Below are 55,630 nucleotides of genomic sequence, written 5' to 3'. Positions count from 1 at the left end.
AGGTAGACACCGGCCACGCTGCTGCGGCCGGCGCTGTCCCGCTGGGGCAGCCAGGCGCGGTTGAGGGCGTTCCAGGTGAATTCGCAGCCCAGCAGGTCGGCCAGTTGGGTTTCGCTGCGCAAGCCGTGGGCGAAGGCCACCGCGTCGCAAGCGAGGGTCTGTTGGCCTTTTGCGTTGTGCCATTTCAACGATTGCACCCGGCGTTCACCGTCGATCCGCGACAGGCTCGCGCCTTGGTGCACGGCGACGCCGTGGGCGGTCAGCCAGCCCCGGTAATAGAGACCCTTGGCGAGCGTGACCGGTTGCGTCAGCAGGCCAGGCAGGGCGCGGGCCTGGGACTTCAGAGGGGAGCTGTCGAGCACGGCGACCACGTTGGCGCCGGCCTTGGCGTATTGATAGGCCACCAGATAAAGCAACGGGCCGCTGCCGGCGAACACCACCCGTTCACCGATGGCGCAGCCCTGGAACTTCAGGGCGATCTGCGCGGCGCCGAGGCTGTACACCCCCGGCAACGTCCAGCCCGGTACGGGCAGGATCCGGTCGGTGGCGCCTGTGGCAACGATCAGGTTCGAATATTCCAGCCGGGCGGCGCGCCCCTCATGCAGGGTGTCGAGCAGGCCGGCTTCGGCGTTCCACACCAGCGTGTCGGGGCGATAGTCTAGCTGCTCGCGCAGTTCGTCGATGGTCTGGTGGATCGAGTTGGCTTTATGCGCTTCGAAGCCATACAGCTTGGCGGGCGAGCGCTTGAAATTGGCCGGCTGCCGCCGATAGATCTGCCCGCCACCGCGCTGGGCTTCATCCAGCAGGACAGGGTACACGCCGTGGGCGACCAGGGTCTGGGCGGCACGGATCCCGGCGGGGCCAGCGCCGATGATGGCGATTGGTTTCATGACGGCCTCATCGACAGGCGCGGGGGATGGGTGGCGCTGTTGAAGCCGCCATCGCGAGCAGGCTCGCTCCCACAGTTGATCGGTGATGAACGCCGATTCTGTGACCACCGCAACTCCCCTGTGGGAGCAAGCCTGTTCCCACAGTTGATCGGTGGTGAACGCCGATTCCGTGACCGACACAGAACCCCTGTGGGAGCGAGCCTGCTCGCGATAGCGATGGTCCAGGCAGCGACGATGGCAGCAGGCAGGTCGCTCCCACAGGGAATTGAGCTGTTCATAGCTGGCGCCCCGGTTCGCGGGTGATCTGCTGGCCGGCTTCGAGCAGGGTGGCGCAGGCGCGGACGCGGCGGCCGTCGCCGAGGCGGACCCAGCAGTCCTGGCAGGCGCCCATCAGGCAGAATCCCGCCCGGGGTTCTGCGCTGAAATCGCTGCCGCGCAGGTGGTCGCCGCAGGTCAGCACGGCGGTCAGCAGCGTATCGCCCAACAGGCCGGAGGCCGGCTGGCCGTCGAGGGTAAAATCCAGGGCCGGGCGGTCGCCTTCGGCCAGTCGTTTCAGCAGCGCCATGGTGCCCTCACTGTTTGCCCACCAGAACCCGATCCAGGCCATAGACCCGGTCGAGCAGAATCATGGTCAGTGCGGTGAGCGCAATGACCAGTGCCGACACCGCCGCCATCATCGGGTCGATGGATTCGGTGGCGTACACATACATGCGCACCGGCAGGGTTTGCGTCGCCGGTGACGTGACAAAGATCGACAGCGTGACTTCATCGAAACTGTTGATGAACGCCAGCAACCAGCCCCCGGCCACCCCCGGCAGGATCATCGGCAGGGTGATCTGCCGGAACAGCGTGAAGCGCCCGGCCCCCAGCGATTGCGCAGCCTGTTCGGCGCTGCGGTCCAGGCCGATGGCCGATGCCAGCACCAGGCGCAACACATACGGGGTGATGACCAGAACGTGGGCGAAGATCAGCCAGGTGAAGTTGCCGTTCACCCCCATCAGCGCAAACAGCCGCAGCAGCGCCACCCCCAGCACCAGGTGCGGAATGATGATCGGCGACAGGAACAGGCCGTTGAAGAAATCCCGGCCGGGAAACTCGAGGCGGGTGATTGCCAGCGCTGCCGGCACCGCGATCAACGTCGCCAGCGAGGCCGCGCAGAACGCCAGGGCCAGGCTGTTGTAGAACGCATCGACGAAATCCGCGCGCTCGAACACGGCGCGGAACCAGCGCAGGGAGAATTCCGTGGTCGGCAGGCTCAGGGTGTTTTCCGGCGTGAAGGCGACGAGACAGACCACCACCAGCGGCGCCAGCATGAACACCACGACCAAGGCATGAAACAACAAGGCGAAAGGACCGTTCCTGGACATGGCTAATTACCCCAATGACTTCTTGTAGCGGCCTTCGATCATGCGGTTCCACGACAGCATGATCAGCAGGTTGAGCAGCAACAGCGCGATGGCGATGGCCGCGCCCATGGGCCAGTTGAGTTCCGACAGGTACTGGTCGTAGATCAGCGTGGCGACCATCTTCAATCGACGTCCGCCGAGCAGGCCGGGAATGGCGAAGGAGCTGGCGGCCAGGCCGAACACGATCAGGGTGCCGGACAGCACGCCGGGCATGATCTGCGGCAGCACGACCTTGCGGATCACCGTGAACTGGCTGGCCCCCAGGGACAACGCGGCCTGTTCCGCGGCCGGGTCGAGTTTCTGCAATGAGGTCCAGACCGGAATGATCATGAACGGCAGCATCACGTGGACCAGGGCAATGACCACGGCGAACGGCGTGTACAAAAGCTTCATCGGCGCGCCACCGAACGCTTGCAGCGTCTGGTTGACCAAGCCGTCGGCGCCCAGCAGCAGGCTCCAGCCGAAGGCCCGCACCACCACCGAAATCAGCAGCGGGGTGAGAATCAGGATCAGGAAAATCGAGCGCCATGGCGCGCCCATGCGGCTGAGCACGTATGCCTCGGGCACGCCGATCAGCACGCACAAAACCGTGGTCAAGGCGCTGATCCAGAAGGTCCGCAAGAAGATCTCGTAGAAATACGAATCGCCCAGCAGGCTGATGTAGTGATCGAGGGTGTACGCGTGGCTGTCGATGCCCGACCCGTAGTCGAAGACGTTGAACGACAGCGCCAGGGTCAGGCCCAGGGGAATCACCAGCAAACCCAGGTACAGGGCCAGGGCCGGTGCGGACATCAGGTAGCCTTGGCGGCCCCGGCGCATTCCGTCCAGCAGCTTCATGCCGGCACCTCATCGACACTCAGCACCCGCAGCAGTGCCGGATCCCAGTCCAGGCCCACCGCCGTGCCTTCGGCCATCGGCGCGCTGCCGTCATTTCGACGGACCACGCAGAGTTCGCCCAGGCCGGTCGAGACGCCATACAACCATTGGCTGCCGAGGAAGAAGCGGCTGACAATCATGCCTTGCAGGCGGCCCGCGCCGGCGGCGCACAGGTCGATCTTTTCCGGGCGCAGGCTCAGGGTCAGTTCGCCCCGGCCCGGCTGACAGGCTTGGACGACACCGGCGCTGTCGCGTTCGCCGGGCAGCAGGTTGGCCTTGCCGACGAAGCCGGAAATGAAGGTGGTGCGCGGGTGTTCGTACAGGGTGTAGGGCGTATCGATCTGGGTGATGCGTCCGGCTTGCATCACCACGACGCGGTCACTGATGGACAGCGCTTCGGACTGGTCGTGGGTGACCATCAATGTGGTGATGCCGACTTCGCGCTGGATGCGGCGGATTTCGAATTGCATCTCTTCGCGCAGGTTGGCGTCGAGGTTGGACAGCGGCTCGTCGAGCAACAGCACCGGCGGTTCGATCACCAGCGCCCGGGCCAGTGCCACGCGCTGACGCTGGCCGCCGGAGAGTTCCCGGGGATAGCGCTCGGCATGCCGGTCCAGGCGCACCAGCTTGAGCACCCGGTCCACCCGAAGCTGGAGTTCGCTGGCAGGTACCTTGCGCATGCGCAGGCCGAAGGCGACGTTGTCGCGGACGGTCATGTGAGGGAACAACGCATAACTCTGGAACACAACGCCCAGGCCACGGCTGGCGGGTTTGGCGTGGGTGATGTCGCGGCCGTCCAGCAGGATGTGCCCGCTGCTGACTTCAACGAAGCCGGCGATCATTTGCAGGGTGGTGGTCTTGCCGCAACCGGAAGGGCCCAGCAGCGAGACGAACTCGCCCTTTTCTACCGCGAGGTTGGTGGCGACCACGGCGTCAATGTCGCCGTAACGTTTACTCAAGTCTTCAAGTTGCACGAAAGCCATGACTGCGCTCCACCTGAAATTGTTATGCATCGCCGTGAGGCGCGCTTTTTTGTAAGGGCAGATACGAAGGGGTGAAGCAGAACAGTCGGTGCGTTGGCGCTCGATCTGGATCGGCTGCCGCTGTTGTTCGAATCGCCCCTGTATGGACGCAGAGTAGGACGAAGAATAGGATGGGCTCAATGGCCTATTTCACTGAGGCGATGACTATTTTCAGTTTCATTCGGTCAGTGAATTGATGAGTAGAAAATTGAATGGTTGATTTCACTGATCGGAATATTGAAAAAAACGAAGTCGGGGTTGGCGCCGTCTCCCGGTTGTTCGCCGTGTTGCGCAGCCTGGGCGACACTGCCGAAGACGGGGAGCGGGTGACGCAACTGGCCCAGCGCATCGGCCTGTCCCAGCCGACCACCCATCGCCTGCTGCGCAGCCTGATGGACGAGGGCATGGTCGAGCAGGATGGGCGCAGCAAACGCTATCGCCTGAGCCTGGACTTCTTTGCCCTGGCCGCCCGCGCCGGGAACACCGGCAACCTGCGTGAACTGGCGCGACCGGCCATGCTGCGGCTGTCGGCGTCCCTGGGGGACTCGTTGTTCCTGCTGGCGCGCAGCGGCTTCGATGCGATCTGCCTGGACCGCAGCGAAGGGCCGTTCCCGATCCGCACCTTTACCGGTGACATTGGCGGGCGAGTGGCGTTGGGCGTGGGGCAGGGCAGCCTGGCGATCCTGGCGTTCCTGTCGGAAGAGGAGCGCGACACGGTGATTCATTACAACCTGCCGCGGCTCAAGGATTTTCATCTGTACGACGAAGTGTTCCTGCGCTCGGAGGTGGAGAACGTGCGCAGCCTGGGCTACGCCGGACGCAACACCGGCGTGTTGCAGGGGATGGCGGGGGTGGCGGTGCCGATCCTGGATCGCGGCGGCCGTGCCGTGGCGGCCTTGAGCGTGGCGACCATCAGCGACCGCCTGGGCCCGGATCGCCTGCCGACGGTGGTGGAGATGCTCAAGCGCGAGGCGGCCCTGATCGGCCCACGGATCAACCCGTTCGACCCGCTGCTGCGCCGGCCTTCGCAGGTGTTTGGGCAGGGCTGAAAATATCCCGTATCCCTTGTGGGAGCGAGCCTGCTCGCGATGGCGGTAGGTCAGTCAGCAAGGTGTTGACTGATCCACCGCCATCGCGAGCAGGCTCGCTCCCACAGGGGAGGGCGGTGGTAGTCAGAAGTCCAGGGTCTGCTTGAGCTTTTGGGCAGCCGGCATGTCACTGGGGATGACCACCGCATAGTTGTACCCCGGCCCGGACCAGTATTCGGCCTGCAGTTCGCCGTCGCGCCGGCTGCCACGGGGCAGCAGGAAATTCCTGGGGCCCGGTGGACGCACGTAGAAGCTGATCTTCTGACCGCTTTCGTCCTGGTAGACGATCATCGCCGCCGCGCCTTGCTCGGTGCTGAGCAACCGGCCGCTGACCGGTTTGAAGCCGGCACCGGAAAGATCCGGCAGGCGATTGACGTGGCTGAAGTAACGGTCGAGCCAGCCTTGCATGCTGCTTTCGTCACCGCTCTGGTAATCCGCCGGCAGGATGCCTTGCTGGGCAAACAGCCGATAGGCCTGTAGGGCGTCGGCCATGGGTTGGGCGGCGCTGAGGAGGGTCATTTGACGGGCCTGCCAGCCACCGACCCCCCCCACGCTGACGGCCAGCAACAGCATCGCGGCGCTGGCCAGGTGTCGGCGTGATCGCTGTTTCAGCCGTTGGCGGATCAACGCCGGGTCGAGATCCGGATTGGCCGGTTGCTGCAAGGCGCCACTCAGGGCGGTGCGCAGGCGCAGCGCGTCCTGTTGCCAGGCCCGGACCCGGGCGGCGACGTCGGGGTGGCTGCCGAGGTAGGTGTCCATCAGGTGCTGGTCGGCTTCGCTCAATTGGCGATCGACGTAGGCGTGCAGGTCACGGTCGCTGGGGGGCATGCTGATCATTTGAGTATCCGCAGGGTGGGGCGGGTGATTTCGCCTTCGCTGAGTTGGCGCAAAGCCTGGCGGGCGCGAGACAGGCGTGACATCACGGTGCCGGTCGGTACGCCGAGGATGTCGGCGACTTGCTGGTAGCTCAAGCCTTCCACCGACACCCACAGCAACAGGGCTCGCTGCTCGGTGGTGAGTTGGTCGAAAGCCTGGAGGGACGACTGGGCGATCACGCTGCGCTCGGCCGAGGGGTGCGTCTCGTCGCGGCCGGTGAAAAACTCCAGCATGCGGGCATAGCGTCGGGAACGGCGGTGGGCATCGAGAAATTGCCGGTAAAGGATGGAAAACAGCCAGGCGCGCAGATCACCGTCCGCACGCTTGTCGTTCCATTTGGACAGCGCCCGCTCCAGGCACGTCTGCACCAGGTCGTCGGCATTGCTCGGATTGCGCGTCAGCGACACGGCAAATCGCCGTAGCCGGGGGATGAGCAGGCGCAACTGGTCGTCGAGTTCGTTCATGGGCGTTTGGCGTCCGGTGAGCCGTCGCTGAGTGAGACTGGAAAGACGGTCCCCGAACGAGATTATTCCAGCGCAGGAAAAATAAATACGAGGCATGGGAATAAAACCATCGGGCCTTCGTCTGACGGGTCCTTTCCTCAAATGGCCTTGAGCCTTGGAGCTTCGTCATGGTTGACCCTTCTTCTTCACCTGGCCCCGCGTCGGGTCGGCCGCCGCTGAGTGCCGCCAGCCTGACACTGCGCCTGGGTGGCATTGCGGTGATTGTTGCCGCACTGGCCGGGGCGTTTGCCTACGTCAATGGCAGCCTTGACCCACAACGCCTGACGCCCAAAGCACTGGTCAATGTGCTGGAAAAGAACAATGGCGTTCATCCGGGCTTCCGGCGCAATCACTCGAAGGGAGTCTGTGTCGCCGGTTATTTCGAAAGCAGCGGCGAGGCGCGTGTCTATTCCAGTGCCCAGGTGTTCGTCGACGCACGAACACCTGTCGTCGGGCGTTTTGCCTTGCCCAGCGGTAACCCTTACGCGCCGGACGGCAGCGTACCGATCCGCAGCCTGGCGCTGCGCTTCACCCAGGCCAACGGCCAGCAATGGCGTACCGGCATGAACAGCATGCCGGTGTTCCCGGTGGGCACGCCTGAGGCGTTCTACCAGTTTCAGCAGGCCCAGTCACCGGATCCCGTCACGGGGAAACCAAACCCGACAGCGGTGCCGGCGTTCTTTGCCGCTCACCCGGAAACCGTGCCGTTCCTGCAATGGATCAAGACCGCCAAGCCGTCGGCCAGCTATGCCACCGAAACCTACAACGGCATCAATGCGTTTTATCTGGTCAATCCGGCCGGGCAACGTCAGGCGGTGCGCTGGGGCGTGGTCCCGCTGACCGCGGACGCGGCGGATGCGACGCCCGCCCAGGGCGCCGATTTCCTCGAGCAGGACCTGACCCAGCGTCTCGCCGTCGGGCCGTTGCGCTGGCGGTTGAACATCACCCTGGCCAATCCTGGCGATCCGGTGAATGACGCCAGCAAGGCCTGGCCCACCGATCGCAAGGTGCTCAATGCCGGCACGCTGGTGCTGGAGAGTACCCAGGCGCAAGACAACGGCGAATGCCGTGACATCAACTATGACCCGCTGATCCTGCCCAGCGGTATCGAAGGTTCCGAAGACCCGCTGCTGGCCGCACGTTCCGCCGCGTATGCCAGTTCCTATCTGCGACGTACCAGCGAAGTGAGCCAGTTGCCCGCCACCCAGGAGTCCCGCCCATGAGCGCCCCCCGTCACTTCGCACCACTGGCCCGACTGCTGCATTGGCTGATGGCCTTGATGATCATCGCCATGCTGTTCATCGGCGCGGGCATGGTGGCCTCGGTGTCCGAGCGTCACGAGTGGCTGCTCCAATTGCACAAGCCCCTGGGCATTGCGATTCTGTTGCTGGTGATCGTGCGCCTGGCGGTGCGCTTTACCACGCGCCCACCGGCACTGCCGACGGATCTGCCGGGCTGGCAGGTGCTGGCAGCGAAGGCCTCCCATGTCCTGTTGTACGTGTTGATGCTGGTCTTGCCGCTGTTGGGTTGGGCGATGATCTCGGCGGCGGGGGACCCGGTGATGCTCAGCAGCGCGCTGCAACTACCCTCGATCCTGCCGGCGGATGCACGGACGTTTGCGCTGCTACGCAAGGCCCACGGGTACCTGGCCTACCTGCTGTTCCTGACCGTGCTGGTGCATCTGGCGGCGGCACTGTTTCACGGCTGGGTGCGGCGGGATGAGGTATTGGACAGCATGTTGCGCGGTCGAGACCGAGCTTGAGTCCTGCCGGCCCCTGTAGGAGCTGCCGAGTGCAACGAAGCTGCGATCTTTCCCCTGGCAGTTGAGTCCAGAGAGAAAGATCAAGATCAAAGAATCGCAGGCTTCGCCAGCTCCTACAGACTCTCACACAGATTGATGATCAGGTCGCTGGATCAGCGCAATTCATCGACCATATCCGCCACCGTGCTCAGCACATCCTTACCCAGTTGCATCGAGCGCTTGCCGGACCAGCCGGTCTGCGGGTTCGGGTGGTCGTCGTGGTCCTTGAAGGGCATTTCCAGGGTCAGGGAAAGGCAGTCATATGTCTGGCCGACGGCGTTGCAGGCCAAGGTCATGTTCGCTTGGCCCGGTTCGTCCCGGGTGTAACCGTGAGTGGTCTGGAAGTCTTTGGTCTGGTGCTTGAGGTGGCTGCGAAAGCGTTCTTCGAGCTTGGCAATGCGTGGCGTATAGCCGGGGTTGCCTTCGCAACCAGCCGTGAATACATGGGGGATTTCCTCATCACCATGAACATCGAGGAACAGATCGACGCCGTACTTTTCCATTTGCTGTTGTACGAAAAATACCTCGGGGCTGATTTCCGGGCTTGCGTCCTGCCAGGCACGATTGAGGTCCTGGCCCATGGCGTTGGTACGCAGATGCCCATGGAATGCGCCGTCCGGGTTCATGTTCGGCACCAGATACAGGTCGGCCTTGGCCAGCAGCCGGTTCAGTTGGGCGTCGTGCTGATCCTGCAGACGTTCGATCACGCCCTCCATGAACCACTCGGCCATGTGCTCGCCGGGGTGCTGCTGGGCGATGATCCAGACCTTGCGTCGGCCCTCGGCACCGCTGCCCTTGCGCAGTAACTGGATATCACGTCCCTCGACGCTTTTACCGGTGGCCAGCAGCTCGGTTCCGGCCTTGTGCTGCGCCTGCTCGATCAGCCAGTCATGGCGGCCACGGCTGTAGGGCTCAAAATAGGCAAACCAGGCGTGAGGCTGTTCGGCTTCCAGGTAAAAACGCAGGGAGTCGCCTTCGAATTGAGTGGGAACGCGGAACCAGTTGACGTGATCGTAGGAGGCGACGGTCTGGTAACCCGTCCAGGCCTTGTTATAGGACGATTGACTGGCGTTGAGCAGGCGGAAGGAATATTCCTGGCCGACGTGCAGGCCGCTGGCCTTGAAGTGAAACCACTGGAAGTGGGCGCTGCGGGTGTCGGGACGGATTTTCAGCAGCGATTGCAACGGGTTGCTGATGTCCACGACCTGGATATTGCCGCTGTCGAAATTGGCGCTGATATCAAAAGACGATTTAGCCACGGTCACGATTCCTTGAGAAGATTTCCATGGCCGTTACTTTACACGCAAGAAAGGAAAAGTCGGGACGATTTGCGTCACAAACAGGGGGCGTCCTCCCTGGACGCAGAAGCAGCTTAGAGAGTCCGCATCCGATTCTCAAGTGCTGGCTGTCGGTAGTTTCTGCCGGTAGGGCAGGGTTTTGCTAAACGGACAATTGTCGCCGCCACCGAATCAATGACACCCCATCAAGGACTTCATTAATCTGAAGCCCAACGCCGAAAAAACGACAAAAAAAGACCCGGCAAAGTGCCGGGTCAAAAACCGTGATTAGCCTGATGAGGAGATACTCCAGAAGTCCGACCTAAGGTCTTCTGGACTATCGACTGATCTCGCGACCAGTTGATGCAATAATAATCATTATCATTTGCAAGTCAAATGTTTTTATTGCGCAGATTGGAAAATATTTCCTGACGGCCGCATCAGCGGTGCCGTGCTCTACGCTGCTTAACGGGTGGGGTAGCCGTCCAGGGAGCGGTCAAGCATGACTTTCGCCAGATCAATCATGTGCACCACCGAAAATGCCAGGTCCCGGCTCGAGCCCTGCAGCCGGTTGGCGGACTCGTGGGCGGTGGCTGCTGCACAGCGCAGCAGGTCGCAAGCGTGAACCAGGGCTTCTTCGCCATTGATATTGCGATTCACGTCGAAGAAACGGTGTTCCTGTTCATCTGAAACACCCGGTTTCAAGTAATAGTCCAGGGCCCTTTGGGCGGCCGGGCAATCCTGTAGCGAGGGGAACGGGGTGTTCAAGGGGCGGGTGGGCTCGTCTTTGTTGAAGGTGTCCATGGTGTCGAAGTTCTCCGTGGTGGGCTGAAATCCTCAATTCAGAATAGTACGCATCGTAATTGTGACGACAATTTAAATACTACAATATGTGTTTTGCTGGTCGGAGTCCTCCACGTATCGTGCCGCTCATGGATAAATGGATAGAGTTGGTCAAGGCCAAAATGAAGGAGCTGCGCGTCACGCAAGTGGTGCTCGCAGAACGTCTGGGAATGTCGCAGGGCGGCGTCGGCCACTGGCTGACCAAGCGCCGGCAGCCCAGTGTCGAAGACATGAACCGGGTCCTGCAGGAATTGGGGATGGAGTTTCTCGAAGTGGCGATGGTGATCCGCGAGCCGGACACCTCGACCGAAGAGGGCATGACCCTGGCGCAGAAGTACAACCCGTACTTCCGCTATCCGGTGAGTGACTGGCACGACGTTGGCGAAATCCGCGAGGTCGATCCCGAGCGCTATCGCCAGGCGCGTTACGAGCTGACGGATTATCACGCCCAAGGGGACGCGTTCTGGCTGGTGGTGATGGGCGATGCGATGACCGCGCCGTCCGGGTTGAGCATTCCCGAAGGCATGTCGATCCTGGTGGACCCGGCCATCGAGGCAGAGCCCGGCAAGCTGGTGGTTGCCCAGTTGCCGGGCAGCAGCGACGCAACCTTTCGCAAACTGATCGAAGAGAGCGGGCAGCAGTACCTGGTTCCGCTCAATCCGACTTACCCGAAAACCTTGTACACCGAGCAATGCCGCATCATCGGTGTGGTGGTGCAGGCCACCATCAGGTTCTGACCGGATCGGCCCCTGGACGGGCCGATACCTATTCCTCGAATGCCACCAGTGCGCTGCCCTCGCTGACCATTTCCCCTTCCTGGCAATACAGCGCCTTGATCACACCCGTCTTGGGCGCACGAATGCTGTGCTCCATTTTCATGGCTTCCAGGACCACCAGTTGCGTGCCTGCCTCCACCGTTTGGCCGGGGCTCACCAGCACCCGCACGATGCTGCCGTTCATGGGGGCGGTCAGGCCGCCCTGATGACTGTGGCTGGCTTCTGCGGCGGCGAGCGGGTCGTATCGCTCGACGCGACGCAGATCACCCTGCCAGTGCAGATACAGGCTGTCGCCCTGGCGAATGGCCCGGTGGCTGCGGCGCAGGCCGTTGTGTCCGATCACCAGGTATTCGCCCTGAAGTTCGGCGGCTGCAGCCTGGACGTCCAGTGTCAGCGCCCGGTCCTGGCCGTCGCAGCTCAAATGCAGGGTCGTTTCCCTGGGTAGCCCCAGGCGCAGGCCGCTGGTCTCGGACCAGGGGGAACCGGCGTCGTCGGGACGTGCCTGTGGCGTCAGACCCAAGGCGAAGCCCTGGGCGGCTGCGGACCAGAAGTCGTCATCCAATTCGCCCGGTTCTGGCAGTAATTGCGCCTGGTAACGTGGGATAAAACCGGTGTCCAGTTCCGCCGCGGCGAAAGCCGGGTGAGCGATGATGCGACGCAGGAAGCCGATGTTGGTTTTCAACCCGCCGATGGCAAACTCGTCGAGCATGCTCAACAGCCGCAACCGCGCCTGTTCACGGTCCTCGCCCCAGGCAATCAGCTTGCCGAGCATCGGGTCGTAGAAGGGCGAGATCTCATCGCCTTCCTCAACGCCGCTGTCGACCCGACGCCCCGGTCCTGCGGCCGATTCGCGGTACAGCGCCAGGCGTCCGGTGGCCGGCAGGAAATCGTTGGCCGGGTCTTCGGCATACAGCCGCACTTCGATGGCATGGCCCAACAGCGGGACTTGTTCCTGGGTGATCGGCAATGGCTCGCCCTGGGCGACGCGAATCTGCCAGGCCACCAGGTCCAGTCCGGTGATCGCTTCGGTGACCGGGTGCTCGACCTGCAACCGGGTGTTCATTTCCATGAAGAAAAACTCGCCCCGCGAGTCCAGCAGAAACTCCACCGTGCCGGCCCCGACGTAGCCAATCGCCTGGGCTGCGCGCACGGCGGCCTCGCCCATTGCTCGCCGCAACTCTGGGGTCAGGCCCGGAGCGGGGGCTTCTTCCACGACTTTCTGGTGACGGCGCTGAATCGAACAATCGCGTTCGTTGAGGTACAGGCAATGGCCGTGCTGGTCGGCGAATACCTGGATCTCAACGTGACGTGGCTTGAGCAGGTATTTTTCCACCAGCATCCGCGAGTCGCCGAACGACGACTGCGCCTCACGCTGTGCCGAGGCCAGGGCTTCGGCCAGTTGGCTGACGTCCTCGACGACTTTCATGCCCTTGCCGCCGCCACCCGCAGTGGCCTTGAGCAGCACCGGATAACCGATGCGTTCGGCGGCGGCACGGAAAGTCTCCAGATCCTGGGCTTCGCCATGGTAACCGGGCACCAGCGGCACGCCGGCGGTTTCCATCAAAGCCTTGGCTGCGGATTTGCTGCCCATGGCATCAATGGCCGAGGCGGGCGGGCCGAGGAAAATCAGCCCGGCGTTTTCAATGGCCCGGGCGAACCCGGCATTCTCCGACAGAAAACCGTAGCCGGGGTGGATGGCCTGGGCGCCGCTGGCCTGGGCGGCGGCGATCAGCTTGTCGATTTGCAGGTAGCTGTCGGCCGCCTTGCTGCCACCCAGGTCGACCCGGATGTCAGCTTCACGGCTGTGACGGGCGTCGCGGTCGGTGGCGCTATGCACCGCAACGGTGGTCAGGCCCATGGCCTTGGCGGTACGCATCACGCGACAGGCGATTTCACCGCGATTGGCCACCAGCACGGTGGTGAGGACAGGGGCGCTCATCGACGGGGCTCCTTATGTTTCGCTGCGGCAGGTTCAGAACCGCCAAGGTTCGGCTCGGCCTGCCAGTTCGGCGGGCGTTTTTGCAGGAAGGCACGCAGGCCTTCCTGCCCTTCGGGGCTCACGCGGATGCGGGCGATGGCATTCTCGGTGTAGCGTCGCAGCGCCGGGGTCAGGGCGCCGTTGCCGACTTCGCGCAGCAGTTCCTTGCTGGCGCGCATGGCCGCCGGGCTGTTGAGCAACAGGTTATCGATCCATTGTCCGACTTGATCGTTCAGCGTTTCGGGCGGGTAACTTTCCGACAACAAACCTATTTCTTTCGCACGTTGTCCGCCGAAACGTTCCGCAGTGAGGGCATAACGTCGGGCGGCCCGTTCGCCAATGGCCTGCACCACGAACGGGCTGATCACCGCCGGCGCCAGGCCAATGCGTACTTCCGACAGGCAGAACTGCGCGTCATCGGCACCAATGGCCATGTCGCAGGCGCTGATCAGGCCCAGTGCGCCACCAAACGCTGCGCCTTGGACGACTGCCAGCGTAGGAATCTTCAGCTTGGCGAGGTTGTACATCAGCTCCGCCAGTTCCCGGGCGTCGTCGAGGTTGGTGTGGTAGTCGAGCTCGGCCGACTGTTGCATCCAGGCCAGATCGGCGCCGGCGCTGAAGTGTTTGCCACGGCCGCGGATCAGCAGGAAGCGCACGCCTGGATCGCTGCTGACCTGGTCCAGCGCGAGAATCAGCTCGCGGATCATTTCGGCGTTGAACGCGTTGTTCTTCGACTCGCGGCTCAACCACAGGGTGGCGACACCGCGCGGGTCGGTCAGCAATTCGAGGGTGTTGAAGTGGTCCATGGGCATTCCCCGGTTACATCCGGAACACGCCGAAGCGGCTCGGTTCAATAGGTGCGTTCAGTGACGCGGACAGGGCCAGGCCCAATACGTCGCGGGTCTGGGCCGGATCGATGACGCCGTCGTCCCACAGCCTCGCGCTGGAGTAGTAGGGGTGGCCCTGTTCTTCGTACTGGTCGAGGATCGGTTGTTTGATCTCGGCTTCCTGGGCGGCGCTGAACGGATGGCCGCTGCGTTCGGCCTGTTCGCGCTTGACCTGCACCAGCACGCCGGCGGCCTGCTCGGCGCCCATCACGCCAATCCGCGCATTTGGCCACATCCACAGGAAACGCGGGTCATACGCCCGTCCACACATGCCGTAGTTACCCGCGCCGAAGCTGCCGCCGATGATGACCGTGAACTTCGGCACCCGGGCGCAGGCCACGGCGGTGACCAGTTTCGCACCATGTTTGGCGATGCCGCCGGCCTCGTATTTCTGTCCGACCATGAAACCGGTGATGTTCTGCAGGAACAGCAACGGGATGCCACGCTGGCAGGCCAGTTCGATGAAGTGCGCGCCTTTCTGCGCGGCTTCGGCAAACAGGATGCCGTTGTTCGCCAGGATCGCGACGGGGTAGCTGTGCAGATGGGCAAAGCCGCACACCAGTGTGGTGCCGAACAACGCCTTGAATTCATCGAACACCGAACCATCCACCAGACGCGCAATCACTTCCCGGACATCGAAAGGCTGCTTGGCATCGGCCGGCACCACCCCGTACAGCTCGTCGCTCGCATACAGCGGGGCGATGGGTGGGCGGGTCTGCACTTCACCGAGCTTGCGCCAATTGAGGTTGGCGACGCTGCGACGGGCCAGCGCCAGGGCATGTTCGTCGTTGTCGGCGTAATGGTCGGCCACGCCGGAAATCTTGCAGTGCACATCGGCACCGCCCAGATCCTCGGCGCTGACCACCTCGCCGGTGGCGGCTTTTACCAGCGGTGGGCCGGCGAGGAAGATGGTCGCCTGTTCGCGGACCATGATCGCTTCATCGGCCATCGCCGGCACATATGCCCCCCCGGCCGTGCACGAGCCCATGACCACCGCCAGTTGCGGGATACCCTGGGCGCTCATGTTGGCCTGGTTGAAGAAGATCCGGCCGAAGTGCTCGCGGTCCGGGAATACTTCGTCCTGGCGCGGCAGGTTGGCGCCACCGGAATCCACCAGGTAAATGCAGGGCAGGCGATTCTGCTGGGCGATGGTCTGGGCGCGCAGGTGTTTCTTCACGGTCAGTGGGTAATAGGAGCCCCCTTTGACCGTCGCGTCGTTGGCGACAATCATGCATTCGACGCCTTCCACGCGACCGATGCCGGCGATCACTCCCGCAGCGGGGACGTCCTCGCCATAAACCTCGTAGGCCGCCAGCGGGCTGATCTCCAGGAAGGGCGAGCCGGGGTCCAGCAACCGGTTGATGCGCTCGCGCGGCAGCAACTTGCCCCGTGAGGTGTGCCGCTCCTGGGCCTTGGCGCCACCGCCTTGTTGGACGTGAGCGAGCAGGGTGCGCAAGGCCCCGACCTGTTCGAGCATGGCATCGCGGTTGGCGATGAACTCCGGTGAACGTGGGTTGAGCTGGGTGTGCAGCGTGGCCATGGTCAGCTCCGTTAGCGGGTTTCGTTGAACAGTTCGCGACCGATCAGCATCCGACGGATCTCACTGGTGCCGGCCCCGATTTCGTACAGCTTGGCGTCACGCAACAGACGTCCGGCCGGGAATTCGTTGATGTAGCCATTGCCACCCAGGATCTGGATGGCGTCGAGGGCCATTTGCGTGGCGCGCTCGGCGGTGTAGAGGATCACCCCGGCGGCGTCCTTGCGGGCGGTTTCGCCGCGCTCGCAGGCCTGGGCCACCGCATATAGATAGGCGCGGCTGGCGTTGAGCTGGGTGTACATGTCGGCCACCTTGCCCTGGATCAGCTGGAACTCGCCGATGCTCTGGCCGAACTGCTTGCGGTCGTGGATGTAGGGCACGATCAGGTCCATGCAAGCCTGCATGATCCCGGTGGGACCGCCGGACAACACCACGCGTTCGTAGTCCAGGCCACTCATCAGGACTCGGACGCCGCCATTGAGCACACCGAGGATGTTCTCTTCCGGCACTTCGACGTCATCGAAGAACAACTCACAGGTGTTGGAGCCGCGCATGCCGAGCTTGTCGAACTTGTTGCTGCGGCTGAAGCCTTTCCAGTCGCGCTCGACAATGAACGCGGTGATGCCGTGGGGACCTTTTTCCAGGTCGGTCTTGGCGTAGATCACATAGGTGTTGGCGTCGGGGCCGTTGGTGATCCAGGTCTTGCTGCCGTTGAGCACGTAATGGTCGCCGCGCTTGTCGGCTCGCAGCTTCATGGAAACCACGTCGGAACCGGCGTTCGGCTCGCTCATGGCGAGGGCGCCGATGTGTTCGCCGCTGATCAGCTTCGGCAGGTACCTGGTTTTCTGTTCGTGGTTGCCGTTGCGGTTGATCTGGTTGACGCAGAGGTTGGAGTGGGCGCCGTAGGAGAGGGCGACCGAGGCCGAACCGCGGCTGATCTCCTCCATCGCCACCACGTGGGCCAGGTAGCCCAGGCCGGCGCCGCCGTATTCTTCCGGCACGGTGATGCCCAGCAGGCCCATGTCGCCGAATTTGCGCCACATGTCGGCGGGGAACAGATTGTCGACGTCGATCTGCGCTGCCCGTGGCGCCAGCTCGGCCTTGACGAAGGCCTGTACCTGGTCGCGCAGCATGTCGATGGTTTCACCGAGGGCAAAATTCAGGGATGGGTAGCTCATGGGACACCTTTGGCTTTTTTATCGGGTGTGGAGAGGGGCGAGGAGCGCTCTCAGGTTTACGTTAACGTAAGCCTGAGATAAATGGCTGTCAATCACCTTTACGTTAACGTCAACTTGGTCCAGAGTAGATGCGGCTGTTCGCTCAGCCCATCGGTTCATAGCCAAGCGTAGCAACCCACTAATAAAGACAAGAGGGGGCGTCATGGATCAACCCGGTTCGCATTCGCAGCTCAGCTACACCCACGGCTCCCAAGCCAAAGCCTTGTTGGCGCAGACCATCGGCCAGGCTTTCGACCAGACCGTGGCCCGCTACCCCGATAGCGAGGCGCTGGTGGTTCGCCATCAAGCGCTGCGCTACACCTGGCGGCAACTGGCCGAAGCGGTCGATCTGCACGCCCGCGCCTTGCTGGCGTTGGGCCTGAAAACCGGTGACCGTCTCGGCGTGTGGGCCCCCAATTGCGCCCAGTGGTGCATCAGCCAGTTCGCCAGCGCGAAGATCGGCGTGATCCTGGTCAATATCAACCCGGCCTACCGCAGCTCCGAGCTGGAGTACGTGCTCAAGCAGTCCGGGTGCCAATGGCTGGTGTGCGCCGGGTCGTTCAAGACCTCGGATTATCACGCCATGGTGCAGACCCTCGCGCCGGAGCTGGCGGAACAATCGATCGGCCAGTTGCATTGCGAACGTTTGCCGGACCTGCGGGGCGTGATCAGTCTCGATCCCCTGCCGCCGTCAGGGTTTTTACCCTGGTCGCAACTGGCCGACCTGGGTGTAGCGGTTTCGCCTGCACAGTTGGCCGAACGCCAGGCCAGCCTGCAGGTCGAGCAACCGGTGAACATCCAGTACACTTCCGGCACCACCGGGTTTCCCAAGGGCGCGACCCTCAGTCACCGCAACATTCTCAACAACGGCTACATGGTGGGCGAAAGCCTGGAACTCAGCGCCGATGACCGGCTGGTGATCCCGGTGCCGCTCTACCATTGCTTCGGCATGGTCATGGGCAACCTGGGGTGCATGACCCACGGCAGTACCATGATCTATCCCAACGACGCCTTTGATCCGCTGCTGACCCTGAGCACCGTGGCCGAGGAAAAAGCCACCGCGCTATACGGTGTGCCGACCATGTTCATCGCCATGCTGGATCAACCGCAGCGGGGCGAATTCGACCTGTCCAGTCTGCGCACCGGGATCATGGCCGGCTCGACCTGCCCGATCGAAGTGATGCGGCGGGTGATCAACGAGATGCACATGAGTGAAGTGCAGATTGCCTACGGCATGACGGAAACCAGTCCGGTGTCATTACAGACCGGTCCGTCAGACGAACTGGAATTGCGCGTTACCACTGTCGGCCGCACCCAGCCGCAACTGGAAAGCAAAATTGTCGACGAGGCTGGCGACATTGTTCCCCGTGGCACCATCGGCGAGCTGTATACCCGTGGCTACAGTGTGATGCTCGGTTACTGGAACAACCCCAAGGGCACGGCCGAGGCCATCGACCCGGACGGCTGGATGCACACCGGTGACCTGGCGACCATGGACGAGCAGGGTTACGTCTGCATTGTCGGGCGCAACAAGGACATGATCATCCGGGGCGGTGAGAATATTTACCCCCGTGAGCTGGAAGAGTTCTTCTTCACCCACCCGGCGGTGGCCGATGTGCAGGTGATCGGCATTCCCTGTTCGCGCTACGGCGAAGAGATCGTGGCCTGGATCAAGTTCCATCCCGGGCACAGCGTTACCGAGCAGGAGTTGCAAGCCTGGTGCAAGGCGCGCATCGCCCACTTCAAGACGCCACGTCACTTCAAGTTCGTCGAGGAGTTCCCGATGACGGTGACCGGCAAGATCCAGAAATTCCGCATGCGCGAAATCAGCATCGAAGAATTGCGCGATCGATAAGACTCGCCACAACACCTGTGGGAGCGAGCCTGCTCGCGATGAGGCCATGTCAGTCGACATCTCTGTCAGCTGACAGACCGCTATCGCGAGCAGGCTCGCTCCCACAAAAAAGCCGAACGCCAGACAGCACAAAGGGGAGCCGAGGCTCCCCTTTAATTTTGTCGTCGTGCTCTTTTTTTATTATTGAGGGGCGGCCTATTGTTGTTTTTGGTGGCCGTGACCCTTTACCGCTGTTTTTGGCGATCCCCATCCGGGATCAAGAGCAAACGTATTTTTTTGAGCGCTGATCTGCTTTTTCGCCTTGCGATCCAACCGATTCGGGTACTACCTGAAGGTAGTCTTATTGTTCTCTGCCCGGTTGCGGGTTGCTCCTGGAAGCACCCTGAAAAGCCCATCTTCTCCAAAAAAATCTGTTAGCTGCGTCTCTGCCGTGTTGTTTTTGTTATGTCAGAGTCGTTTCGTCTTGTTTTTATTGGGTTTGCCGCTTTTTTTATTCTTGTTATGCCAGAGAGATAGCAGGTGCCGTGCCAACTTTTAAAAAGCCTTTTAAATCAGTAGGTTGAACTTTTCAGTTGAAGAACATGACGGCGCGAATCTGACAAATTGTTTCCGTGTTACTCGTTTCACCTTCCTTACAACGGGGGGCGGTAACACGTCATTGGGCGCTGCGTGCCTTGGCGACCCGTGAACCGGTCGGGCGCCCGAGCACGTCACAGATCTGTCGACCGGCAGCGATCAGCGCGTCCAGGTCGACGCCGGTTTCAATACCCAGGCCATTGAGCAGGTACAGCACGTCTTCGGTGGCGACGTTACCGCTGGCACCCTTGGCGTAGGGGCAGCCGCCGAGGCCGGCGATGGAGCTGTCGAACACCGCGATACCTTCGAGCAGACTGGCATACAGGTTGGCCATGGCCTGACCGTAGGTGTCGTGGAAATGACCGGCGAGCTTGTCCCGAGGTACCTGCGCCGAAACCACTTCGAACATCCTGCGCGTGGCGCCGGCGGTACCGGTGCCGATGGTGTCGCCCAGGGACACCTCGTAACAGCCCATTGCATAGAGCTCGCGCGCGACCCAGGCCACTTGCTCGGGCTTGACGGTGCCTTCGTAAGGGCAGCCCAGCACACAGGACACGTAGCCGCGTACGCTGACGCCGTTGCGCTTGGCGGCCTCGATGATCGGCACGAAGCGTTCCAGGCTTTCCTTGATGGAGCAATTGATGTTGCGCTGGGAGAACGCTTCGGACGCGGCGGCGAACACCGCCACTTCCTTCACGCCGGCCGCCAGCGCGTCTTCGAACCCCCGCAGGTTCGGCGCCAGGGCCCCATAGGTGACACCGGGTTTGCGCTGGATCTGCGCGAACACCTCGGCGGAACCGGCCATCTGCGGCACCCATTTGGGCGAGACAAAGCTGCCGACTTCGATGTAACCCAGGCCGGCGGCACTCAGGGCATCCACCAGGCGCACCTTGTCGGCGACGCTGATGGGTTGCGCTTCATTCTGCAGACCGTCGCGGGGGCCGACTTCGATCAGGCGTACAAAGGAGGGGAGGGACATGGGGTTTGACCTTTAATGGGTTGCCAAATATATCGGGGCTACGGCGATCCAATGTGGGAGCGAGCCCGCTCGCGATAGCGGTATGTCAGGCAACATTGATGTTGGCGGTTACACCGCTATCGCGAGCAGGCTCGCTCCCACAATGGGTGTGACAGCTATACAGCTTCCTGCCCCTTGAGCGTCTGCTCCAGCGCCTGGATGCAGCGTTCTTCGGCGGTATCGAGTTCAAGCTTCATCTGTTCGATGTCCAGCAGTTGCTGTTCGAGTTGTTCCCGGCGTTCGGTGATTTTCGCCAGCATGCTGTGCAGTTGCTTCTGGTTGCCGCTGGAAGGGTCGTAGAGCTCGATCAGCTCGCGGCACTCGGCCAGGGAAAAACCGATGCGCTTGCCCCGCAGGATCAGTTTCAGGCTGACCTTGTCCCGCGGCGAATAGATACGTTCCTGACCCCGTCGCTCGGGACTCAACAGGCCTTGCTCTTCATAAAAACGGATGGCTCGGGTGGTGATGTCCAGTTCCCGGGCGAGGTCGGAGATGCTGTAGGTCTGGCTGCTCATGGAAGCGCTCGAAACGAAAGGGGCTGGCGCTAAGCTAATGTCAGGTTGACGTTCACGTCAAGCAATGAAACCTGTGGGAGCGAGCCTGCTCGCGATAGCGCCAGGTCAGTCAACATGGACGTTGGCCGATCCACCGTATCGCGAGCAGGCTCGCTCCCACATTTGATTTCCTACACTTTTTCGAGCTTTTTCTCATGAGCTGTCACCTGCTGGCACAGCTCGATCATCTGCTCGCGCATCCAGCGGTTGGCCGGGTCCTGGTCGGTGCTTTCGTGCCAGTAGAGGTGGCTTTCGACCGGCGGGACATCGTTGACCGGCAGGTGGAACGCATGCAGGTCATGACGGCGTGCATAACGTTCGGGAATGGTGATGACCATGTCGGTCTGCTGCAACACCTGGGAGGCCATCAGGTAATGCTGGGAGCGCAGGGCGATCTTGCGCTGGATGCCCATCTTGCCCAGGGCCAGGTCGACATAGCCCAGCCCATTGCGGCGGCTGGAAATATGCACATGGGTCTGGGAGAGATAATCATCGAGGCTGATTTTTTCCTTGGCCGCCAGGGGATGGCCCTTGCGCATGGCGCATACGTAACGGTCCTCCATCAGCTTGACATGGCGTACCTGCGGGTCGGTGTTGAGCGGGGCGTCGACGGCGAAGTCGAGACGGCCGGCGGCCAGTTCCTTGGTGGTTTCACGGCGCTTGGCCAGGAAACTTTCGATGGCCACGGTCGGCGCCAGGCGTCGCAGGCGCTGGAACAGCGGTGGCAGGATCACGCCTTCGGTAAGGTCGGTCATGCTGATGCGGTAGGTCTTGACCGCCTGCAGCGGGTTGAAAATCCGGCTTTCCTGTACCGACACCCGCAGCAACGACAGCGCATTGCGCACCGGGCCGATGATGTTCTGGGCCATGGGCGTGGGCACCATCCCCTGGGCGGTGCGCACGAACAGCGGGTCGTTGAAGGTTTCCCGCAAACGCGCCAGGGCATTGGAGACGGCAGGCTGAGTGATACCGACAATCTGCCCGGCGCGGGTCAGGTTGGCTTCGGTGTAGATCGCGTCGAAGACGATGAAGAGATTGAGGTCGACCTTGCTCAGATTCATGGCGCTGCACTCTTGTTTTTAGACGGTTTCTCGGGCGTGTCGTGAGGTGTCGGGTGGCGATGGAAATCAGTGAACCATATATCGGTGATGAATGTTAATACACGCCGAGAATAGGTTAGGTAAATTTTCGTAGCTGAACTAGCATCGATTCCATGATCTGAAATCAACCTCTGCCAAGAAGGTGCTGCCCATGGATTTTGCCTATTCCCCCAAGGTTCAGGAATTGCGTGAACGTGTCACGGCGTTCATGGACGCCTACGTCTACCCGGCCGAAGCGGTGTTCGAACGGCAAGTGGCCGAAGGCGATCGTTGGCAGCCCACAGCCATCATGGAAGAACTCAAGGCCAAGGCCAAAGCCGAAGGCCTGTGGAATCTGTTCCTGCCCGAGTCGGAGCTGGGTGCCGGCTTGACCAACCTGGAATACGCACCGCTGGCAGAGATCATGGGCCGTTCGTTGCTGGGGCCGGAGCCGTTCAACTGTTCGGCACCGGACACCGGCAATATGGAAGTGCTGGTGCGCTACGCCAACGAAGAACAGAAGCAGCGCTGGCTGGAACCGCTGCTGCGTGGCGAGATCCGTTCGGCCTTCGCCATGACCGAGCCGGACGTGGCGTCCTCCGACGCCACCAACATGGCCGCCCGCGCCGAGCGCGAGGGTGACCAATGGGTGATCAACGGCAAGAAGTGGTGGACCTCGGGGGCCTGTGACCCGCGCTGCAAGATCCTGATCTTCATGGGCCTGAGCAACCCCGACGCGCCACGCCATGCCCAGCATTCGATGATCCTGGTACCGGTGGACACCCCCGGGGTCAAGATCGTACGCCCTCTGCCGGTGTTCGGTTACGACGATGCGCCTCACGGCCACGCCGAAGTGTTGTTCGACAATGTGCGAGTGCCGTACGAAAACGTCTTGCTGGGTGAAGGACGCGGCTTTGAGATTGCCCAAGGTCGCCTCGGCCCGGGCCGTATCCATCACTGCATGCGCTCCATCGGCATGGCCGAGCGGGCGCTGGAGTTGATGTGCAAGCGCGCCGTCAGCCGCACTGCATTCGGTAAACCGCTGGCGCGCCTGGGCGGCAACGTCGACAAGATCGCCGACTCGCGGATGGAAATCGACATGGCTCGGCTGCTGACCTTGAAAGCGGCCTACATGATGGACACCGTCGGCAACAAGGTGGCGAAAAGTGAAATCGCCCAGATCAAGGTGGTCGCGCCGAATGTGGCCCTGAAGGTCATCGACCGTGCGATCCAGATCCACGGCGGTGCCGGGGTGTCCAACGATTTCCCGCTGGCCTATATGTACGCCATGCAACGCACCCTACGCCTGGCCGACGGCCCGGATGAAGTGCACCGTGCCGCCATCGGCAAGTTCGAAATCGGCAAGTACGTGCCCAAGGAGATGCTGCGCAGCGAGCGCTGAGATTTTCCTCGCCCCTGGCGACGCCTTCGCGAGCAGGCTCGCTCCCACAGGGGGGTTGTGGTGAACACAAATTCCGCGTCACTCGGAAACCTGTGGGAGCGAGCCTGCTCGCGAAAGCGTCCTCGAGACCGCCGTCGGATTACTCCTTGACGCTCATGTACTCCTCGGCCCAACGGATATATTCCTCGGGCTGGGTGTAGGTGTGGGTCAGTTCGGTGGCGCTGAGGTCCGAGGCCTGGGTGAAGATCTGCCGTTGTTCGCGAAGGCTGTCGTAGGTGGCCTTGATCGCGGCGAAGTAGGCGCCGTGGCCGTCGATGGTGATCCGCACGCCCAACTCGGCCAGGCGTTTGTCGTCGCGCAGCAGCGGGTTGCCATAGGTGACGAGCATCAGCGGCACCGTCAGGTTCTCGCTGATCTTTTCCAGGTGCTCGAAGTCCTGCACACCCACCATGCAAATCCCGTCCGCGCCGGCACGTTCGTATTGCCGGGTACGGCTGATGATTTCCTGCACCGGCAGGATCCCGGCATTGGTGCGGGCGATGATCGCCATTTCCGGATCGACCCGGGCTTCCAGTGCCGCACGGATCTTGCCGACGCCTTCGGCTACGCCGATCAGGTCGGTGGATTTACGGCCGAACTGGGCCGGCAGCAAGGTGTCTTCGATGGTGAGGGCCGCCACGCCGGCGCGTTCGAGTTCGATGATGGTGCGCATCACGTTCAGGGCATTGCCATAGCCATGGTCGGCATCGGCGATCACCGGCAGTTGGGCCACGCGGCCGATGCGGGTGGCCTGTTCGGCAAACTCGCTGAGGGTGATCAACGCAAAGTCCGGTGCACCCAATACTTGCAACGACGCCACCGAGCCGCCCAGGATTCCCACTTCAAAACCCAGGTCGGCGGCAATGCGCGCCGACATCGGGTCAAACACCGATGCGGTGTGGTAGCAGGTCTGGGAAGCCAGGAGTTGGCGAAAGTTACGACGTAAATCTTGATGGGAAAGCCTGGACATATAAGTTCCACCAATGGAATGGAAGGGCTTGAGCAAAAATGTCAACGCCGAAAGAACCAAAGGCTATCACGTGGCAAGCGTAAAGATGATGACGAATGCGCATGGGCCATGTCTGCCGCGCATCGAAAAAGGCTGCAGACCTGGGGGTCTGCAGCCTGGTCAAGTACCGGTCATTCAGGCGCTATTCAGTCCTGAGCCGGCACGCTCCAGATTTGCTTGATCTCATGGATGTTTCCAACGTTGAAACGCGTCGGGAATCCGGGAATAGTGCAGTAGATCTCGCTGGTGAGCTGGGTCGCGGTATCGACCACATTGGTCGCCGCGCGCAGCAAAGGGGTTTCATCCCAGTTTTTCATCAGGTTATTCACGGTTTTCTTCCTTCTTTTTGGTTATTGGGCAGCGAACGGCTGCCCAGGGGAGAGCAACGACAGCATCCGTGTAAACAGTGCTGTCTCTTGCGCAGCTATGCCGGGATAAAGCGGCGTGTAGTTTTCATCGAAACACCAGGCTTCGTCGGCGTGGTTCGAGTGTTCAGGATGAATAAGCAGACTCAGCGATGCGGACATGGATTGGGGGGCGATCTGCTTATGGATTTCCATCAAGGGCGGCATGTATAAAACTTCGCCAGGCGAAAGTTTAACGCTGCGCTGTTTTCCCAGTCGGGGTGTCTTGCCCTTTTGCAATGGCAGTTCATCCAGTATTTCGCGGATGACCGTGGTGTAACCGTCGCCACTGTAGCCGACGGTATACATTTCAAAGTCGTGGCTGTGGTTCAGGTCATAGATAAAAGTTTCACTTTCATCTCGCAGGTTGACCGGTGACCAGAACCCCAGGCGAAGGGTGAACAGGTCATTGCTGTGCAGTACAAATGCATAGGCGTTGTAGAGACTGTTGCGGATACTGAAACCATCCCGCTGGATCGTGGCATAAAGGTGCTCGCTCAATAAGCAACGATTAGATGCCAACTGCCGCAAGTCGCTAATAATTTGGGTTCTGTCTCGCAGCAGGTCATAGGTATTTACGCGTGCGATAAATGTTTCCAGGTTCATGCGGCCTGCTCCAATGGAAAGAGCAAGTTGTCCAGTCGCGGGTTCTTGAGTTTCTTTAACAGCGGAACATAGTTCAGTGCGGTGTGCGGGTCGGCCCGGTAAAGCATCTGGAAGGCTTTCCACGCTACCGCGGGATGGTAGTGATAGACCAGCTCTTCGGCGACCTTGGGCCCCTTGGGATCCCGGAGTGTATCGAGCAGTTCCAGGCTCACCAGGAAGCGGGCAGCGCTTTCGTCATGAGGCAGCCAGGCTATTTTGCGCAATGAAACGCGGTCGAATACGCTGATGTCGGCACTTCTGTCCAGCAAGTTGATTCGACCCGTTAATGTGGCCGATTGCCGTTCTGCCCGAGCGTAGTCGAATAGTGTTCGGCTGCCGTCGATGATGAGCGGGTTTTTCGCGTCGACAGTGACCATGTCGAGTTTCTCGAGTTGATCTTCATGGCAGATGTAACGCTGGATTTCGAATGGTTGATCAAGGGCAAACAGAATGCTTTGTCCTGGTACCGAGTACAGGGGCGACAGCACGTTGTGGAGAGTGGCCGTGCTGATACTTATGTTGCCGATGTTCGTGCAATGCAACAGAAGGGTGCCCGTGTGTGGGTTGGACATGCTCATGATAGTTGCACGCCGGGACTGCGCCTCGGCAAACGTTGGTTGATTACTCAACTGGCTGATCAGTTGATTGACTTGCGCTGTCATGTCTAATGTCTTTATTTCTTCCGCTATGTACTCTGGCGGAAATTTTTTGTTAATTAGATGTTTGATCATGAACTTTTCGCTGCAGTGGGTCGGTGCGAGAAAGTATGGATTTTGAGTGGGGGAGTGGCAATTGGGGAATTGTCGGGAAGTATTGCCGATGAACTACGTGTTTGTTGTCGAGCCCTCAGGAACAGGCTTCTCATTATCGTCGGGAACATATCCCCTTACCGATTGAAGGGGACAAGGACAAGGTAGGGCGAGTGACAGGCGAGGAGGGCAGGTCAACGAGCCCTGCCGATTGGTTCTCCGTTGTCCCGTTGCCTTACGCCGCCACGGCCTGCCGCCCTTGTCCGAGCAGCGGCACAGCGCGCACCGTGTCACCTGGCTGCACTTGCAGGCGTTTGGCGGTGAGGCGGTCGACGATCAGGTTGTGGCCGTTCTGATGGCCCCGGGCGCTGGTGACGCGGCAGTTTTCCAGGCGTCGGTTATGGATCAGCCAGACCGGGGCCCGTTCGTCCGGTGAGCCGATGGCCAGGACCAGTGACTGGCTGTCGCGGATGCTACGGATCTTCGAAACCGGCGCTTCGATCACCGGGCCGCCGTCGAAAATGTCGATGTAACCCTTATGGCTGAAACCCTCGGCACCGAGGATCTTCAAGGCCGGTTCAGTGTTGGGGTGGGCCCTGCCGATCACCGCCTGGGCCTGCTGGGTGAGCAGGCAGGTATACAGCGGCTGGCGCGGCATCAACTCGGCAATGAACGATTTGTTGCCCATGCCGGATAACTGATCGGCGTAGCTGAAGTCTTTCTGGAAAAAGTGCCGGCCCAGGCTGTCCCAGAATGGCGAGCAGCCGTGCTCGTCGGCATGGCCGCGCAACTCGGCGATCAGCTTCTCACCGAACAGTTGGGAGAACTCCGCGACGAACAGCAGCCGTGCCAGGGACAACAGCCGCCCGTTGTGGCCGCGGCGTTGCGCAGGATGCAGGAACAACGAGCAGATTTCCGATTGCCCGGTCATCTCGTTGTTGAGGAACAGGGTAGGAATCTGCCGCTGGATGCCCAGTTCGGGCGCCGAGCTGACGGTGACCCCGACCCGATAGTTGTACCACGGCTCACGCAGGCCGACCGCGCCGGTCAGGGCGCTGATACCGACCACTTGCCGGTCATCGTCCTCGAGCACGAACAGGTAGTCGGCGTCGGCGCGCTCGACTTGCCCGGCAAAGGTGCGCTGGGCCCAGCGTATGCGATGGGCCAGGCGTTCTTCATTGGCCGGCAGGCTGGTGAACCCCGGGCCTGCGCAGCGGGCAAGGTCCAGCAATGAAGGCAGGTCGGTGATGGCGACCGGGCGGACAATCATGATGCAGCTCCTTCATCGTGTCGACCTGGGCTCAGGTTCAAGGCACGACATTGCATGACGTTCATAAGGCAACCACCCGGATCTGCTGCCCATCAGTGACTTCCAGCGCTGTGAGCATCTCAGGCGTCAGGGACACCGGGTCCTCGCTGCCGACATCCAGTTCAGCCACGATCGCCCGGTAATGGCCCAGGCTGTCGTTGCTCACCAGATAGCGACCCCGGGCATCAATCTGCGAGTTTTTCCGGGCCGAAGCCATACGACTTTCGGCGATGGAGCGAATATTTGCGGTGCGTGCATGCAGCGTCGGTCCGCCATCGAAGAGGTCCACGTAGCTGTTGGTTTCGAAACCCTCGCGCTCGAGGATGTCGAAGGCTTCCTGACCGTCGGGATGCACCTGGCCGATACAGGCCTGGGCCGCAGGCGGCAGCATGGGCACGTAGATAGGGTACTGGGGCATCAGCTCGGCGAGAAAAGTGCGACTCTGCAAACCGCACAAGCGCTCGGCTTCGGCGTAGGGCAAGTCGAAAAAATGCTGGCCGATGGCGTCCCAGAACGGCGACTGGCCGTCTTCGCTGCTGTAGCCGACGATTTCCGTGATGACCGAATCGGCGAAGCGGTGCGGATGAGCGGCGATGAACATCAGTCGGGCCCGGGACAGCAGTTCCGAGGCCGGCGTGCGCACCTGTTCGGTGTCGATGTGAAAACCACGCAGCAGGGTCTGGCCATTGAGGTCCTGGCACAGCGACAGTGCCGGCACGCCGTGGCGGATGTTCAGCTCCCGCGAGGCGCTGGAAAACGGTCGGTTGCGCAGGCTGTAGAACGGTTCGTTGCAACCGGTGCTGGCAAGAATCTCCGAACAGCCCACCAGTCGACCGGAGACCAGGTCTTGCAACACGAAAAAATAATTCTCCCCGCCCGGGCTTCGCACATCGGCGTCGAACGAAGCGCACGAGTCGAGAATTTTCCCCCGCAGGCACTCGATATCGTCTGGAAGCGAGGTGACCCCCACCAGGCTGTCGCGGGCCAGCTGCTGCAGTTGCTGCAGATCGCTTAACTGAACTGGACGTAAGACCAGCATGGATTGCACTCCTGTTCCAGGGCCCGGTGGCTGCACCGGGCTTGACGATCACTGTCGATGTCCACGCGTTGTAACGGTTTCAACTACTGCGACGGCTGGCCGCTCCCTGCGGCCCGCTCCGGATTTCAATGACCCGCCGGGTCGGGCAGGGCGGTGTGGCTGCCGAACTTGTTGAGCGCGCACAGATAGACCAGGCCCGCCGCAATCCAGATCAGGCCGAGTTTCTGTGCATCCACACCCATGTTGTACATGATGGCCGCGACGATGCCGAAGCCGACCAGTGGGCAGACCAGGTGACGGATCAGCTGTCCGGACCGCTGGCGGCGCCAGTAGTGGTTGATCACGGTGATGTGCAGCAGCATGAAGCCGCTCAGTGCGCCGAAGTTGACCAGGGAAGTCAGGGTGTCCACGGCGTTGATGAACAGGTAGCAGATCAGCAGCGACAGCACGGCCACCAGATAGATGCTCATGTAGGGCGTGTTGTGTTTCGGATGAACCTTGGCCAGCACCTTGGGCAGCTTGCCGTCCCGGGCCATGCCGAACAACAGGCGCGACACCGCGGCCTGGGAGGTGATCGCTACCGCCACGCCCCATGCCAGCGCTGTGGCGACGGCGGTCAGGGTGGCCAGCCAACTGCCGGCTGCCAGTTCGGCGATTTCGTAGAAGGCGGTGTCGGCGGACTTGAAGCCCATGCCGGCTGCCAGGTCGGTGGCGATCCAGGTCTGCACCACGAAAATCGCGCCCATCACCAACAGGGTCACCAGCGCTGCCTTGCCGACGCTGCGTCCCGGGTCGCCCTTGATTTCTTCGGCGAGGGTGGAGATGGCATCGAACCCGAGGAATGACAACACGGCGATCGACACGGCTTGCATCAGCAGGGCGAAGTTGAAGTGTTCCGGGCTGTACAGCGGCGCCAGGGTCATCTGGCCGTTACCGGCTCCGCCATGCAGGGCGTTCCAGGCGTAGAACAGGAAAATCCCCAGCACTATCAGTTGGGCCAGCAGGAAAATGATGTTCATCCGCGCGGTGAAGGTGATACCCCGCAGGTTGACGAAGGTCGCGCTCACCAGGAACGCCAGGATAAAGCCGACCTTGGGAATGTCCGGGTACAGATGATTCAGCGCCATGGCGGCATAGACATAGAGCAGCGGCGGGATCAGCAGGTAATCCAGCAACATCAACCAGCCGGCAATGAACCCGACGTGTGGGTTTAGGCCTCTTTGTGCGTAGGAATAGACGGAACCGGCCACCGGGAAGGCCCGGGCCATGCTGCCGTAGCTCAGCGCGGTGAACAGCATGGCGACCATGCCGATGATGTACGCCAGTGGCACCATCCCCGGCGCCTCGGCGTTCACGTAGCCATACACGCCGAACGGTGCGATGGGGATCATGAAGATCATCCCGTACACCACCAGGTCCGTCAGCGACAGGCTGCGCTTCAATTCCTGTTTGTAGCCAAATGCCTCGATACTCACAAGCCGTTCTCCTTTTCAGCCAATCATTGATTTTGTTTTTTCCAGCGTCGCTGCTGCGCTATTACAGCAACGGCGCCAGGTAGGCGCTCCAGGTGCGCACCGCCTCGGGACTGCGCAGCAGGTCATTGCGCACCTCGATCAACACCGAATCCAGGCCGCGACTGTCGCCGTGGACCGGAACCGTCATGTCGCTCAACGGGTTGATCCGGTAGGGCTGGTTGCCCGCCACCCGCAGCGAATGCCGGCTCAGCCCGTCGACGATGCGCTGGGCATAGTCCACGGCTTCGCCGAACAGCACGCCGGCTTCCAGGGCGCGGGGCTGGCCGTAGAACACCGGGGTGAAACTGTGGATGCCCACCACCCGCACCGGTCGCTGGTCGGCCAGGCGCTGGTCGATCAGCGCCCGCAACCGGTCATGGAACGGGTGGAACAGACATTGTTGGCGGTACTGCCGAGTGGCTTCGTCCAGGGCGTGGTTGCCCGGGACCTGGTAGATCTCACTCTGGGGCGGGATGCTGTCCGGCACGTGGAGCGGGCGATTCAAGTCGATCAGCAGGCGTGAATAATTGGCCGACAGCAGGGTCGCGCCGAGCGTCTCGGACAGGCGCTCGGCCAGGGCCAGGGCGCCGATGTCCCAGGCGATGTGTTCATGGGCTGCCGTCTCGTCCAGGCCCAGGTCATTCAGCGCGGCGGGAATGAAACGGCTGGCGTGCTCGCACACCAATATCAACGGGTGCTCGGCGTTCTCCCGGACCAATCGGTAGGGCGGCTCGGTGTAAAGCCCCGACTCGGCGCACTCAATAGATTCGCGCATAGTGCTCACATCGCTCGGCAGGTGACAGCGCCTGGGTCAAGGCCAGTTCCTGGGCCTTCAAGGCAAAGTAGGTTTCGACCAGTGGGCCGGGCAGGGCATCCAGCAACGCCCCGCTGTGACGCAGGCAATCCAGTGCCTGGGCCAGGGTGGTCGGCAGGGCGATAATGCCACGAGTCCGGCGTTCTTCCTCATTCAAGTCGTCGGGTATTTCATCGGTGACGGCATTGAGCGCCAGCCGTTGTTCGATGCCCAGGCGTCCGGCGATCAGCAGGGCCGCCATCGCCAGGTGCGGTGAAGCGGTGGCGTCCATGGCGCGGAACTCCAGGTTGTACTGGTTCGCCAGCGGCTTGCCCCCCAGGCTCACGGTCGGGCAGATGCGCAGCGCCGCTTCGCGGTTGCGCTGTCCCAGGCAAGCGTAGGACGCGCTCCAATGGTGGGGTTGCAGGCGCTCGTAGGACACCGGCGTCGGTGCGGTCAGCGCACACAGCGCCGGCAGATGCTGCAGCACACCGGCGGCCCAGTGCCGACCGAGGCTGGACAGGCCGTTGCTGCTCGCGCTGTCGTGGAGCACCGGATCGCCGTCCAGGTCTTGCAGGCTCAGGTGCAGATGCACGCCGTTGCACACGGCATCTGCCGAGGTCTTGGGAGCGAAGCTTGCGTCCAGGCCCATTTGCCGGGCGATCTCGCGGGTGATCTCCCGCACATTCACCGCCCGGTCGGCGGCGGCGACCCCCAGGGTCGGGCGGCAGGTGATTTCATATTGATGCTTGCCGTATTCGGGCAGGAACATTTCCGGCTCGACGCCCCCGGCCCGCAGGGCGCTGAGCAGCCATCCGGCGAACCCGGCCTGCTGGCGCTGGGCCTGGAGGCTGAAGGCCAGGCGATCGGGTTGGGGCAGGGGGGATCTGAGATTGAACTCATGCTCGAAGGCGGCGAAGACCTGCAAGCCCAACTCGTTGCGATAGCGTTCCACTTCGTCATGCAGCAGCGTGCGTGGGCAGGCGCCCCAGGGCCGTCCGTCGGTTTCGCGCACGTCACAATGGATGAAGTCCAGCGCCGGAGCCTCGGGGTCGGGACCGTTGCTGAGGGTGACCCGGCTGGACAGGTCCGGCACCAGTCGCAGGTCGCCATACGCACCCCAGGGATTGCTCGAGGCAATGATGTCCTGGGGCGTCAGCGCGCTGTTGGCCGGCACCCAGCCGCAGCCGGCAGTGACGTAGTGGGGCAGTTCATCGCTGGGAAACGAGCGCCCGCGGGTCACGCCGATCAGGTCGGTGCTCACCAGCGTGGTGACGGGCAGCGGAGTGAGCGCTACGGCTTCGAGGCGGCTCATGGCTGCATCTCCTGCAAGCGACCGAGCACGGTGTCGGTGTCGGTGATCCAGCAATAACCCTTGATGGCGTTCAGGCAGGCCAGGTGACGTTGTTCGGTGTAGGTGGCGCAGGCGTCCTCCACCAACGTGACCAGATAACCGCGGTCAGCGGCGTCGCGCACGGCCATGTCGACGCACTGGTCGGTGACGATGCCGGCGACGATCAGGTGCCGGACCTGCAGGTTGCGCAGCACATAGTCGATGTTGGTGGAGTTGAAGACCCCCGAGGAGGTCTTGGGCAATACGATCTCGTTTTCCAGCGGCGCCAGCTCGGCGATGATCTGCGCCTGCGGGCTGCCCTTGGGCAGGTGCATGTCCGACAGCTTGTGGTCCAGGGAGCGGTCGCGGCCATCGGCGGTGAGGCTTTCGATGTGGGTGTGCAGCACGTTCTGCCGGGCTGCGCGCACCCCGTCGAGCAGGCGTTGCTGGTTGGGAATCACGGTCTGGCGGGCGCGGCGGATGAAATAGCTGGCTTCCGGCGTGTCCAGATGGGCATCGAACTGCGGTTCCAGCCAGGCGCGTTGCATATCGACCAGCAGCAACGCCGTGTGGTCACGGGTAAACGGCAGGTCCCGGGGGGAGCGGTGGGGGAGCGAGAACATCCTTATTTTTCCTCCAGCAGGTGCGTATTGAACTCAGCGCGCAAGGCGTCGATACCGTCCAGGCGTTCGACCAGGCCAGGACACTGCAACGCCAGGCAGGCGATCAGCGCCTCGACCTGGGCCAGCGCGGGTACCAGGCTGTCGAAGGCCGAAACCGACTCCACCGGGGCGCTGATAATCAGGTCGGCCAGTTCGCGCAGTGGCGAGGCGTAGACGTCGCTGAACAGTACGACCCGGGCGTGGCGTTCCTTGGCCGCACTGGCAACACGAAGTGCCTGGGCCTGGTAGCGACGGTAATCGAAGATCAACACCACATCCTGGCGTTGCACATCGAACAGCCGGTCCGGTAGTTGCGCATTGTCTTCCAGGGCAAAACAGCCGGCCCGCAGCAAACGCAGGTGATTGAGCAGGTATTGGGCGAGGAAGCTGCTGAAGCGTCCGCCGAAGCAATGCACTTGCCGGCCCTCGAGCAGCCACTGCACGAGAATGCGCACGTCTTCGGGCTGGGTCAGGGCCTGGGTTTCCAGGAGGCTGCGCTGGCTGGTCACCAGGTACTGGCTCCAGGTGTCGCCTTGCTGCAATTTGATCCGTGGCTGCAACATCGTGCGGGGGGAGCGCAGGCGATGGTCCATGTCGACCAGCAGTGCATCCTGGAACTCGGCATAGCCGCCGAATCCGAGTTTTTTCACCAGCCGCACAATGGTCGGATCGCTCACACCGGCATGCTCGGCCAGGCGCGACATCGGGCCCAGGCCGTTGCGTGGGTAGTGATCAAGCAGCGCGCGAACGACCTTGCGTTCCGACGGCGTCAAGATCATGCCGGGATCGGTAATAAGGTCCCTGAGAGGCGGCATCCGTGCTCCTTGCTGGATGGTGTGTTGAATTTCTTTCATAACTCCTGAAAACAGTATTTATGTAGCCATCGCTACATGTCCAGTGGTTTTTACGTTTCGTTTAAAATGCCCAAGAATGGTGCGCGAGTACTGTAGGACGGGGCCTTGGGGTGGATGGAGTGGTATGTCAGCCAATGCTTCTTTCCGTGTCAGACATAACGCCTTTTTGTCTCGGATATTTGATTTCATATAAGGTGCTGTACAAGAAAAGAGCTCAATCTCCACCCACCGATAGCGTGAGCGTCCTGCGTGCAAGTCACTCGTCTGAACCTGATCAGCCATGCCCGAACCGTCAACCAGAAACAGGCGCGCTTCGCCCTGGACGAACCCCTGGACGCTGATTGGCTGGCCAGGCGCCCGGAGGCCGGCCACGGCTATCGAAACGTTCGGCATGTCCTGTGCGGACCGGAGTTGCGCACCCGCCAGACGGCCGCATTGTTTGGTGATGAATTCCGGGTGGTGCAGGCCCTGGCCGACTGTGATCTGGGGCGGTGGCGCGGGTTATCCCTCGACGAGTTGCTCCGGGCCGAACCGCAACAACTGCAAGTCTGGCTCGATGACCCCCAGGCCACTCCCCATGGCGGCGAGTCCATCGAGCGGTTGTGTCGCCGTGTCGGGGACTGGCTGGCAAGCCTGGAAAGTGAACCGGGACATGTGCTGGCCATCACTCATCCGTTCGTGATCCGGGCGGCCCTGATCAATGTGTTGCAATGCCCGGCCGCCGCCTTCAACCGGATCGACATCGAACCGCTGTCCTCCCTTGAATTGCGTTTCAATGGGGTGTGGCGGTTGCGCACCCAGGAGTTACGGACATGAAGAAGCTTTCAGTGATCGGCATCGGTGCCGGCGATCCGGATTACCTGACGATGCAGGCGGTGAAGGCCTTGAATCGGGTGGATGTGTTCTTTCTGATGGACAAGGGGCCCGCCAAGCACACACTGCTGGACCTGCGGCGCGACATCTGTGAACGCTACATCGTTGATCGCACCTACCGTTTCGTCGAAGCCAGCAGCCCGGAGCGCCAACGCGGCGATCCAGACTACGCCTGCAGCATTGAAGAGCTGAACCGTGCGAAGCAGGCGACTTTCGAAAAGTTGATTGATGAAGAACTGTCTGACGGGCAGTGCGGCGGTTTTCTGGTATGGGGCGATCCGTCGTTGTACGACAGCACCGTCCGTATCCTGCAGGCCATTCTTGATGCGGGGCGCGGCGACTTCGAGTTCGAGGTCATTCCTGGCATCACCAGCGTCCAGGCCCTTGCGGCGCAACACAAAGTACCGTTGAACAGCATTGGCGGCGCGTTGGAGATCACTACGGGGCGGCGGCTGGCGGCGGGGCACGTGGGAGAGGCGGCGAGCGTGGTGGTGATGCTTGATGCCGAGGATGCGTACCGCCAGGTGAGCGATCCCGATACGCATATCTATTGGGGCGCCTACGTGGGGACCGCGGATGAGCTGCTCATCGCCGGTCGGTTGGGGGATGTGGCCGATGATATCGAGCGCACCCGCAAGGCGGCGCGGCTGGCGAATGGGTGGATCATGGATACTTATTTGTTGCGCAAGCGTTGACGGCTGACTGCACTCGATTGAGATCGCAAACCAGTCTTGTGGCTAGGGGATAAATCCCCTAGCCACAACAGCGCTTGCCCGAACTTACTGCATGGCCATCTGGTTTCACCCCCGCCCAAACCGCTCCCGATACACCGACGGCGCCAACCCCACCACGCTGCGAAACGCCACGCGAAAGCTTTCCACCGAGCGGTAGCCGCACAACTGCGCGATGTTATCGGTATTGTCCCTGGTGCTTTCCAGCAACTCCCGGGCTCGCGCCAGGCGTTCATGTTGCAGCCAGGCCTTGGGCGACAGGCCGCAGGCCTGGGTAAAACGGCGCAGGAAAGTCCGTTCGCTCATCGCCGCCTGGCTGGCGAGTTCGCGAACCCCGAGAGGTTCGTGCAAATGTTCACGGGCCCACTGCATAACGCCGGACAGATCGCTACGCGGCGTGCGGCTGACCGGCGACGGAATGAATTGCGCCTGGCCGCCGGTGCGCTGCGTCGGCATCACCAGCCGGCGCGCCACGGCGTTGGCGACCTGGGCGCCGAAGTCCCGCGCGACCAAATGCAGGCAGGCATCGATGCCTGCTGCGCTGCCGGCCGAGGTGATGACCTGGCCTGAATCCACGTACAGCACGTCCGGGTCTACCAGGATGGCCGGAAAGCTTTCGGCCAGTTCGTCGGTGTAGCGCCAGTGCGTCGTGGCCCCCAGCCCGTCCAGCAGCCCGGCGGCGGCCAACACGAAGGCCCCGGAGCAGATCGACAGCAGGCGCGCGCCGCGGGCATGGGCATTGCGCAGTGCTTCCAGCAAGTCCTCGGACGGCGGCTCGCTGCGGCTGCGCCAGCCGGGAATCACGATGGTCCGGGCCGTGTCCAGCAACGCCATGCCCCCATCGGCCAGCACCTGGAAGCCGCCCATGGCGCGCAACGGGCCGTCATCGACGGCGACGATCCGGTGTTCGTACCAGGGGAAATCGAACTCGGGTCGGGCCAGCCCGAAAATCTCGACGGCAACGCCGAATTCGAACGTGCACAAGCCGTCATAGGCGAGGACGGCGACCAGGCCGGGGGAGGGCTGCATTTGGCGGAAAATTCCCACTGAGTGTCTTGTGCGCCACTTTAGCGGTTAGCATGGGGCAGATAAAGTTCCTTACGCCCTCATCCCCCTTGGAGTACCCACCATGCCCAGCCCGGTTAGCGAAGTGCCTGCTGCCCCGTCCGACATTGCCTTGCAGCATTTCAGCCGTCGTCTGACGTTCGAAACAGATTGTTCCGACGTTCATGCCAGCCAACAGGCCGGCGAGGTCGATTTTGTACTGGTGGATGTCCGTGGGCCTGTGGCTTATGAACGCGGCCATGTGCCAGGCGCGATCAATATCCCAACACGCTCGATTACCGCCCAGGCGCTGGTCGCCTATCCCCAAACCACACTGTTCGTGGTTTATTGCGCCGGGCCGCACTGCAACGGCGCGAACAAGGCAGCGGTCCGCCTGGCGACCCTGGGCTATCCAGTCAAGGAAATGATCGGCGGCGTCATGGGCTGGCTTGATGAGGGCTTTCGCTTGACCGGTCTGGTGGAGCGCGTGGCGGACACGGCGGTCAGCTGCGACTGCTGAGTTGCTCGCTGGACCCTGTAGGAGCTGTCGAGTGCAACGAGGCTGCGATCCTGTCCCAGACAGCTGAATCCTTAGCGAAAGATCAAAAGATCGCAGCCTCGCTTCGCTCGGCAGCTCCTACAGGGCGCGCCGGCAGGAGCAACTTCATTGTCACGAGACACTCGTGCCTGTCAGCTTTTTCGCAAGTTTCATGGTCATCAGACAACACTGGATATTTCTATAACTATTTGTCGCCTCAACACAATTCCCCTCCTGAGTGCCCCTCTAGACTCCGGCCACTTCGGTCCTTGATGGCCGAGCGCTGCCTACCATCTGCCAATAAAAAAACCTGCGCACTCAGGAGCAAAAATGAAGAAGCTAGCAATGTTCGGTGCCCTGGCACTGTCCGTATTGTCCTTGTCGGCCGTGGCCGCAGACGCCAAGCCGATCCGCCTCGGGATCGAAGCCGGCTACCCACCTTTTTCGATGAAAACCCCGGACGGCAAGCTGGCTGGCTTCGATGTCGACATCGGCGACGCGTTGTGTGAGCAGATGAAGGTCAAGTGTGTCTGGGTCGAGCAGGAGTTCGATGGCCTGATCCCGGCGCTCAAAGTGAAGAAAATCGACGCGATCCTGTCGTCCATGACCATCACCGACGATCGCAAGAAGAACGTCGATTTCACCATCAAGTACTACCACACCCCGGCACGCTTCGTGATGAAGGAAAGTTCCGGGATCAAGGACCCGCTGACCGAACTCAAGGGCAAGAAGGTCGGTGTGCTGCGGGCCAGTACCCACGACCGCTTTGCCACTGAAGTGCTGGTACCGGCGGGCATCAACCTGGTGCGCTACGGCTCCCAGCAGGAGGCCAACCTGGACATGGTTGCCGGTCGTCTTGACGCGATGCTGGCCGACTCGGTCAACCTCGACGACGGCTTCCTGAAAACCGACGCTGGCAAAGGTTTCGCGTTCGTGGGCCCGACCTATGACGATCCGAAATACTTCGGTGGCGGCGCCGGCATTGCCGTGCGCAAGGGTGATAAGGCCCTGGCTGATAAATTCAACGCCGCTATCACCGAAATCCGCGCCAACGGCACGTACAAGAAGATGCAGGACAAGTACTTCGCCTTTGACATCTATGGGCATTGAGAGGCGATGGTTCACCTGCGTTACCTGCGTCACCTGTAGGAGCTGCCGAGCGAAGCGAGGCTGCGATCTTTTGATCTTTCGCTAGGGATTCAACTGTCTGGGACAAGATCGCAGCCTCGTTGCACTCGACAGCTCCTACACAGCTCCTACGCAGCTCCTACACAGCTTTTTCACACATTGCCATTCGGAGGCTCAATGCAACGCATCGACCATACCCTGCCATGGAGCCACCTCGGCACCGAGCGTCGGCTCAGTGTGTTTCGTTACGGTCATGGCCCGCGCAAGGTTTACATCCAGGCCAGCCTGCATGCCGATGAATTGCCCGGCATGCGCACGGCCTGGGAGCTGAAGCAACGGCTTAACGCGCTTGAGGCTGGGGGCTTGCTCAAGGGTGTGATCGAGCTGGTGCCGGTGGCCAATCCCATTGGCCTGGATCAACATCTGCAAAGTGCCCACATGGGGCGTTTCGAGTTGGGCAGCGGCAAGAACTTCAATCGTTCGTTCGTGGAGCTCAGTGCTCCGGTGGCGCAACGTGTCGGCCAGCGGCTGGGAGACGATCCGGCCGCCAATATCACTTTGATCCGCCAGACCATGGTCCAGGTCCTGGACGATCTGCCGGCGCCAACTTCGCAGCTCGAAGCCTTGCACCGCCTGCTGCTGCGGCATGCCTGCGATGCCGATATCACCCTCGACCTGCATTGTGATTTCGAGGCGGCGATTCATCTGTACGCCTTGCCGCAACAGTGGCCGCAGTGGCGTTCCCTGGCCGCACGGTTGAAGGCCGGTGTGGCATTGCTGTGCGAAGATTCCGGCGGCAGTTCGTTCGACGAATCCTGTTCCACGCCCTGGCTGCGTCTGGCCAAGGCGTTCCCCGAGGCGGCAATCCCGCCGGCCAACCTGGCGACCACCCTGGAACTGGGGAGCATGGGCGACACGCGGGTGGACCAGGCCCAGGCCAATTGCGAGGCCATCCTCGGGTTCCTCGCTGAGCAGGGTTTCATCGACGGCGACTGGCCGTCCGTGCCCACCCAATGCTGCGAAGGCTTTCCCTTTGAAGGCACTGAATACCTGTTCGCGCCGCACCATGGCGTGGTGAGCTTCCTGCGCGAAGCGGGTGAATGGGTGGAGCAGGGCGATCCCTTGTTCGAAGTGGTCGACCCGTTGAGCGATCGGGTCACCACGGTACGGGCCGGCACCAGCGGCGTGCTGTTCGCCCTGGACCGTGGGCGCTATACCCAGCCGGGGATCTGGCAGGCGAAAGTGGCGGGGCGTGAGCCGATTCGCAGCGGGAAATTGACCAACGACTGAAAAGTGCTGTCTACCTCACCGTACGGCCCTTGCCCTGGGCTATCGAATGATGGAGGAAGATCGATGTTCAAAGCGTTCGCCCTGTGCCTGTTGCTGGTCTCGTGCGGGTTGCAGGCCCAACCCTCGCTGCACACGGACTTGCCACTCAGTTATCTGGCCCAGGCCGATGAGCAGGCCAGGGACCGGCCGCTGGTGATTTTCCTGCATGGGTCCGGCAGCAACGAACAGGACCTGTTCCAGCTCAAGGATGAACTGCCCCAGCACTACAATTACCTCTCGGTGCGTGCGCCGAAGACCATGGAGCCAGGCCATTACCAGTGGTTTGCGAAGAAGGGCGAGGGCGCCTATGACGGCGATACCTCCGACTTGAAGGCCAGCGGCCAGATGCTGCTGGATTTCATCGACAAGGCCCGGGCCAAGTACTCGACGGATGCCAGCCAGGTTTATCTGGTGGGCTTCAGTCAGGGCGCGATGATGAGTTACGAAGTTGCCCTGCGGCACCCCGAAGCCGTCGGTGGCATTGCCGCGATGGGCGGGCGGGTCCTGTCCCTGCTGCAAGCCGAACTGACTCCCGACGAATCGCGTCGGTCGCTGGCCGTGTTCATCGGTCACGGCACGGCAGACCCGATCATCCCCTACCACGACGGCACCGAGGCCGACACCCTCCTGAAGACCTTGGCCCTGGAGCCGGAATTCCATGCCTACCCGGGCGTCGGGCATACCATCAGTGCCTTGGAAGTGCAGGACCTGCAGGCCTGGCTGGAGCGGCTCAATCCCTAGCGGCCCCAGTAGTCTGGGCTGACGCCATCGCGAGCAGGCTCGCTCCCACATTGGGCCCCGGGTGTCCACACCATCCACGGCACACCGAAGCCCCCTGTGGGAGCGAGCCTGCTCGCGATGGCGTCGGCACATCCAACATCAATGCCAGCAGACCCACCGCCTTCGCGAGCAACGCGATGCTGCCCACACCAAGCCCATCACTGACCACTGGCGATCTGTTTCACCAACGCTTCATGAGCGCTCTTGTCACTGGCCCGGGAGATGATCTGCACCACGGCCACGCGCGTGCCGGAGGCTCCCAGCAGCGTGGTGTCGAGGGTCGGTCCGCCACCCTGGGTGGCGCTGGTGTCGAGTTGACGCAGGCCCAGGCCGCTGCCTTTCTGGGTCAGGCTTTTTTCGCTGAGGATCTTGGCGTCCGGCAAGGCTTTGCTGCGCTGGGCGGCGAAGCCGGCCATGGTCGTGTCGAGAAACGCAGCATCGTCATCCTTGACCTTCGCACCATTGACGATGGTGTTCTCAGCCGTGATCACCACGGTCCTGCTGGTGGCATTGCTGTACATCGTCCCCGTCGCCCCCGCCGTGCCCTGGGCGGCATCGCCGGCGGGCAGCGCCGTGGCGGTGAACCCCTTGGGCAGGGTAAAGGTAAATTTGCCGCCCAGCATCGACACTTTCTGGGCAGGCAGAGTGCCGGTGGCTTTAGCCGGGGCCGAATGGGCAGGCACGACGACCAGGCCGGCAACGGCTGTCAGCAGCAGTGCAGCGGTGTGTTTACTCAGCAATGACATTGAAACTCTCGGCATGGAGGACGTGTTTGGAGGCCGATCATCCCACGGGCATCCCGCCGGACTCCAGCGCCGCAGATGCTCCCCAACACGTCAGTCAGGCTCGACATCCAGTTGCAGGCTGTCATCGGCCAGCCGTTCGGTGCGCCGGACGATCCCGCTGATGCGCCGGCCCTCGGCATTGAACACCACGATCTGGGCCTTCTCCAGATCGTCCGGCAGCGGTGGCCGGATGTGCAGCGCGAACCACGGTGGTTCGCCGTCATCGAGGCGTTTGACATCGAGCCGGCAGTCGACACTTTTGGTTTCGCGGCCGAACAGCGTATCGAGGCCGTAATCAAGATGGGTGCTGTCGGCAGCGTCGGGGGGAAGGGACATCGGCGGTCTCCTGTTGAGCACATCGGTTGATGTTCAAGTGATTCTCGCGATGACCGAAAATTCCATCGCCAATCCCCCTGACGGCTGTCCCGATCAGAATTGATAACCTACCCCAGCATAGTACCCCCAGCCATCGGAGCGGGCGCGGAAGTCGCCATCACCGAAGTTCAGTTCACTGCCATCTTCCCAGTTGCCGCCGTTGTGGAAGTAACGGCCCACCAGCATGAAGCGCAGGTGCGTGAAGGAATACAGCAATACGTTGGTCGCGACCGTGGCGTTGGCGGTGCGCGCCGGATTGTCCTTGTGCAGGTCCGAACCGAAGTCGAAGTTGGTGAAGCCGATGTAAGTCAGCGAAGCACCATTGCTGAACCGACTGATCGGCACGATGTACTTGAGTTGGGCGCGATAGCCGTCCCAGGAATATTCATTGCTGGCGCCGTAGTTTTCCCATTGATACCGACCATAGAAGTTGGCCGACAGGTTGACCCTGGAATGGGTGTCGATGTCGGTGCCCAGTCCGCTGTACAACGTGTTGCCGCGATTGGCGCTGTTGCTGCCGTGATCGTAGATCCAGTCGAACGCCACGTACCATTCCTTGAACGGCCCGATGGCCAGGCTGCGGCCCGCCAGGTAGTCGATGGAAATGCGCGGTTCGTGTTCCATGAACAGCGGCGAGCCGTGGTCCCAGGCGCCTTTGTCGTGGCTGTTGCCGATGTCGAAAATCTTCGGGATGTCGACGTAGCCATACAGTTCGAACGGCCCCTTGCGGCCGAAATATTCATACTCCAGGTACACATCGTCGACCGGTTGCGGACCGAAGCTGATGTCCTTGCTGCCGATGATCGTCAGGTTCTGGTTGTACCAATCCGACAGGTAGGCGCCTTTTTTCGGCGGGGAGGCTTCGGGACTCAGGGCTTCGCCCTGGGCAGATGCATCGGCGGGTGCGGCTTGGGTGGCGGTGCTGAGTAGTCCGGTAACGGCGGTCAGTAGCAGGGCGGCTGCAAATACGCTGGGCACGGCACAACGCCGGGAAATGAAATGCATGGAAAGTCCTTGTTCGTGCGGGCCGAAGCCCGTGTTCCTGGATGAAAGAAAACACCCCGATCAGAGGGTTCCGATGGGGCTCGCAAACGTTTGCACATCCCGTACCAGTTTCGGCCAGCCATCGCGGCACGAAAACTGAAGCTTCGACGTTGCTGCTAGAATCCCTCACCTTGATTGATGAGAGGTATGCCCATGAGCGAGCCCATTCGCCTGACCCAGTACAGCCACGGCGCCGGTTGCGGCTGCAAGATTTCGCCGCAAGTACTGGAAGTGATCCTGGCCGGCAGCGGTGCGCAGAACCTTGATCCGAAATTGTGGGTCGGCAACGCCTCCCGGGACGATGCCGCGGTGTATGCCATCGACGAAGAGCGCGGGGTGGTGTCGACCACTGACTTCTTCATGCCGATTGTCGATGATCCCTTCGATTTCGGCCGTATCGCCGCCACCAATGCCATCAGTGATATCTACGCCATGGGCGGTGATCCGTTGATGGCCATTGCGATTCTCGGCTGGCCAGTCAACGTGCTGGCCCCGGAAATCGCCCGGGAAGTGATCCGCGGCGGGCGTTCGGTGTGCGACGAGGCCGGTATCCCCTTGGCCGGCGGGCATTCGATCGATGCGCCTGAGCCGATTTTCGGCCTGGCCGTCACCGGTCTGGTGCAAAAACGCCACATGAAGCGCAATGACACCGCCACCGCCGGTTGCCGCCTGTACCTGACCAAACCCCTGGGCATCGGCATCCTCACCACCGCGGAGAAGAAGGGCAAGTTGCGCGCCGCCGACGTTGGCCTGGCCCGCGACTGGATGTGTACCCTCAACAAACCCGGCAGCCGCTTCGGCAAGCTCGCTGGCGTGACGGCCATGACCGACGTCACCGGTTTCGGTCTGCTCGGGCATCTGGTGGAAATGGCCGATGGCAGCCAGTTGACGGCGCGTATCCGCTACGACGCGGTGCCGCGCCTGCCGGGCGTCGAGTATTACCTCGACCTGGGTTGTGTACCAGGCGGTACGCTGCGCAACTACGACAGCTACGCCAGCAGGGTCGGTCGCGTCCAGGAACTGCACAAGCGCGTGCTGTGCGACCCGCAGACTAGCGGCGGCCTGTTGATTGCCGTGACGGCGCAAGGCGAAGGCGAGTTTCTTGAGATGGCCGCTGAACTGGGTCTCGCGCTGGAGCCGATTGGCGAGTTGGTCGAGCGACAGACCCACGCGGTCGAGGTGTCTTGATGGGCAATGACATCACCAATTACCGCGACATTTTCCTTAATGACCGGCCGATGATGGACACCCGCGCGCCCATCGAATTTATCAAGGGCGCGTTTCCCGGCGTGGTCAATCTGCCGCTGATGACCGACATCGAGCGGCAGCGGGTCGGTACTTGCTACAAACAGCAGGGCCAGCAAGCGGCTATCGTCCTGGGGCATCAACTGGTGTCCGGCGAAACCAAGGCGCAGCGCATCCAGGCCTGGGCCGACTTTGCCCGGGCCCATCCCGACGGTGTGTTGTATTGCTTTCGGGGCGGCCTGCGCTCACAGATCGTCCAGCAGTGGCTCAAGGACGAAGCCGGCATCGAATACCCCAGGGTGGGTGGCGGCTACAAGGCGATGCGCACGTTCCTGCTGAACACCGTTGAGCAAGCGGTCGCCCAGTGCGATTTCGTCTTGCTGGGCGGCATGACCGGTACCGGCAAGACCGAGGTGCTGGTCCGGTTGGGCAACGGGTTGGACCTGGAAGGTTACGCCAATCACCGGGGCTCGAGTTTCGGCAAGCGTGCCACGGGGCAGCCGTCCAACATCGATTTCGAGAACCGCCTGGCCGTGGATGTGCTGAAAAAGCGCGCCGCCGGTATCGGGCAATTCGTGGTGGAAGATGAAAGCCGGATGGTCGGCAGTTGTGCCTTGCCGTTGCCGTTGTACCAGCGCATGCAACAGATTCCGATGGTCTGGCTTGAAGACAGTGTGGAGCGGCGGGTCGAGCGGATTCTGCGAGATTACGTCATCAACCTGAGCGCCGAGTTTGTCGCCGTGCATGGCGAGGAAGGGTTCGCGCTGTTCTCCGAGCGGCTGCTGGCGAGTCTGGACAATATCCACAAGCGCCTGGGCGGCGACCGCCATCGGCGCCTGATGGCAATCATGGAAGCCGCCCTGGCCGAGCAGGCCGACAGCGGTGCCGTCGACTTGCATCGCGGCTGGATCGAAGGCTTGCTGCGTGAGTATTACGACCCGATGTACGCGTTCCAGCGGGAAAAGAAGGAGAGTCGGATCGAGTTTGCGGGGGAGCAGGCGGCTGTGCTCGAGTATCTGCGTGAGCGCGCCGCCCGGACAGGATGACCTCGGGACCTCGTAGGAACGGGTTGCCGCTATCGCGAGCAGGCTCGCTCCCACAGTGGATTTGCAGTGGACGACACCTCTGCGATCACCTCAGGCCCATGTGGGAGCGAGCCTGCTCGCGATAGCGGTGGATCATCCGGCGGCGATGTCAGTCTTGAAACCTTAAAGCAACACCGCCCCAACCAACCCGCAGACAATGCCGACCAACATGGTCAACAGCGCCACGGTCACCAGTACCCGGGCATCGAAGTCCTTGCGCAGCATCAGCAGCGACGGCAGGCTGATGCTCGGCAGTGTCATCAGCAACGCCACGGCCGGTCCGGTGCCCATGCCCAGGGTCATCATCGTTTGAACGATAGGGATTTCCGCTGCGGTAGGAATCACGAACAGCGTGCCGACGATAGCCAACGGCACCAGCCACACCAGGCTGTTGGCCATGGCGCCATCGACATGGGGAAACAGCCAGACCCGTGCCGCGCCCAGGACCAGCACTGCCAGCACATAGACGGGAATGGTGCTCCAGAACAACTGCCACAAGGTCCGTCCCCAACGGGTCAGGAAGGGCTGTGCATCGGCCTCGCTGGCCTCGGTCACGGCTTCTACGGCCGCCTCGGGCAGCACGTCGGGCCGGGCGATGCGCTGGGCCACCATCGACACGCCAAACACCAGCACAATGCCCGCCACCAACCGCAGGGCGGTGAAACCCCAGCCCAGCACGAAGCCCATGAAGACCAGGGTCGCGGGGTTGAGCACCGGGTTGCCGATCCAGAAGGCCAGCGCCGCGCCCACCGAGACATTCTGCCGACGCATCCCGGCCGCCACCGGCGCCGCGCAGCACGAACACATCATGCCGGGCAGGGCGAACAGCCCGCCGCGCAGGGTCGAGGCAAAACCGGCCTGGCCGAACAGGCGCAACAGCCAGTCACGGGGAATCAACACCTGCAACAGGGAGCCGAGGATCACCGCCAGCACCGCCGCCTTCCAGATCGCTAGGAAGTACACCTTGGCGTAGGCCAGCGCGGCCATCAGCGGCGCGGTCTGTGCGTCGTTGAGGATCGAGCTGCCGATGCTGTGGTTATCGGCGGCGACAAACGCCTTGAGGTAATAGGGCGACCACTTGACGTAGTAGAGGCCGACGCAGGCCACCAGCAGGAACAGGGCGGGTTTCCACCAGAACGACCAGCCCCGAACGGGAGCGGCAGAAGAGAGAGACATGGCGAAGGTCCGGGCAACAGGGATGTGGGCGCATCATACCCTGTGGCGAAAAAGCCTGCTGTGACGACGGGACTTGCGCCGGGCTGCGTCCCGTAGGAGCTGTCGAGTGCAACGAGGCTGCGATCTCTCCACTGACAATTGCATCTCAAGCGAAAGATCAAAATCAAAAGATCGCAGGCTTCGCCAGCTCCTGCGATACCTGCCGCTTACGTCGGACAGGTTTTCCGCCCGTTATCCAGGCCTTGCTTGTAGCTCTGGCTGGAGAGGCTGGCCTTGCCGTTGTGCCAGGTCAGGGTCAGCACGTACAGCGAATCGAAGTCCCCCGACGCCCAGTCTTCGGTAATGGTCTGATTCTTGCCCACGGCTTCGCCGGCCACCTTGTTGATCAGCTCCGGCAGGTAGCCGTGGGACCAGGCCGTGTAGATGGTAGCGTTGTGGTACTTGTCGTGCAGCAGTTCGTCGGCCAGGGCGCTGGTGTCGTTGGCTGAATACTCGATATTGACCGGCAACCCGAGCTTGATTGCGCTCGGGCTGATGGTCATCAATGGGCGAATGTAGCTATAGGAGTTGTCCTTCTCGCCCTCTTCGACATTGCGGGTAGGGTTGGCCGCGAACACGTAGTCGGCCTTGCCGAATTTTTGCGGCAGCAGGGTGGCCAGGTCGATGGCGCGGTTGAGGCCCTGGCAATTGAGCTGGCCCAGACCACCGGCGGGCTTTTCGGCGTGGCGCAGGAACACCAGGGTCTGGATGCCGTCGACCGGCTGGGCGCGACTGACGCTGGACTCCAGTGACAGCACCAGGCCGCAGACCACGAGCAGCGTCGGTAGCATCAGCCATGAACGGCGTTTCAGGTGTCTGGCAAAATTCAGAGGATTGATCATCGGATTGTGTTCTTCGGCTGTCTCGATTCAGGCTTCGAGTCAGGCTGACAAACCCTGGCACCACGAAGTCCAGGCTTCGGGTGTTTTCCTTGTCGTTATGCCGCTTCGATTCCTTGGGGCATTGCTCTGAGTCTCCTGAAGCCCTTTGGTTCGATCCTGCCACGGCTCTCTTCCGTGAGATGGGGTGAACATTAGCGACAGGATGTTGCGGAATTAATAACGGCCGGAGTGAATAGCGTGACGTTTTGGATTTAGCGGAGTGAGGAGGCCTTTGCTGATGCCTCCAAAACGATCCTGAATTATGCTCCACCCTTTCCCAGTCGCCGTGGAGCTCCCCATGCCCAACCTGACCCCATTCCCCATCACCCAAAAATGGCCCGCCCAATACCCTGAGTGGCTCCAGCTCTACTCCCTGCCAACCCCCAACGGCGTGAAAGTCTCGATCATGCTGGAGGAGATCGGCCTGCCCTACGAACCCCACAAGGTGGATTTCGGCAGCAACGATCAGCTCTCTCCGGAATTCCTCTCCCTCAACCCCAACAACAAGATCCCGGCGATCCTTGATCCCCATGGGCCGGGCGACCAGCCGTTGGCGTTGTTCGAGTCTGGGGCGATTCTGATTTACCTGGCGGACAAGAGTGGTCAACTGCTGGCCCAGGAAGCGGCGGCGCGCTACGAGACGATTCAGTGGTTGATGTTCCAGATGGGCGGGATCGGGCCGATGTTCGGGCAGTTGGGCTTCTTCAATAAGTTCGCCGGCAAGGACTATGAAGACAAGCGACCTCGCGACCGTTATGTCGAGGAAAGCAAGCGTCTGCTCAAGGTACTCGACGGTCGCCTGGAAGGACGTGACTGGATCATGGGCGAGCGCTACACCATTGCCGACATCGCCACGTTTCCCTGGGTGCGCAACCTGATCGGGTTCTATGAGGCCGGCGATCTGGTGGGCATCAAGGATTTCGCCAATGTGACGCGGGTGCTGGAACGCTTCCTGGCGCGGCCGGCCGTGGTTCGGGGCTTGAAGATTCCGGAATGAGCAAAGCGATGACGCGTCGATTCGATTTCAAGCAACTGGACGTGTTCAGCGACGTGCCGCTCAAGGGCAATCCATTGGCCGTGGTGCTGGGGGCCGATGGGCTCGGTGATGAGCAGATGGTCGCCTTTGCCAACTGGACCAACCTCAGCGAAACCACTTTCCTGTTGACGCCGCGCCATCCGGAGGCGGACTACCGCGTGCGTATTTTCACCACGTCGACCGAGTTGCCGTTTGCCGGGCATCCGACCCTGGGCAGTTGTCATGCCTGGTTGGAAGCCGGCGGCGTGCCGAAAGGTCGGGAGATCGTGCAGGAATGCGGCGTAGGCCTGGTAAGAATTCGGCGCAGTGAACGCGGGTTGGCGTTCCTGGCACCGCCGCTGCTCAAGTCCGGTCCGCTGGAGGCTGATGTGCTGGAGCGGGTGCGCAGTGGCCTGAGACTGCCGGCCGAGGCGATTGTCGACGCGCAATGGGTCGATAACGGCGCCGGTTGGCTGGCATTGATGCTCAAGGATCGCCAGCAGGTGCTGACGCTCAAGCCCGACTATCGCCAACTTCTGGATTTGGCCGTGGGGGTCATCGCACCTTGGGATCCGGCGGTGGACGGCGCCGAGGCTCAATTTGAAGTGCGGGGTTTCATTGCCGGCGATGGCATGCCGGAGGACCCGGCCACCGGTAGCCTGAATGCCGGGCTTGCCCAGTGGATGTTGGGCAAGGGGTTGGCGCCGTCGTCTTATTTGGTCAGCCAGGGGTTGACCATGGGCCGAGCCGGGCGGATTCAGGTCGAGCAAGTCGGCGAAGACGTCTGGATCGGCGGTGCGGTGGTGACCTGCATCAATGGCTCGCTGAGCTTGTGAGCGGATTATTGCCCTGCCGGTAACACTCTGTTTTCCAAGCGACGTTTGTGCCCTGGTCGGTCAGGGCATAAGCTTTGTCCCCTGTGATTTCCACCCATTTGCCCAGGAGTCCCATGTCCAGCCAGTTCCCTGAAGCACGTCCACGCCGTCTGCGTCGTAATGCGAGCCTGCGCAGCCTTTTCCAGGAAACCGAGTTCACCTTGAACGACCTGGTCCTGCCGATTTTCGTCGAAGAAGAAATTGATGACTTCGTGCCGATCAAGAGCATGCCGGGTGTAGCGCGCATACCTGAATCGAAACTGGCCGGCGAGATCGAGCGATATGCTCGTGCGGGCATCAAGTCGGTGATGACCTTTGGCGTGTCCCATCATCTGGACAGCGACGGCAGCGACACCTGGAACGAGCGTGGCCTGGTGTCGCGCATGGCCGCGATCTGCAAGGACGCGGTGCCGGAAATGATCGTGATGTCCGACACCTGTTTCTGTGAATACACCGATCACGGTCATTGTGGCGTGCTTCACGGGCATGAAGTGGACAACGATCGGACCCTGTTCAACCTGGGCCGGCAAGCCGTGGCAGCGGCCCGCGCCGGTACCGATGTGATCGCACCGTCCGCGGCGATGGATGGGCAGGTCCAGGCGATTCGCAAGGCCCTGGATGAAGCCGGGTTCAGCCAGACGGCGATCATGGCCTATTCCACCAAATTCGCCTCGGCGCTCTACGGTCCGTTCCGCGAGGCGGGCGGCAGCGCTTTGAAGGGCGACCGCAAGAGCTATCAGATGAACCCGATGAACCGTCGCGAGGCGCTGCGCGAATCCCTGCTCGATGAGCAGGAAGGCGCCGACGCGCTGATGGTCAAACCGGCCGGAGCCTACCTCGACATCATCCGTGACATTCGCCAGGCGTCGAACCTTCCTCTGTCGGCCTATCAGGTCAGTGGCGAATACGCGATGATCAAGTTCGCCGCCCAGGCCGGCGCCATCGACGAAGCCCGCGTGGTGCGCGAAAGCCTGGGCGCGATCAAGCGGGCAGGGGCGGACCTGATCTTTACCTACTTCGCGATGGACCTGGCATCAAGCGGCATCTGAATCTAACACAATTCCTCGTGGGAGCGAGCCTGCTCGCGATGACGTCGGCACAGTCAACATCCCAGCCAGCCGACACACCGCGTTCATGAGCTCGCCGCCCACGCAAGCATGCAGTGTGCCTTCAGCCTTTCGCCGCCATCGCCGTCACTTCCACCCGCATCCCCTCGACCCCCAGTGCCGCCACGCCGATCGCGGCGCGAACCGGCCAGGGCTTGGCAAAGAAGCGTTTGTACACTTCATTGAAGGCCGCGCGTTCGGTCATGTCGGTGAGGTAGATGGTCAGGTGCAGCACCCGGTCCATGGAACTGCCGGCGCGCTCCAGTGCAGTCTTGAGCGCCTGTAACGTGCACTCGCTCTGCAGGGTGATGTCGCCCAGTTCCAGGCTGCCGTCGGCGCGCGTCGGGATCTGGGTGGAAACCAGCAGGCCGCCGAAGCCGGCGACGTCGGAGGAAATGGACTCAACGTCCGGGTCAGGCGTGAACGTGATGTCTGGGTTTGCCATGGAAAATCTCTAGCTCGAAAAAGGGTAGGGGATCGGTCAAAAACCACGCTCAGTCTAACGCCCCTTGCCGAGTCTTTCGTGATTTCCTCTTTCGATCCCGCGCTTGGTGTCAGCGCGAGCCCCACTGCTGGGCCGAAGACACACGCCCGGGTTGCGGTTCAACCACCGCCGCATGCACCGTCATCGGCCGGTGTCATGTATCTCCGAGCGCTGGCGACCGGGCTTGGTTCGATAATCCTCGAGGCGAGCGGATGAGTGGGCGTTGGGGTGGATCAGTTTGCTGTGACGCCGAATGTGCCACCGCCATCGCGAGCAGGCTCGCTCCCACACTGGGACTTCAATCGACAGGAAAATCTTTTGTCGGTCCAGATCCCCTGTGGGAGCGAGCCTGCTCGCGATGGCGGTGGGTCAGCTTGCGAAATGCCATGCCCCCACGCTATCCCGGATCCCGGTTGGCCTGGATAAAATCCACGAACGCCCGCAACGGTGAGGGCAGGTAGCGGCGGCCGGGATAGTAGAGAAACGGCCCGTTGAAGCGCTGCCACCAGGGCGTCAGGACCGGCTCCAGTGCGCCGCTGTCCAGATAGGGCTTCAACCAATCCTCGAACAGGTAGATCACGCCCAGCCCATCCACCGCGGCTTGCACTGCCAGGTCCACCGCGCCTGCCACGCGGAAGATCAATGGACCGCTGGGGTCGACGCTGACGATTTCACCGTCACGCTCATATTCCCAGAGCGGCATGGCCCCACTGGGAAATTTGCCCCGCAGGCAGGCGTGCTGGAGCAGGTCCCGAGGATGTCGGGGGCGTCCCCGGGCATTGAGGTATGCCGGTGAGGCGGCGGTTGCGCAGCGTTGGAACCGCGGGCCGATGGGGATGGCGATCATGTCCTGTTCAAGTCGCTCGTCGTAGCGGATGCCGGCGTCACAACCGGCCGCGAGCACGTCGACGAAACTCTCTTCGGTGACGATTTCCAGGCGAATGTCGGGGTAGGCTTTCAGGAACGGTGTGATGATCGAGGGCAACACCAGTCTCGCGGCGCTGACCGGCACGTTCAAGCGCAGGGTGCCCGAGGGGCGATCACGGAACTCGTTGACCACGTCCAGCGCGGATTCGACTTCACCCAGGGCCGGCACGATGCGCTCCATCAGCCGGGCACCGGCCTCGGTCGGCACCACGCTGCGGGTGGTGCGGTTGAGCAGGCGCACGCCCAGGCGGGTTTCCACGCGTCGTACCGCGTCGCTGAGGCTTGAAGCGGACCTACCGCTGGCCCGTGCGCCTTCCCGAAAACCACCTGCATTGACCACGGCCACCAGGGCCAGCAAGTCTTGAAGATCTGTCGTCATTGTTCTCTCGCTCGTACAGCCTGTGCCGATTGCACCTGATTATCAATGAAATGGTCAACGCCTATAGTGCGTTCTCTTCCATTGACCCAAGGGGTACGAGATGAGCAACGCAGCCAAAGCCGGAACCTTTCAATTGGGTGACCGCAAGGTCAATCGCATGGGTTACGGTGCGATGCAGTTGGCCGGCCCTCACGTGTTCGGGCCACCCAAGGACCCGAGCGCCGCTGTTGCGGTATTGCGCGCAGCGCTGGAAGCCGGGGTCAACCATATCGACACCGCCGATTTCTACGGCCCTCACATCACCAACCAGCTGATCCGCGAAGCCTTGCATCCTTACTCGAAGGACCTGGTCATCGTCACCAAGGTCGGCGTCCGCCGGGGTGCCGATGGTTCCTGGAACTCGGCCTTGCGCCCCGCCGAATTGACCAGCGCGGTGCACGACAACCTGCGTAACCTGGGCGTGGACGTCCTTGATGTGGTCAACCTGCGGGTCTTCTGGGGGGCCATGGAAGCGCCTACCGAGAGGAGCATCGAGGAACCGTTCGCGGCACTCGCCCAATTGCAGCAGCAAGGCCTGATCCGCCATCTGGGGCTGAGCAGTGTCACCGCCTCGCAGGTCAGGCAGGCACAGGGCATCGCCAAGGTGGCGTGCGTGCAGAATCATTACAACCTGACCCACCGGGACGACGAGGCACTGATTGCCGAGCTGGGCCGGCAGGGCATCGCCTACGTACCGTTCTTTCCTTTGGGTGGCTTCACACCGCTGCAATCGCAGGCCCTCTCGAGCGTCGCGGCGCGCCTGGAGGTGTCACCGCTGTGCGTTGCACTGGCATGGCTCCTGCAGCGCGCGCCGAATATGCTGTTGATTCCCGGTACGTCGTCGGTGGCGCACTTGCGGGAGAACCTCACGGCGAGCGAACTGCGGATTCCGGCGCCGATGCTGGCCGAGTTGGACGCGTTGGCCTAAGTCGCCTGGAACACCAGCGTCTCGCCATCGTCGGGTATCCGCATCCGGTTTCCGAGCCCAGCCATTGCCGCCGCTTCGCGCAGTGCTTCGCGCGTCGTCGGGCAATGGCTGATCGCTTCGAGGTGATTGGCGATCACGGTTCCGCGGGACAAACGGGTGAACTCGATGGCTTCTTCAATCCCCATGATGATATCGCCGCCCAGATCGAACCGCGCGCCACCTGCCGGAACCACATTGACCTGGGGTTGATGGCGCAGCACGAATTCGCGCACGGTGGGCGTGAGCAGGGTGTCGCCGGTGAGGTAGACACTGGGCTCGCCGGGCAGCTCGATCAGGTACCCGACGCCGTGCTCCATCAGCTTGCCCACCAGGCCGCGTCCGTGGGTGCACCGGACGGAGCGCAGGGTGCCGCCGAGAAACCCGTTGGCCTGGTCAGGGTCCTTGGCGAGTGGCTGGACATTCAAGCCGCGTTTGGCGAGGTAGCCGGCGTCGTGGGCCGTGCAGATGACAGGGATCTGTTTTTCCCTCAGCCACCGTTTGGCCGCGCGGTCCAGATGATCGAAATGGCCTTTCTGGCAGTGCGTGATCAGGCAGTGAGTGACGCTCTCCAGGTCTTCAGCCGTAGAGGCCGGCAGTTCCACCAGCGGATTACGCTGGGTGGCGCCGAACAGTCGCAGCGGCGGCAGCGTGCCCTTGCCGGCGAGCATCGGATCGACGAGCAGGCGATACGGGCCGGATTCAAGGATGATCGTGGCGTTGCGGATCTGCTGGATCTTCATGGAGCGTTCCTTTCATGGACAATGGCTCCATGGTGCCGATCCGGACTGATGGGCATAATGGCCGGATCTGACATCGTTGATTCATTTCATGCCATGCCCCAGACAATCCGAATCGGTCTACTGCTGTTCCCCGGTTGCATGCCTGCCGGCCTGTTCGCTTTCGCCGATCTGCTGCACGCGGCCAATCGCAGAAGGGGGCGGGCGCTGTTCGAGGCGACCTATGTCGCCCTGCAAGCGGGGCCGGTGATGTGCGCCCATGGCATCAGCCTCCAGGCGCAGGCCGCGCTGGGCAATATCGACCTGGAGGCGATCCTGGTTCCAGGTTTCTGGGCCGAGTCGGCCGAACAGGTGGATGCGGTCGTTGCCGGGCAGGCGCTGCTGGTGAAGGCACTGTCGAAACGTGCGCGGCATCTGCAGCTCTGGGCCTATTGCACGGGTGTCTGCCTGCTGGCCGCCGGCGGCCGGTTGGACGGGCAAGGCGCGACGGTGACGTGGTGGCTGGCGCAGGCGATGCAAGCGCGGTATCGCAACGTGCGTTGGCAAAGCGAGCAGAACTGCGTGTTCAACGAGCGGACCGCCACCGCCTCGGGGGTGAACGGTTATCTGCCCATCGCTGAAAAACTGATCGAGCGAAGTGTCAGCCGTGATGCACTGCGCGACATCACCCGGTTGATGGTGCTACCGCGTCCGGCCGTCCCTCACGCAGCGTTCCAGGGGATTGCCCTGATCCAACAGCCCGACGGGTTGCTGCGCCGGTTGCACGGGCTGATCGAGCAGATGCCGGCAGAGCAGATCACGGTCAAGACGCTGGCGGACCGGCTCGCCATGTCCGAGCGCACGCTCGCGCGCAAGGTCGGCAGCGAAACGGGCCAGACCGTCGCCGCGTATGCCCGCTGCATCAAGTTGAACCAGGTGGGCGAGCGCCTGACGCTGACCTCGCTGCCCCTTGCCAGCATCGGCGCGGAGCTGGGTTTCAGCAGCAGTTCCAACCTGCAACGGATGTTCAAGGCGCTGACTGGGTTGACGCCGGTGGAGTACCGGCGCCAGTTCGGTCGCGTGTGACGCCGTGAGACCTCAGCTACGGACCTCATCCGTTTCGTTGCGATGATGTTCAGGCCAGCGGTCGACGGGACGGGCGCGATCTTCGTTGAACATGTCCGTGAGCAGCGCGTTGGCGCGGCGGTAGGCGTCGTGCCGGAACTTCAGGTCATCTTCCGGCTGGGCGACGATTTCCTCCAGCATTTGCAGGTTCAGGCGACGGAACTGATCCGCCCGTTCGCGCGCCTCGTAGGGTCCGACGCCCATTTGCATCAGCGCACGTCGGCCCAATGACAGGGCACTCTCGAAGGTTTCCCGTTCGGCCGCCTCTACCCCCATCTGCCGCAGGGTGATCAGGTGCCCCATGTCCCGCGCCCGCACGATCAGCTTCAACGTGGGGAAGTGCTCCTGGACCAGTCGGGTCAGCGTCAGATTGTCCTGCTGATCGTCAATCGCGTTGATCAGCACGACGGCCTGGGCCGCGCCGGCCGCGTGCAGCAGATCAAGGCGCGTGGCATCGCCGTAGAACACTTTCACGCCGAATTTGCGCAGCGTCTCGATGTTGTCGGGGTCGTGATCCAGGACCACCACCTCGACGCCGCAGGACATCAGCAGACGTCCCGCGATCTGCCCGAAACGACCGAACCCGGCAATGATGATGCGTGGATTCTGCTGATCGACGAGGTCGGATTCCTGGCGGTTTTTCTTGGTGACGGACTCCAGTCGACCCAGCAGCAGGATCAGCAAGGGCGTCAGGCACATGGACAGCGCCACCGCCAGCGTCAGGCTCTTGCCCCATTGCTCGGTCAGGATGCCGGCCAGCGTCGCGGCACCGAACACCACGAAGGCGAATTCGCTGCCCTGGCCCAGCAATACCGCCTGCCATGAGCGTTGGCCCGCGGGTACGTTGAGAAACCGGCTCACGGTCTTGATCACCAGCAGCTTGATCAGGATGAAGCCCAGGGTCAGGGTGGCGACCTTCAACGGTGCGTTGATCAGGGTGCCGAAGTCGATCGACATGCCCACGCCGATGAAGAACAGCCCCAGCAGCAGGCCTTTGAACGGCTCAATGTCGCTTTCCAGGGCATGCCGGTATTCGGAGCTGGCCAGCAACACTCCGGCAAGGAAGGCGCCCATGGCCATCGACAGGCCGGCTTCTTCCAGGAGAAAACCGAAGCCGAACACCAGGAACAGTG

General features: G+C 62.1%; 56 protein-coding genes (2 of these 56 only partly in view). 19 read left to right on the top strand and 37 right to left on the bottom strand.

The window, feature by feature from the left end:
• The 5 genes from LOY67_RS17990 to LOY67_RS17970 all read right to left on the bottom strand — a co-directional run.
• Window positions 1-890, bottom strand: partial view of an NAD(P)/FAD-dependent oxidoreductase gene (locus LOY67_RS17990; protein WP_265063778.1) — the 5' portion only. It extends 466 nt beyond the left edge of the window; only the first 890 of its 1,356 coding nucleotides appear in the window; it begins with the start codon at window positions 888-890; its stop codon lies off the left edge, out of view.
• Between the two features lie 274 nt (window positions 891-1,164).
• A complete protein-coding gene (locus LOY67_RS17985) occupies window positions 1,165-1,455 on the bottom strand; it encodes a (2Fe-2S)-binding protein (RefSeq protein ID WP_265063777.1) in 291 nt (96 codons plus the stop codon).
• A gap of 7 nt (window positions 1,456-1,462) precedes the next feature.
• On the bottom strand, window positions 1,463-2,257 hold the full coding sequence (locus LOY67_RS17980) for an ABC transporter permease (protein WP_024778323.1): 795 nt from the start codon (window positions 2,255-2,257) through the stop codon (window positions 1,463-1,465).
• A 6-nt stretch (window positions 2,258-2,263) separates the two neighbouring features.
• Window positions 2,264-3,133: an ABC transporter permease gene (locus tag LOY67_RS17975; protein WP_265063776.1), complete on the bottom strand. Its 870-nt coding sequence runs from the start codon at window positions 3,131-3,133 to the stop codon at window positions 2,264-2,266.
• On the bottom strand, window positions 3,130-4,155 hold the full coding sequence (locus LOY67_RS17970; RefSeq protein WP_265063775.1) for an ABC transporter ATP-binding protein: 1,026 nt from the start codon (window positions 4,153-4,155) through the stop codon (window positions 3,130-3,132). The genes LOY67_RS17975 and LOY67_RS17970 overlap by 4 nt, the downstream gene beginning before the upstream one ends.
• A 251-nt stretch (window positions 4,156-4,406) precedes the next feature.
• On the opposite strand from LOY67_RS17970, the gene LOY67_RS17965 reads away from it, so the two are divergent.
• Window positions 4,407-5,243, top strand: a complete 837-nt coding sequence (locus LOY67_RS17965) for an IclR family transcriptional regulator (protein WP_265063774.1) — start codon at window positions 4,407-4,409, stop codon at window positions 5,241-5,243.
• Between the two features lie 123 nt (window positions 5,244-5,366).
• Here the strand turns inward: LOY67_RS17965 and LOY67_RS17960 are convergent, their stop codons facing one another.
• The gene (locus LOY67_RS17960) at window positions 5,367-6,119 is read right to left on the bottom strand and encodes an anti-sigma factor family protein (protein ID WP_265063773.1); all 753 of its coding nucleotides are present in this window, start codon (window positions 6,117-6,119) and stop codon (window positions 5,367-5,369) included.
• Complete coding sequence (locus LOY67_RS17955) at window positions 6,116-6,622, bottom strand: sigma-70 family RNA polymerase sigma factor (RefSeq protein ID WP_265063772.1); 507 nt, start codon at window positions 6,620-6,622, stop codon at window positions 6,116-6,118. Before LOY67_RS17955 ends, LOY67_RS17960 begins: the two co-directional genes overlap by 4 nt.
• Before the next feature lie 167 nt (window positions 6,623-6,789).
• Here LOY67_RS17955 and LOY67_RS17950 point away from each other — a divergent pair, with 167 nt between their 5' ends.
• On the top strand, window positions 6,790-7,884 hold the full coding sequence (locus LOY67_RS17950) for a catalase family peroxidase (protein WP_265063771.1): 1,095 nt from the start codon (window positions 6,790-6,792) through the stop codon (window positions 7,882-7,884).
• On the top strand, window positions 7,881-8,423 hold the full coding sequence (locus tag LOY67_RS17945) for a cytochrome b (RefSeq protein ID WP_265063770.1): 543 nt from the start codon (window positions 7,881-7,883) through the stop codon (window positions 8,421-8,423). Before LOY67_RS17950 ends, LOY67_RS17945 begins: the two co-directional genes overlap by 4 nt.
• A gap of 152 nt (window positions 8,424-8,575) precedes the next feature.
• Here LOY67_RS17945 and LOY67_RS17940 read toward each other — a convergent pair whose 3' ends face one another.
• Window positions 8,576-9,727: a M14-type cytosolic carboxypeptidase gene (locus LOY67_RS17940; protein WP_265063769.1), complete on the bottom strand. Its 1,152-nt coding sequence runs from the start codon at window positions 9,725-9,727 to the stop codon at window positions 8,576-8,578.
• Window positions 9,728-10,204: 477 nt separating this feature from the next.
• Window positions 10,205-10,543 carry a DUF6124 family protein gene (locus LOY67_RS17935; RefSeq protein ID WP_265063768.1) on the bottom strand — a complete coding sequence of 113 codons (339 nt, stop codon included), beginning with the start codon at window positions 10,541-10,543 and terminating at the stop codon, window positions 10,205-10,207.
• Between the two features lie 128 nt (window positions 10,544-10,671).
• Here LOY67_RS17935 and LOY67_RS17930 point away from each other — a divergent pair, with 128 nt between their 5' ends.
• Window positions 10,672-11,319: a LexA family protein gene (locus tag LOY67_RS17930; RefSeq protein WP_265063767.1), complete on the top strand. Its 648-nt coding sequence runs from the start codon at window positions 10,672-10,674 to the stop codon at window positions 11,317-11,319.
• Window positions 11,320-11,347: 28 nt separating this feature from the next.
• Here the strand turns inward: LOY67_RS17930 and LOY67_RS17925 are convergent, their stop codons facing one another.
• From LOY67_RS17925 to LOY67_RS17910, 4 genes are read right to left on the bottom strand one after another with little or no spacing between them, the layout of a single operon-like run.
• The gene (locus LOY67_RS17925; RefSeq protein ID WP_265063766.1) at window positions 11,348-13,297 is read right to left on the bottom strand and encodes an acetyl/propionyl/methylcrotonyl-CoA carboxylase subunit alpha; all 1,950 of its coding nucleotides are present in this window, start codon (window positions 13,295-13,297) and stop codon (window positions 11,348-11,350) included.
• Entirely contained in the window at window positions 13,294-14,142 is an 849-nt protein-coding gene (locus LOY67_RS17920; protein WP_265063765.1) for a gamma-carboxygeranoyl-CoA hydratase, read from the bottom strand. Before LOY67_RS17920 ends, LOY67_RS17925 begins: the two co-directional genes overlap by 4 nt.
• 13 nt (window positions 14,143-14,155) lie before the next feature.
• Window positions 14,156-15,763 (bottom strand): carboxyl transferase domain-containing protein, encoded by a 1,608-nt coding sequence (locus LOY67_RS17915; RefSeq protein WP_265063764.1) that lies wholly within the window; start codon window positions 15,761-15,763, stop codon window positions 14,156-14,158.
• Between the two features lie 11 nt (window positions 15,764-15,774).
• Window positions 15,775-16,938 (bottom strand): isovaleryl-CoA dehydrogenase, encoded by a 1,164-nt coding sequence (locus tag LOY67_RS17910; protein ID WP_265063763.1) that lies wholly within the window; start codon window positions 16,936-16,938, stop codon window positions 15,775-15,777.
• Between the two features lie 202 nt (window positions 16,939-17,140).
• Between LOY67_RS17910 and LOY67_RS17905 the strand changes: the two genes are divergently transcribed.
• Entirely contained in the window at window positions 17,141-18,832 is a 1,692-nt protein-coding gene (locus LOY67_RS17905) for an AMP-binding protein (protein WP_265063762.1), read from the top strand.
• Between the two features lie 655 nt (window positions 18,833-19,487).
• Here the strand turns inward: LOY67_RS17905 and LOY67_RS17900 are convergent.
• From LOY67_RS17900 to LOY67_RS17890, 3 genes are all read right to left on the bottom strand, one after another.
• Window positions 19,488-20,387 (bottom strand): hydroxymethylglutaryl-CoA lyase, encoded by a 900-nt coding sequence (locus LOY67_RS17900; RefSeq protein ID WP_265063761.1) that lies wholly within the window; start codon window positions 20,385-20,387, stop codon window positions 19,488-19,490.
• 155 nt (window positions 20,388-20,542) lie between these two features.
• Window positions 20,543-20,941 carry a MerR family transcriptional regulator gene (locus LOY67_RS17895; RefSeq protein ID WP_024779786.1) on the bottom strand — a complete coding sequence of 133 codons (399 nt, stop codon included), beginning with the start codon at window positions 20,939-20,941 and terminating at the stop codon, window positions 20,543-20,545.
• Between the two features lie 170 nt (window positions 20,942-21,111).
• Window positions 21,112-22,041 carry a LysR family transcriptional regulator gene (locus LOY67_RS17890; RefSeq protein ID WP_265063760.1) on the bottom strand — a complete coding sequence of 310 codons (930 nt, stop codon included), beginning with the start codon at window positions 22,039-22,041 and terminating at the stop codon, window positions 21,112-21,114.
• 190 nt (window positions 22,042-22,231) lie between these two features.
• Here LOY67_RS17890 and LOY67_RS17885 point away from each other — a divergent pair, with 190 nt between their 5' ends.
• Window positions 22,232-23,461, top strand: a complete 1,230-nt coding sequence (locus tag LOY67_RS17885) for an acyl-CoA dehydrogenase (protein ID WP_139641769.1) — start codon at window positions 22,232-22,234, stop codon at window positions 23,459-23,461.
• Between the two features lie 139 nt (window positions 23,462-23,600).
• Here LOY67_RS17885 and LOY67_RS17880 read toward each other — a convergent pair whose 3' ends face one another.
• The 11 genes from LOY67_RS17880 to LOY67_RS17830 all read right to left on the bottom strand — a co-directional run bounded on the left by LOY67_RS17880 (window position 23,601) and on the right by LOY67_RS17830 (window position 33,772).
• Entirely contained in the window at window positions 23,601-24,470 is an 870-nt protein-coding gene (locus LOY67_RS17880) for an isocitrate lyase/PEP mutase family protein (protein ID WP_265063759.1), read from the bottom strand.
• A 185-nt stretch (window positions 24,471-24,655) separates the two neighbouring features.
• Window positions 24,656-24,838 carry a hypothetical protein gene (locus tag LOY67_RS17875; RefSeq protein WP_265063758.1) on the bottom strand — a complete coding sequence of 61 codons (183 nt, stop codon included), beginning with the start codon at window positions 24,836-24,838 and terminating at the stop codon, window positions 24,656-24,658.
• Between the two features lie 21 nt (window positions 24,839-24,859).
• Window positions 24,860-25,519, bottom strand: coding sequence for a transposase (locus LOY67_RS17870; protein WP_265063757.1), 660 nt, complete (start codon window positions 25,517-25,519; stop codon window positions 24,860-24,862).
• Entirely contained in the window at window positions 25,516-26,289 is a 774-nt protein-coding gene (locus LOY67_RS17865; RefSeq protein WP_265063756.1) for a hypothetical protein, read from the bottom strand. The genes LOY67_RS17870 and LOY67_RS17865 overlap by 4 nt, the downstream gene beginning before the upstream one ends.
• A gap of 253 nt (window positions 26,290-26,542) precedes the next feature.
• Window positions 26,543-27,577 (bottom strand): arginine N-succinyltransferase, encoded by a 1,035-nt coding sequence (gene astA, locus LOY67_RS17860; protein WP_265063755.1) that lies wholly within the window; start codon window positions 27,575-27,577, stop codon window positions 26,543-26,545.
• A gap of 61 nt (window positions 27,578-27,638) precedes the next feature.
• Window positions 27,639-28,655 (bottom strand): arginine N-succinyltransferase, encoded by a 1,017-nt coding sequence (locus tag LOY67_RS17855; RefSeq protein WP_265063754.1) that lies wholly within the window; start codon window positions 28,653-28,655, stop codon window positions 27,639-27,641.
• 125 nt (window positions 28,656-28,780) lie between these two features.
• Complete coding sequence (locus tag LOY67_RS17850; protein ID WP_265063753.1) at window positions 28,781-30,130, bottom strand: APC family permease; 1,350 nt, start codon at window positions 30,128-30,130, stop codon at window positions 28,781-28,783.
• 61 nt (window positions 30,131-30,191) lie between these two features.
• Window positions 30,192-30,944 (bottom strand): N-formylglutamate amidohydrolase, encoded by a 753-nt coding sequence (locus LOY67_RS17845; protein ID WP_265063752.1) that lies wholly within the window; start codon window positions 30,942-30,944, stop codon window positions 30,192-30,194.
• Entirely contained in the window at window positions 30,928-32,277 is a 1,350-nt protein-coding gene (locus LOY67_RS17840) for a glutamine synthetase family protein (protein WP_265063751.1), read from the bottom strand. Before LOY67_RS17840 ends, LOY67_RS17845 begins: the two co-directional genes overlap by 17 nt.
• Complete coding sequence (locus LOY67_RS17835; protein ID WP_265063750.1) at window positions 32,274-32,918, bottom strand: isochorismatase family cysteine hydrolase; 645 nt, start codon at window positions 32,916-32,918, stop codon at window positions 32,274-32,276. The genes LOY67_RS17840 and LOY67_RS17835 overlap by 4 nt, the downstream gene beginning before the upstream one ends.
• 2 nt (window positions 32,919-32,920) lie before the next feature.
• Window positions 32,921-33,772, bottom strand: coding sequence for a MurR/RpiR family transcriptional regulator (locus LOY67_RS17830; protein ID WP_265063749.1), 852 nt, complete (start codon window positions 33,770-33,772; stop codon window positions 32,921-32,923).
• A gap of 288 nt (window positions 33,773-34,060) precedes the next feature.
• On the opposite strand from LOY67_RS17830, the gene LOY67_RS17825 reads away from it, so the two are divergent.
• Both LOY67_RS17825 and cobF read left to right on the top strand, forming a co-directional pair.
• Window positions 34,061-34,627: a histidine phosphatase family protein gene (locus LOY67_RS17825; protein ID WP_265063748.1), complete on the top strand. Its 567-nt coding sequence runs from the start codon at window positions 34,061-34,063 to the stop codon at window positions 34,625-34,627.
• Complete coding sequence (gene cobF / locus LOY67_RS17820) at window positions 34,624-35,379, top strand: precorrin-6A synthase (deacetylating) (protein WP_265063747.1); 756 nt, start codon at window positions 34,624-34,626, stop codon at window positions 35,377-35,379. The genes LOY67_RS17825 and cobF overlap by 4 nt, the downstream gene beginning before the upstream one ends.
• Window positions 35,380-35,484: 105 nt before the next feature.
• On the opposite strand, the gene ftrA is transcribed toward cobF, so the two are convergent.
• A complete protein-coding gene (gene ftrA / locus LOY67_RS17815; protein WP_265063746.1) occupies window positions 35,485-36,444 on the bottom strand; it encodes a transcriptional regulator FtrA in 960 nt (319 codons plus the stop codon).
• A gap of 100 nt (window positions 36,445-36,544) precedes the next feature.
• Between ftrA and LOY67_RS17810 the strand changes: the two genes are divergently transcribed.
• From LOY67_RS17810 to LOY67_RS17795, 4 genes are all read left to right on the top strand, one after another.
• On the top strand, window positions 36,545-36,979 hold the full coding sequence (locus LOY67_RS17810) for a rhodanese-like domain-containing protein (RefSeq protein WP_265063745.1): 435 nt from the start codon (window positions 36,545-36,547) through the stop codon (window positions 36,977-36,979).
• A gap of 348 nt (window positions 36,980-37,327) precedes the next feature.
• The gene (locus tag LOY67_RS17805) at window positions 37,328-38,107 is read left to right on the top strand and encodes an ABC transporter substrate-binding protein (protein ID WP_265063744.1); all 780 of its coding nucleotides are present in this window, start codon (window positions 37,328-37,330) and stop codon (window positions 38,105-38,107) included.
• A gap of 195 nt (window positions 38,108-38,302) precedes the next feature.
• Window positions 38,303-39,415: a M14 family metallopeptidase gene (locus tag LOY67_RS17800; protein WP_265063743.1), complete on the top strand. Its 1,113-nt coding sequence runs from the start codon at window positions 38,303-38,305 to the stop codon at window positions 39,413-39,415.
• Between the two features lie 63 nt (window positions 39,416-39,478).
• Complete coding sequence (locus LOY67_RS17795; protein WP_265063742.1) at window positions 39,479-40,195, top strand: alpha/beta hydrolase; 717 nt, start codon at window positions 39,479-39,481, stop codon at window positions 40,193-40,195.
• Between the two features lie 197 nt (window positions 40,196-40,392).
• Here the strand turns inward: LOY67_RS17795 and LOY67_RS17790 are convergent, their stop codons facing one another.
• The 3 genes from LOY67_RS17790 to LOY67_RS17780 form a co-directional block, all read right to left on the bottom strand.
• The gene (locus LOY67_RS17790) at window positions 40,393-40,980 is read right to left on the bottom strand and encodes a hypothetical protein (RefSeq protein ID WP_265063741.1); all 588 of its coding nucleotides are present in this window, start codon (window positions 40,978-40,980) and stop codon (window positions 40,393-40,395) included.
• A 90-nt stretch (window positions 40,981-41,070) separates the two neighbouring features.
• A complete protein-coding gene (locus LOY67_RS17785; protein WP_265063740.1) occupies window positions 41,071-41,355 on the bottom strand; it encodes a hypothetical protein in 285 nt (94 codons plus the stop codon).
• A gap of 93 nt (window positions 41,356-41,448) precedes the next feature.
• A complete protein-coding gene (locus LOY67_RS17780; RefSeq protein WP_265063739.1) occupies window positions 41,449-42,399 on the bottom strand; it encodes a nucleoside-specific channel-forming protein Tsx in 951 nt (316 codons plus the stop codon).
• 192 nt (window positions 42,400-42,591) lie between these two features.
• Between LOY67_RS17780 and selD the strand changes: the two genes are divergently transcribed.
• Window positions 42,592-43,626: a selenide, water dikinase SelD gene (selD, locus tag LOY67_RS17775; protein ID WP_265063738.1), complete on the top strand. Its 1,035-nt coding sequence runs from the start codon at window positions 42,592-42,594 to the stop codon at window positions 43,624-43,626.
• Window positions 43,626-44,729 (top strand): tRNA 2-selenouridine(34) synthase MnmH, encoded by a 1,104-nt coding sequence (mnmH, locus tag LOY67_RS17770; protein ID WP_265063737.1) that lies wholly within the window; start codon window positions 43,626-43,628, stop codon window positions 44,727-44,729. The genes selD and mnmH overlap by 1 nt, the downstream gene beginning before the upstream one ends.
• Window positions 44,730-44,891: 162 nt before the next feature.
• On the opposite strand, the gene LOY67_RS17765 is transcribed toward mnmH, so the two are convergent.
• Window positions 44,892-45,944, bottom strand: coding sequence for a permease (locus tag LOY67_RS17765; protein WP_265063736.1), 1,053 nt, complete (start codon window positions 45,942-45,944; stop codon window positions 44,892-44,894).
• 206 nt (window positions 45,945-46,150) lie between these two features.
• Window positions 46,151-46,825: a histidine phosphatase family protein gene (locus LOY67_RS17760; RefSeq protein WP_265063735.1), complete on the bottom strand. Its 675-nt coding sequence runs from the start codon at window positions 46,823-46,825 to the stop codon at window positions 46,151-46,153.
• 337 nt (window positions 46,826-47,162) lie between these two features.
• Here LOY67_RS17760 and LOY67_RS17755 point away from each other — a divergent pair, with 337 nt between their 5' ends.
• The 3 genes from LOY67_RS17755 (at window position 47,163) to hemB (ending at window position 49,803) form a co-directional block, all read left to right on the top strand.
• Window positions 47,163-47,861, top strand: coding sequence for a glutathione binding-like protein (locus LOY67_RS17755; protein ID WP_265063734.1), 699 nt, complete (start codon window positions 47,163-47,165; stop codon window positions 47,859-47,861).
• Window positions 47,862-47,869: 8 nt separating this feature from the next.
• Window positions 47,870-48,715 carry a PhzF family phenazine biosynthesis protein gene (locus LOY67_RS17750; RefSeq protein ID WP_265063733.1) on the top strand — a complete coding sequence of 282 codons (846 nt, stop codon included), beginning with the start codon at window positions 47,870-47,872 and terminating at the stop codon, window positions 48,713-48,715.
• 113 nt (window positions 48,716-48,828) lie between these two features.
• Window positions 48,829-49,803 (top strand): porphobilinogen synthase, encoded by a 975-nt coding sequence (gene hemB, locus LOY67_RS17745; RefSeq protein WP_265063732.1) that lies wholly within the window; start codon window positions 48,829-48,831, stop codon window positions 49,801-49,803.
• 121 nt (window positions 49,804-49,924) lie between these two features.
• On the opposite strand, the gene LOY67_RS17740 is transcribed toward hemB, so the two are convergent.
• The gene (locus LOY67_RS17740; protein WP_265063731.1) at window positions 49,925-50,305 is read right to left on the bottom strand and encodes a RidA family protein; all 381 of its coding nucleotides are present in this window, start codon (window positions 50,303-50,305) and stop codon (window positions 49,925-49,927) included.
• A gap of 436 nt (window positions 50,306-50,741) precedes the next feature.
• Window positions 50,742-51,650 carry a LysR family transcriptional regulator gene (locus LOY67_RS17735; RefSeq protein ID WP_265063730.1) on the bottom strand — a complete coding sequence of 303 codons (909 nt, stop codon included), beginning with the start codon at window positions 51,648-51,650 and terminating at the stop codon, window positions 50,742-50,744.
• Between the two features lie 100 nt (window positions 51,651-51,750).
• Here LOY67_RS17735 and LOY67_RS17730 point away from each other — a divergent pair, with 100 nt between their 5' ends.
• On the top strand, window positions 51,751-52,617 hold the full coding sequence (locus tag LOY67_RS17730) for an aldo/keto reductase family oxidoreductase (RefSeq protein ID WP_265063729.1): 867 nt from the start codon (window positions 51,751-51,753) through the stop codon (window positions 52,615-52,617).
• On the opposite strand, the gene LOY67_RS17725 is transcribed toward LOY67_RS17730, so the two are convergent.
• On the bottom strand, window positions 52,614-53,396 hold the full coding sequence (locus tag LOY67_RS17725) for an MBL fold metallo-hydrolase (protein WP_265063728.1): 783 nt from the start codon (window positions 53,394-53,396) through the stop codon (window positions 52,614-52,616). The two genes, LOY67_RS17730 and LOY67_RS17725, sit on opposite strands and share 4 nt — an antisense overlap.
• A 93-nt stretch (window positions 53,397-53,489) precedes the next feature.
• Here LOY67_RS17725 and LOY67_RS17720 point away from each other — a divergent pair, with 93 nt between their 5' ends.
• A complete protein-coding gene (locus tag LOY67_RS17720) occupies window positions 53,490-54,458 on the top strand; it encodes a GlxA family transcriptional regulator (RefSeq protein ID WP_265063727.1) in 969 nt (322 codons plus the stop codon).
• A gap of 12 nt (window positions 54,459-54,470) precedes the next feature.
• On the opposite strand, the gene kefC is transcribed toward LOY67_RS17720, so the two are convergent.
• Window positions 54,471-55,630: the 3' portion of a glutathione-regulated potassium-efflux system protein KefC gene (kefC, locus tag LOY67_RS17715; protein WP_265063726.1), read on the bottom strand. It continues 667 nt past the right edge of the window; only the last 1,160 of its 1,827 coding nucleotides appear in the window; its start codon lies beyond the right edge, outside the window — the gene reads right to left on this strand; it ends in the stop codon at window positions 54,471-54,473.

It is taken from the genome of Pseudomonas sp. B21-056 (assembly GCF_026016325.1).
GTDB lineage: Bacteria > Pseudomonadota > Gammaproteobacteria > Pseudomonadales > Pseudomonadaceae > Aquipseudomonas.
This window is presented reverse-complemented; position numbering and strand designations above follow the sequence as displayed.

Coding starts and splice junctions, on each gene's coding strand:
- LOY67_RS17985 (WP_265063777.1), bottom strand. CDS start 1,455: ATGGCGCTGCTGAAACGACTGGCCGAAGGCGACCGCCCGGCCCTGGAT.
- LOY67_RS17980 (WP_024778323.1), bottom strand. CDS start 2,257: ATGTCCAGGAACGGTCCTTTCGCCTTGTTGTTTCATGCCTTGGTCGTG.
- LOY67_RS17975 (WP_265063776.1), bottom strand. CDS start 3,133: ATGAAGCTGCTGGACGGAATGCGCCGGGGCCGCCAAGGCTACCTGATG.
- LOY67_RS17970 (WP_265063775.1), bottom strand. CDS start 4,155: ATGGCTTTCGTGCAACTTGAAGACTTGAGTAAACGTTACGGCGACATT.
- LOY67_RS17965 (WP_265063774.1), top strand. CDS start 4,407: ATGGTTGATTTCACTGATCGGAATATTGAAAAAAACGAAGTCGGGGTT.
- LOY67_RS17960 (WP_265063773.1), bottom strand. CDS start 6,119: ATGATCAGCATGCCCCCCAGCGACCGTGACCTGCACGCCTACGTCGAT.
- LOY67_RS17955 (WP_265063772.1), bottom strand. CDS start 6,622: ATGAACGAACTCGACGACCAGTTGCGCCTGCTCATCCCCCGGCTACGG.
- LOY67_RS17950 (WP_265063771.1), top strand. CDS start 6,790: ATGGTTGACCCTTCTTCTTCACCTGGCCCCGCGTCGGGTCGGCCGCCG.
- LOY67_RS17945 (WP_265063770.1), top strand. CDS start 7,881: ATGAGCGCCCCCCGTCACTTCGCACCACTGGCCCGACTGCTGCATTGG.
- LOY67_RS17935 (WP_265063768.1), bottom strand. CDS start 10,543: ATGGACACCTTCAACAAAGACGAGCCCACCCGCCCCTTGAACACCCCG.
- LOY67_RS17930 (WP_265063767.1), top strand. CDS start 10,672: ATGGATAAATGGATAGAGTTGGTCAAGGCCAAAATGAAGGAGCTGCGC.
- LOY67_RS17925 (WP_265063766.1), bottom strand. CDS start 13,297: ATGAGCGCCCCTGTCCTCACCACCGTGCTGGTGGCCAATCGCGGTGAA.
- LOY67_RS17920 (WP_265063765.1), bottom strand. CDS start 14,142: ATGGACCACTTCAACACCCTCGAATTGCTGACCGACCCGCGCGGTGTC.
- LOY67_RS17915 (WP_265063764.1), bottom strand. CDS start 15,763: ATGGCCACGCTGCACACCCAGCTCAACCCACGTTCACCGGAGTTCATC.
- LOY67_RS17910 (WP_265063763.1), bottom strand. CDS start 16,938: ATGAGCTACCCATCCCTGAATTTTGCCCTCGGTGAAACCATCGACATG.
- LOY67_RS17905 (WP_265063762.1), top strand. CDS start 17,141: ATGGATCAACCCGGTTCGCATTCGCAGCTCAGCTACACCCACGGCTCC.
- LOY67_RS17900 (WP_265063761.1), bottom strand. CDS start 20,387: ATGTCCCTCCCCTCCTTTGTACGCCTGATCGAAGTCGGCCCCCGCGAC.
- LOY67_RS17895 (WP_024779786.1), bottom strand. CDS start 20,941: ATGAGCAGCCAGACCTACAGCATCTCCGACCTCGCCCGGGAACTGGAC.
- LOY67_RS17890 (WP_265063760.1), bottom strand. CDS start 22,041: ATGAATCTGAGCAAGGTCGACCTCAATCTCTTCATCGTCTTCGACGCG.
- LOY67_RS17885 (WP_139641769.1), top strand. CDS start 22,232: ATGGATTTTGCCTATTCCCCCAAGGTTCAGGAATTGCGTGAACGTGTC.
- LOY67_RS17880 (WP_265063759.1), bottom strand. CDS start 24,470: ATGTCCAGGCTTTCCCATCAAGATTTACGTCGTAACTTTCGCCAACTC.
- LOY67_RS17870 (WP_265063757.1), bottom strand. CDS start 25,519: ATGAACCTGGAAACATTTATCGCACGCGTAAATACCTATGACCTGCTG.
- LOY67_RS17865 (WP_265063756.1), bottom strand. CDS start 26,289: ATGATCAAACATCTAATTAACAAAAAATTTCCGCCAGAGTACATAGCG.
- astA (WP_265063755.1), bottom strand. CDS start 27,577: ATGATTGTCCGCCCGGTCGCCATCACCGACCTGCCTTCATTGCTGGAC.
- LOY67_RS17855 (WP_265063754.1), bottom strand. CDS start 28,655: ATGCTGGTCTTACGTCCAGTTCAGTTAAGCGATCTGCAGCAACTGCAG.
- LOY67_RS17845 (WP_265063752.1), bottom strand. CDS start 30,944: ATGCGCGAATCTATTGAGTGCGCCGAGTCGGGGCTTTACACCGAGCCG.
- LOY67_RS17840 (WP_265063751.1), bottom strand. CDS start 32,277: ATGAGCCGCCTCGAAGCCGTAGCGCTCACTCCGCTGCCCGTCACCACG.
- LOY67_RS17835 (WP_265063750.1), bottom strand. CDS start 32,918: ATGTTCTCGCTCCCCCACCGCTCCCCCCGGGACCTGCCGTTTACCCGT.
- LOY67_RS17830 (WP_265063749.1), bottom strand. CDS start 33,772: ATGCCGCCTCTCAGGGACCTTATTACCGATCCCGGCATGATCTTGACG.
- cobF (WP_265063747.1), top strand. CDS start 34,624: ATGAAGAAGCTTTCAGTGATCGGCATCGGTGCCGGCGATCCGGATTAC.
- ftrA (WP_265063746.1), bottom strand. CDS start 36,444: ATGCAGCCCTCCCCCGGCCTGGTCGCCGTCCTCGCCTATGACGGCTTG.
- LOY67_RS17810 (WP_265063745.1), top strand. CDS start 36,545: ATGCCCAGCCCGGTTAGCGAAGTGCCTGCTGCCCCGTCCGACATTGCC.
- LOY67_RS17805 (WP_265063744.1), top strand. CDS start 37,328: ATGAAGAAGCTAGCAATGTTCGGTGCCCTGGCACTGTCCGTATTGTCC.
- LOY67_RS17800 (WP_265063743.1), top strand. CDS start 38,303: ATGCAACGCATCGACCATACCCTGCCATGGAGCCACCTCGGCACCGAG.
- LOY67_RS17795 (WP_265063742.1), top strand. CDS start 39,479: ATGTTCAAAGCGTTCGCCCTGTGCCTGTTGCTGGTCTCGTGCGGGTTG.
- LOY67_RS17790 (WP_265063741.1), bottom strand. CDS start 40,980: ATGTCATTGCTGAGTAAACACACCGCTGCACTGCTGCTGACAGCCGTT.
- LOY67_RS17785 (WP_265063740.1), bottom strand. CDS start 41,355: ATGTCCCTTCCCCCCGACGCTGCCGACAGCACCCATCTTGATTACGGC.
- LOY67_RS17780 (WP_265063739.1), bottom strand. CDS start 42,399: ATGCATTTCATTTCCCGGCGTTGTGCCGTGCCCAGCGTATTTGCAGCC.
- selD (WP_265063738.1), top strand. CDS start 42,592: ATGAGCGAGCCCATTCGCCTGACCCAGTACAGCCACGGCGCCGGTTGC.
- mnmH (WP_265063737.1), top strand. CDS start 43,626: ATGGGCAATGACATCACCAATTACCGCGACATTTTCCTTAATGACCGG.
- LOY67_RS17765 (WP_265063736.1), bottom strand. CDS start 45,944: ATGTCTCTCTCTTCTGCCGCTCCCGTTCGGGGCTGGTCGTTCTGGTGG.
- LOY67_RS17760 (WP_265063735.1), bottom strand. CDS start 46,825: ATGATCAATCCTCTGAATTTTGCCAGACACCTGAAACGCCGTTCATGG.
- LOY67_RS17755 (WP_265063734.1), top strand. CDS start 47,163: ATGCCCAACCTGACCCCATTCCCCATCACCCAAAAATGGCCCGCCCAA.
- LOY67_RS17750 (WP_265063733.1), top strand. CDS start 47,870: ATGACGCGTCGATTCGATTTCAAGCAACTGGACGTGTTCAGCGACGTG.
- hemB (WP_265063732.1), top strand. CDS start 48,829: ATGTCCAGCCAGTTCCCTGAAGCACGTCCACGCCGTCTGCGTCGTAAT.
- LOY67_RS17740 (WP_265063731.1), bottom strand. CDS start 50,305: ATGGCAAACCCAGACATCACGTTCACGCCTGACCCGGACGTTGAGTCC.
- LOY67_RS17735 (WP_265063730.1), bottom strand. CDS start 51,650: ATGACGACAGATCTTCAAGACTTGCTGGCCCTGGTGGCCGTGGTCAAT.
- LOY67_RS17730 (WP_265063729.1), top strand. CDS start 51,751: ATGAGCAACGCAGCCAAAGCCGGAACCTTTCAATTGGGTGACCGCAAG.
- LOY67_RS17725 (WP_265063728.1), bottom strand. CDS start 53,396: ATGAAGATCCAGCAGATCCGCAACGCCACGATCATCCTTGAATCCGGC.
- LOY67_RS17720 (WP_265063727.1), top strand. CDS start 53,490: ATGCCCCAGACAATCCGAATCGGTCTACTGCTGTTCCCCGGTTGCATG.